The following is a 47147-nucleotide window of genomic DNA, read 5'->3' on the forward strand; positions in this document are numbered from 1 at the left end:
ATGGGGGTAGGATTTCAAATACTGGATGATGTAAAAAATTTGACAACGGGAATCCCCGGAAAAAAGCGCGGAGACGACGTAGTCGAAGGGAAAAAAAGCCTCCCCGTTCTTTTGTATCTTCATAAATACCCGGAAAAGAAGGATCGAATTTTTTATTATTTTCATGAAGCGAAGATAAACGGCTCAAACGTTCCGGAAGTGGAAGATTTTATAGATACGCTTTCAGCGGCGGGCGTTTTTGCGGAAGCGGAAGAAAAAGGGCTGTCATTTTTAAAGAAAATAGAGGATATTTTTAGCTCTAATGAATTTTCAGGCTGTGCCATAAATAAAAACGGGCTTGCCCTTTTTGACGGTTTTATAAAATTAATCAGTTAGAGAAATAAATTGAAAAGTATGTATTTAAGTGAAATTTGGTCTATTCTCAAAACAAGTCATGGAAACGCCATTTTATTAAAGCCAAAAGACAAAGATGTAGCCGTCCCTATTTTTATCGGCACTCTGGAAATGCAGTCAATTTTAATAGGTAAAGAAGGGGTTAGCCTAGCCAGGCCGCATACCCATGATCTCTTTATAAATATGCTTGCCCATGTGAACCTTTTAGTTAAAAAAGTCGAAGTTTATGAGCTAAAAGACGATGTTTTTCACGCCCGTCTTATAATAACAGGCGGCGAATATACCAAGGAAAACCCCCTAATTCTTGACAGCCGGCCTTCCGACGCTTTTGCCATTGCAGCCCGTAAAAAATGCCCTATTTATCTGGCTTCTTCCATAATAGAGCAAACCGGCGTTCCCCTGTCGTTCTTTATTAACGATATTGAAGAAGATACCGAAGATAAATATAAATCCCTAAAAGAACAACTGGAACAGGCTGTCGCCGAAGAAGAATACGAACAGGCGGCGGAAATACGGGATTTGCTAAAAATGTTGGAAAATGATTCTGATGACTAATAATATATTGATAAAAGGAGATAATTGCAGTAAAATAAAAGTATGACGCAGCTTCAACAGACTGATCAGAAAAATACACATATCTTCAGGCTGGCAGCGGCCTTATGCTTGGTTTTACTGATAAATCCGGGTCAATATTTTAATCACAAAAAACCTCCTGCCGAGGGAAGCGGCATTGGCGGAGGGTATCTTGCCAATGAATTAATTACAGGAGAAGAATCCGATATTTTATTAACCACGGCTTCCCTTGATTCCATATCTGAACCTGAAACTATCACAAAAACCCGTATCCTTCTCTGCGATTCCTATCTGGTTCAAAGCGGCGATAATATCAGCACTCTTGCCATCAATTTTGGCTTAAATCAGGATACGATTATTTCAGTAAATAAAATAACCTATTCCCGCGGTCTTCAGGCGGGAAAACCGCTAAAAATCCCGAATCAAGACGGCATTTTTCACACCGTTAAAAACGGAGAAGACCTAAGCGCCATAGCGCAGAAATACAACGCGAACACTGAAACCATTAAAACCGTTAATGAACTTTTTTCTGACAAAGTAGTAACAGGAACGGAACTTTTTATTACCGGAGCGCGACTTGATCCGTCAAAACTCCAGGAAATTAACGGCGATTTATTTATTTGGCCTGTCAACGGCGCCATTACATCGTACTACGGCTGGAGAAGGGACCCCTTTAACAGAAGCCATCGTCAATTTCATAGCGGTATTGATATCAAAGGCAGCACCGGCACTCCCGTCAGAGCGGCAATGGCAGGCAGGGTAAGCGCGGTAGGATATGACAATGTTTTCGGCAATTATATAATAATCAGCCACCACGCAGGTTACCGTACCCTTTATGGCCATCTAAACTTAATCAGGACAAGAACAGGCGCATATGTCACTCAGGGAGAACGCATTGGAGACGTTGGTAACACCGGTCAAAGTACTGGTTCTCATCTTCACTTTACAGTTTATAAAAACGGGGCTACCGTTAATCCGCGCCCGTTGCTAAGGTAGTTAATTATGGATATACAATCATTATCAGTAAACATGAGCCAGATAAAAGTGCAGGAACAGGCGGCAGTACAAGTTCAAGCAATGGGGCTTAATATGATAAAAGAACAAGCCGCCGCTTTAGATAAACTTCTCTCTACTGTTCAATCAATAATTGAGCCTAATCTTGGGAAAAACGTTGATCTTTTAGTGTAAAGCTAGGAAAGATTTATACCTAAAGAATTTATTTAGTACAGCCAGGGTAGGCATACATCTTCAAGCGCTAATTAGCATTTTACCACTGCACACCTAAATATAATGCATCATACAAGGCAAGGTATACTACGGAATTTTGGTAGCAGTTACCTGTACGTGTAACTAGATCATTGATGAGATAATAATTATAATGAAATTAATTATGAGTGAAAATTTGAAATTTGGTGATGAGCAAATATTTCTGTCCTTAAAAAAAGCTATGAATGATGATGAAAAAATAAAAACTACTTATTCATCTATAATTGGTAAACTTATAACTAGTGAATTTTGGTCAACAACTAATAAGGAAGCACCTAGAGTAAAATGGTTTGATGGAAGAGCTGTCAGTAATGATGAAGACGGAAGTAGAATTTTTCGATGTTCCGGAATATACCTGTGGGGAGCAGGTTCATGTCCAAGATATATTGGTAAAGCAGAAAGACAATCTTTTAGGAGAAGATTTAATCGATATATTTTTAGTAGAAATTCTCAATGTGAATTAGCAAGAAGATATGAAAAAGAAATTAAATATAAAGGTATAGATGGCTTTCCAAATGAAATAATAGAATGGTATGAAGAAAAATTCAGCGGTACAGCACGTCTTCAAGGTGCAGTTGATTTTGCAAAACATGGAATAGACAATATCTGGTTTACATTATTTCCAACTGAAGAAATAAACTACATAGATATTATAGAAAGAATACTTATTAATGTGGCTAATGATTGGAATATAGAAAATAATTATGATCAATTAATTAACGTACAACATATATAAAACATTATGATAACTCTTTTTAAGAAGGTTTTTCCATGAAAAAGCAAGAAAAAACCAAAGAACAACAAGAAGATTCTATCTTTGAACTTTTCTCCAACTGGAAAAGTTCGACATCCCCTGCCGAAACCAAAAAATATTACGATCAACTTTGCGCGTCTATATATAACTGGTATAAAAAGTATTACCATAAAAATAATATGGATGAAGAAATAATAATCGTTATTAACAAACTTACTAATAAAAATAAAAAATTAAATATACCAAAAAATAAAGATGAATTTTTTAAGTATTTATATAAATCATTGAAATACGAAAATATTAATTCTTATCGAAAATTTAATGATAAAAAATCGGTAGATATACCAAAAAATGAAATGGCAAAACTAAAAAAGTTAAATAAAATTATAGCGTATAAAGAAAATAAACTTAGAAGAAAATTAACTGAAGAAGAAAAAATACAATGTGCAACAACAGAAACAAAACTTTTTAAAAAACAAGTATACATAAATTGCTTAAATCTTGAAAAGATTGGCGGTATTCACTTATTTAAAAACAAAAGTAAAATTGATCTTCATGGCGATTATTTAACAAAAAATAATATTGCAGAATTAAAGGGAACTGTAAAATATGTATTGGACAAAAAACAAAAAAGAGCCAGAGATTGCTGTAAAGCGCTTTTTACATTATATTGCGTCAAAAATGATTTAAAAGAACTATATCCTATTCTTGATCAGAAAATTTTAGATTCCTTCCATAAAAACAGAAAAAAGCCGAAACAGTACGAAATTTACCTAAAATACCACCCAAAAGTTACAAAAAAAAGCGCAGAAGCCCAAGCCTCAACAAATCTTCACATATTTCTTAATGACATTAGAACCTGCCTAAAAGAAAGAAAAATGAAATAATAAATTTCTCCTAAAAAACCTTAAGTTTTCAAATTTTTAGGCGTTGTTATTAGCGTACATTATTATTAATGTATAATAATTAAACTGTATGCTAGGTAATAGTATACGGCGAATATAGGATCAATCTCTAACAGTAGACCAATAGCTTATACGCTATTAGTCTTTTTTTTTCATAGTAAACACACTGTAAAAATAGATCCGTTCACAGGGGACCGATAGCTATATGCTATTAGTCTTTTTTTTTGTCTGAATAGTGACAGTAAAGGAGGTTTTTATAAATAGTATTATAGCACGTTAACTGCGTATGCAGTAACACAACAAAATACAAGGAGAAAATGATGAAAGGAAAAAACAAGGGAACAACTATGACCCAACATCAGTTTAAAAAATAGGAACAAGATCGGGAAAAGAAGGAGGTTCATTATGGGTATGCCTACAAGGCAAGAGGCTATATGGAAAAGGGCATGTACCTGTGCTGATATGCGACTAGGAAGAAGTTGTAAGAATAGGTTTGGGTCGTATGAATGTAATGGCTGTGAGCAGTATATACTTAACTATATGGATGCGGAGCCTAGTCAAGCAAAGTTATTAATGCTTGATGCTGATGAGCAGATGGCAAGTCTTAGAGGTTCAATAAATAGAGCTAATGTTTTAATAGTCATAAGTATAGCAATCATAGTTGGCTTTGTAGGCTTATTTGCGTATGCAACTGTAGCTGGAAACAAACAAGCGCGAGAGCGCCTAGCCAAGGAAGCCTTGGCTACTGCACCTAAAGCTGAAGCAAGGCATTCTACGGATGAGACTAACATATCTAACACCTTATCTAAGGTCGCAATAGGTTTGACGGATAAGAAAGATATAAACAGAGATGGTAAAGTAAACTGTATCGATGCAGCATTGATGTTCTATAAATATTATCCTGATAAAAGCAAGGTCAGGATATACTGGAATAAGAATACAGCTAAAGACTTTAATCATATGTTTAACTTAGTACTTATCAACGGAACGTGGGTCGGTGTAGAGCCACAGACAAAGTTCTTTGGAGAAAGTAACTATCGGATGAGGCCGGTATGGGGTGCTAAGTATGATTACACCCTGAACATAGATGTTACAAACGACTGGGCTCGATTTGCTAAATGAGGTGAATGAAAAAACTAATGTCCAGTAAAGGATGTTTTAAAAAAAGTATGTCAGAAAATAAATAAAGGAGTATAGGATGTCAGAATATTTATTAATAGCCCCAACATGGCAAAAGGGCTGTATTGAGGAAATGGTTATTCTTGAAGAGACCAGAGTTGTTTTAAAATATACATTTTCTAACAGCCTTGATAATATTAGAACGGCAATTTATGCGAGAACCGGTCATAAAATAAATTTAGAAAAAGCGCTATGGAAACAAAATAACAGGCTGTCGATAAGCGTTAAAAATTTGATGAATTTTCATAATGTAAACTACTCCATGACAACAGAGATAACAGACAATGTAAGATTTGTAGCAGTAAATATGCGTATTGGCGATAGATGGTTTATTACAGGTTATGACGAAAATAATGGCGAATTACTTAATTGGCACTTATCTGACTTAAGAAGATTATCCAAAATAAATAAATTATTAATGTACGTTATAGATCAATTTATATAAATAAATCAGCTATTCCCGCCCGCAAGCATATCGGCAAAACTCGCTATCATATAAATGGGTAGTAGTCTGTAACAGCTAAATATTTACAAAAAGACCTCCTCGCAAAGGCGCAGAGGCGCAAAGGTTGTTGTTCGTAGGATCGTCGTTTTTCCTTCAAGATTTGTTGTTAAAATTATATATATTGATCAATAATGAGGCATCGAACAGGAACTTCGCGTCTTTTGCGTCCTCTGCGTCTTTGCGAGAGAAAATTTGAGAATAATGTTTTGTAAAGTTTTAGATGTTACTGACTAGTAGTGAATACAGTCCGCCGCTAACGCCAAACCCTTTAAGAGTGGTGCGGATAGCATGAGCTGGATGGTACAGTTCGCGGTATATTTCAAGGCTTTTCGATTGCCTGATTGGCTTTTAAACCTGTCGAATTCGGCAGTTTTAAAATCGGGGTTGTAGACCAGTTCCCATTCTTGCTCATTTCTCATTGCGTGTACCCCCTTGAAACCCCCTGATTTCTTGATATAATAACAGCATGGAACGTTTTAACCCTTTAAATGACTACCTTTTCCTAAAATTGATGGGGGAAGAAGGCGATGAGGAACAATGCCTTGCTTTTCTGAACGCCGTTTTAGGTTCAAAAACCAAGCGGCCTGTCAAATTGATCAAAATACTTGAAAACAAAACCTTTACAGCCGAAGTTATCGGGGAAAAATCAAGCATACTTGATGTGCGGGTGGAAACGGACGACGGCGAAAAAATCAATATAGAAGTTCAGCTTAAAAATTTGCAAAATATGGAAAAACGGACGCTATTGCACTGGGGTAGGGAATTCACCAAAGGCATATCAGCCGGAGAAGACTATAAAGAACTGCCCAAAGTAATAACGATTAACATTGTCAATTTTGACAATATCAAACTGGACGACTTTCACACCTGTTTTCATTTATGGGAAGACGATCACCGCGATTACCTGTTAACGGACGTGCTAGAAATACATTTTATCAACATGGTAAAATTCAGAAAGCTAAAGACCGGGGATATAGTAAACAATCTGCTAGAAAGGTGGCTTACATTTTTGGATGTAAACACGCCTGAAAAAATATTGCAGGAGGTAATACAAATGGACAGCGCGATAAGCAAAGCCAACGAGCGGCTTAATTTTGTAACGCAGGACAAGGAATTTTTAAGGAACTACCATTTACGCGAAATGGCAATGTCGGATTGGACTACGGGAGTTAATACGGCAATTGAAAATAAATTGATTGAAGTTGCAAAGAATTCGCTCAATAAAGGGCTGCCTGTTGACCTCATACACGAAATTACTGGGCTGGATATTGAAACAATAAAAACACTGTAGCAAAAGAAATAAAGGGCAGGGAATAAAGAGCAATTACAATGAGGAATAAACGTTATCGGTATGTATAAATGTCGCATAACGACACTAAGGAAAAGTGGTAACAGATAGCTATTGCGAATACCAAAATATTGAATAAAAAGGCCACTTGATGTATGCCTGTTATTTATTCCCCTCAGCAAGCATATCGGCAAAACTCGCTATCATATAAATTGGTAGTGAATACAGCCCGCCGCTAACGCCAAACCCTTTAAGGGTGGTGCGGACGGCATGAGCAGGGCGGTACAGTTCGCGATATATTTCAAGGCTTTTCGATTGCGTGCGGATTCCTGATTTAACTTCTATGGGGACAATTTCGTTTCGCCATTGTACGACAAAATCCACTTCGCTCTTGCCTTCGTCACGCCCCCAATAGTAAATTGGCATACTGCCTGGCATACTGCCAAGGGTTTTCAATTCCTGCAATACGAATTGTTCGGTGATGGCGCCTTTAAATTCTTTAAAGACAAGCGGGTTGGGGTCATAAAAGGTTGTTATATCCAGTCCCGAAGCGGCGGATAAAAGACCGGTATCAAGCATATAAATTTTAAACGCTTCGCGGTCGGCATAGGCGGCGATGGGTAATTTTGCCGCGCTTGTCCTGTCCACCTTATAGACAAGTCCTGTATTTATTAGCCAGTCAAGAGCGTTTTCATAAGCCGCCGCCCTCGCGCCTGTTTTAATTTCCTTATACATAAATTTTTTTTTCTCTTTGGCAAGATGAAGCGGTATAGACTCCCAAATCATGCGAACCTTTGGTATGTCCGTACCTTTAATATGTTTGGAAAAATCCTCTTTATAATTGTTCAGGATTTGTTCCTGCTCCTTGCGCGTTTCATGAAAATTGCCCGATTCAATAAAGGTCTTGACTGCCGTCGGCATACCACCGACATACATATACTCTTTTAACTTAGGTTCGGCTGTGATCAAGTTTGTATCAAACATGGCTCTGTTAAGGCTTTTGATATTATTAAGCAAAATGTCATTGCCCGTCGCCTGCAAAAATTCGTAAAAGGACATGGGACGCAATGTTATCTCATCAACCTGCCCAACCGGAAATTTGCCGCCCGCAATGCCAAGGAAACTCCCAGCGGCGGCGACATGGTATTGCGGCGCATTTTCGTTAAAATATTTAAGGGAGTCTTTTGCCCGTTGGTTCTCTTGAATTTCGTCAAAAATGATAAGGGTTTCGTGGGGGAAAATCTTTTTTTTAGAATAGTCCTCCAGTCCCGCGACTATATATTCAGGTGATATATTTCCTTCAAAATATTTATGCGCGTCAAGGTCTTTATCAAAGTTTATATATATGGTCGTTTTATACTCGTTTTTTCCAAATTCGTTTAACAGCCATGTCTTGCCGACTTGCCGCGCCCCGTACAAAATAAGAGGTTTGCGGCTTTTAGAGGCTTTCCATGCCAAAAGTTCGTTGTATGCCGTGCGCGTCATTTTCATATCTTTTCCTTACGTTATGCTTTCACTTTATAATAAAATGACATTTTTTGCAAGCATTTTATGTCTAAAATGACACTTTTTGCAGTCTAAAATGTAATTAAATGACAATCTTAGCAAGCAATTTATGTTAAAATTGACACTTTTAGCAAGCTAAAATGTAATTAATTGACATTTTTAGCAAGCTAAAATGAGAAGAAATGACATTTTTAGCAAGCAATTTTTGTCAAAATTGACACTTTTAGAAAGGTAAAAAATGATATTTTTTTGAACGAAGATGACGGTGTTGGCCTACTCTGCCGATTGCCGCTGACGGGCAATCGTAAACTGGACGTATTTTGACAGGGCGTTCTGAATCGGTATGCCGAATTTTTCCGGCAATTTCATTCTGCATCGAAACGCCTTTATTGCAGTCTCCGCCACTTCCCTAAGACGCGGATCGACGCATACGACGGTATCATCGTTCCATTTTATTATCGTAGGCCGTCCTTTTTCTTCTATAAGTTGCAAATAAATCTGAATGTGTTTTTTGCCAATCGTCTCACCGTCATAAGTAACGCCATAAGTGCACTTGTCTTCCCCGGCGGTCCTTACAGGATCGATTTTAGACGAATCCCTTATAATCTGAAACAGGCGGTCTTCATAATGCGTCCAGTTCTCTTTTTTGACCGCTTTTTTGATGTCTTCCTTTGATAATGGCTTCCCATCTTTGATGTATTCATCCGTTGTCTTTATATATTCTTCGGTCAGATCGTCGAAAATATCCTTATATGTCCGGTATCCGGCGGGAGATGGTTCTAAAAACGGCGCCTTTGTCTTGATTACCGAAAGCAGCACCGCAATTATGCAGCCCATCTTTGGGTCATCATCGCTGGAAAAAGAATAATCCCCGCCCACATACATAAATGAAATTGTCTGTGAACCGTTCTTTTTTTCCGTAATGCCCATTGCAAGCGCGGACTGAATTGCCGCAGCCCAAAATACGTTTCCTTCCGGCGTGTATTTAGGCGGCGTAATCTTGGTTGCGGGGTCATTTATAAAGGCAACCAGTCTTGGAGTGTATTCGGTTAAAAAATCCTGATATTCTGTCATGCGTCTTAATCCTAAGTCTTAATCCTAATATAATATTTTTATTTGATTTGTCAAGCAAAAACAAACAATAAATTCAAAAATAGCCAAATATAAAAGAAAATTCATTAATTTTATTCATTTCAGGATAAATTCGAAAACATAGACAAGAACAGCGAAACTATATCCATGTCCGCAATTAATTCTTGAACATCAGTATCATCGGTATCATCAGTTTCATCAGTTTCAATTTCGCTTTCATAAATTAAAAGTCCGTTCTCATGAATAGAAGACGGCTTTTCAATTTCGCTCGCAAGAGCCAAAAGTCCCTTTCCTTGAACAGGAGACGGCTTTTCTATTTCGCTGGCAAGGACAAGAAGTCCCTTCCCTTGAACAGGAGTCGGTTTTTCAATTTCGCTGGCAAGAGCTAAAAGTCCCTTTCCTTGAACAGGAGTCGGCTTTTCAATTTCGCTCGCGTGAGCCAAAAGCCCTTTTCCTTGAACAGGGGACGGCTTCTCAAATTCATCTGCAATAGCAAGAAGTCCCTTTCCGGAAGAAGCTGCTTTTTTTGCCGCTTTTTTGCTTGCTAATTTAAGAAGACCTTCGTAAGCAAAAGCGGCAGGTTTCTTTTTAGCAAATTTACTGGCAAGCCAAAAAAGTCCGCCGCGTTGAGACTCGTCATGTTCCATGGCGGCGCGTAAAGCTATATCAATTATGTTCGCTTCTTTGGCTTGTGCTACAGTTTCAACTTCATTAATAGTTTTGGCTTGTGCAACTTCTTTAAAACCTTCTATCTCTCCAACATCGCCAATTTCTTCAAATTCATTAATATCTTCGATTTTACCAACTTCTTCTATATCACCGATTTCTTCAATATCTTCAGTTTTATTAACTTCTTTTATTTCTTCAGCTTTTTCAATCTCTTCTATTTCGCCAACTTTCTCAATTTCATCAACTTCATCGGCTTCCCCAATTTCTTTTATCTCTTCAAGTTCCTCAACGTCTTTATCTTCGCCAATTTCTTTAACTTCTTCGGCTTCTCCAATTTTCTCAATTCCTTCAACTTTGCCATCTTCTTTAATTTCTTCAATATCTTCTAACTCTTCAACTTCGCCAATTTCTTCGATATCATCAGTCTTTTCAGATTCCTTTGCCTCCTGTACGGCAGGCTTTTTCTCAACTTGTTGGACAACTACTAATTCCTGACCGCTGCCGACTTTAAGAACGGCAAGCAATTCATCCCACGATTTATCAATAATACTGTTAATATTTTCTTCCGAGCGTTTATTAAATTTTAGGTTACTTTTTAACTGCGACCGAATTTCATCGCGGCGTTGTTCCAGTTCCAGTATCCATTTTGCCCTCTCTGTAGCGGATTTATTCGCGTATAATTGTTCAAAAAGACTTTCTCTTAAGCGCGTTATGCGATTCTGTACAATTGCCGCATGACTAGGTTTTAGATTTAGCAGGAAAAAAAACGCAAGGAAAAATGTTAAAAAGATGGAAATTTGCAAAATAAATTTCATGGGCGCGGAAATTGAAAACAGAGAGCTGTTTACAAGGCGTCCAAAAAATAAATTCTGATCTGTTTTTATCGAAATAAGGGAAAAAGCCGCCCCGGAATCTTCAGCGTCAATAGTTATGTAACCTTGAATACCCTTTTTCCAAATTTCCGCGACTCTGTTAAAAATAGCGCTTTTTGACGTTTCGGGGCTTCCCAAAAGAATTCCCGACGGCTCATTTATCAGGGAAATATTGTCGCTTATTTTTAACCGGCCTGTTTCTATGAGTCTTTCGGCAAATGTACTGATTGATACGGAAAAAAGCGCAGTCCCGCGGAAAACGTCCATTGAATCCCTAAAGGGGAATGAAAAGATAATTCTGTCGTTTTGATCGTCCATTGTAAGTTTGGCGTTATTAGCGTCTTCAACGCTTACAATTTCATAAGGCAGAGAGGCTGGGTTTTCGTTGTAATTACGATAAGCCGTCGAGTTTTGATTCTGGTTCATTATATCGCGAGCGGAAGTTGAATAATGAAGCCTTATCCCGTTACTGTCCACAAACTGCACGGATTGAAGCCCCAATGTCGATTCCATCAATATTCCGTATATTCTTGAACGTTCAAAAATATCATCGGGGCTTTGGTTATATAAAAAACTTCTGCGAATGGCGGGTACTGTCAGAGTAGCGTAAAACTTGCTTTTAAGGTTATTAATATGAGTTTGAACAATTTTCGCGTCGCCCGCATTTTCCTTAACATAAGAATTGATAATCGAAGGGTTATAAAAATGAGCCTCTACATAGTCAAATAATTCTACATTTACCAGATAGATAAATCCGGCAAAAAGGAGGATTGATATCAATAATGCCACAAGCGGTTTTACAAAAGTTGGCAATTTTCTACCTGTTTATTCTATTATCGGTTGTTAATTGTATCAAAAAAAATAATAAATGTTTGTCTAATAAATTAAAATTATCGCACTTTATTATTGTTTTCCTGACGGAGGTGCTGCTGGCGGAGCACCCTGGGCTGCGCCCGATGCTGTGCCCTGGGCTGCGCCCGGGGCAGGAGCGGCGCCGGGAACAGAGGCAGGAGCGTCCGAGGGAATCACTCCAAGCCGTTTCATTTGTTCTTCCGTTTCTTTTTGAGCGCTGTATTCATACTTCATCTGGTTGGCTTTTATATAGGTGTTCTTTAACGCGGATAATTCAGGTTTAATTCCTTTAATTTTTGCCCGATCTTCCTGCTGTACATTTGCCTTAAAAAACTCATCAAGAGAGCTTAGTACCCTATGATAGGATTGCACGTCATTAATATTTTTCTCAAGATAACTCATGATCTGTTCTTCGGTCATGGCGGAAAGTTTATTATACGCGGGTCCTCGGACAAAACTGCTTAAAATTCTGATTTTCTTGTCTAACTCGTCCATTAATCGATGAAAATTTACTTTTTCCTTTACAGTAGTGCCTTTGGTATTATCCATACTTTCCACGGTATAGATAACTTCTTCCTTTTCAGCATTTGTAATTTGCCTGATTAACTCCCTTATCATCTCAAAGAAAGATTTTCTTCGGCTCTCCATTACCGCCTGGTTTTCATTCAGTTTTTGGCAGATTTCTGTAAGCTGAGTTGACGCGCCGCCAATAATAATAATTCCGTCAAGAAGGATGTTTTTAAAATTTACGGCAGCCTTTGCCGATTTTTGTTTGGTTTCCGCGACCTTTAAGGTGTTTAATACTGTTTCTTTAAGATCAGCGCCGCTATCGGTATAATCTTCCTTGATGACTTCATCCACCAACTCCTTGTAAAAGGGCGACCCCGGCATTGCGGAATGCATTTTTTTCTTGATGTTTTCAAGTGTAGCTTCACTGGCGGACATATCTTTGGTTATATTTAGACGGACATTAAGCTTGTAATTTTCCCTGTAGTAAGTGTTAAGTTCCTTCAGAATGTTCATTGAGGTGGTAGTTTTCTTAGAAAGCTTGGAAAGACTTTCAGCTATAATACTGAGGGTAAGCGCGTCAACACCGGCTTTTGCGTTGGTGGTCATTTCAGCGACCGATTTAGTCATTAAGGACTGGGAATCCGGCGAAAAGCTGACCCAGTCTACATAACGGACAAGCCCTACAATCCGCTTTATGCGTTCAAGATTAAGATAATCCATGTTTAACTGGTAGAAATTGACTAAGTAGTCAAGCTGATTGTCAAAATTCGAGAGTCTGATAGAAAGCTGCTCTATCCTCTTTGCTTCCTGAAAACTGCTGGCATCCGGAACTTCAATCTCGCTAATTTTAGTATCCTGTTTGTAAGGATCTTCATCAATTATTTTCTTCTTTATGTATATGTTATATAACGAAGCAAATGAGATTTGAAAAATCCTGAGTTCATCCTTTAGTTTCGCCATTTCAGACTTTTCCAGCCAGTCTTTTCTGGCTAAAAGAGTTTGCTGGAGAATGTCAATATAATTTGGTTGTCCTGTTTCCGCCATTACTATTAATTATCGTATATTTTGTTAAAAAACTCAAATATGGGAACCTATAAAAACCACAGTTAGATTTTTAGAAGTTACTATATCTAAAAAAAGTTTATTTTTCGGTCAAGCGCCACGCACGCTCACGCCATATATAGGTATGAAAAACTTCTATTTTAAACTGACAATTGTTGTCGCGCTGGCTCTCCAGCTTGCCTGCTGCAGGGACCTGTCTCCTTCAAAATATGTCTTAAATTTGCCAAAACTGCCGCCAGCATGGGTTTCTCTGCTTGGAAAACCATGCTGGCGGCTTGAATGGTTTGCCCCAAATGGCGAAAAACAGGCGGCAGATTTCCAATCCACAGGTAATCCAGAGGTAGAACTGCCCGTAACATGGGCAAATCCGGTCATTGCCTGGCCTTATTGGCCTGTTTATAACCTGAGTCCGGGGCTTTTTATGCCAGCCGGAGCGATATTTCCCTTTAATATCGAAGAAAACACCCTACATCTTAGCTGGGAAGCCGGGCCTGGCGTTGTTTTTTACATGGAACTTGCCCTTGCCTGTGCAAATGAGCAAAAACCTTCAAAAACGCCCGCAAACTTTGACTGGCCAAGATTCAGGGAACTTTTTCATGATGAAACATTGAGTATTGAAGTCCGCGAAGACCCCTGGCTTATTAATTGGCGCTCAGTAGCGGAAAAAACGGTCAGCGGAAACTTTGACAAACGCCGTCTTGTTCCTGAAAAAACCGAACCCATGAATATGCCCGTTCCTCCCGGTCCTTGGTACGGAACATCCCCATTTGCAAAACCATTATTGTTTGAGGATAAAGCCGATGTCATTTTTCAGGCGCGTCCTGGAATAAATTTATGGGTTAGCGCGGATGGGATATTACGGGTAAACGGTAAAACATGGGTATTTTCCAAAATGAGGGATTAATTTCCGCTATTGTAGAGGAAGCCTGTCTTCCTGTAAAATAAATTATGAAGCGGGTATTATTTTCGCTATTATTACTTTTTTTTACTTTTCCGCTTTTTGCGCAAAACCAACCTATTTATGCCGGTCTTAACGCTGACGAACAGCTTTCCTTTGTCGGCATGATGATGGCCGATCTTCTGGATAGGTTTGGCCCGCCAAGATCGGTTATTTGCGAAAGAGGAGCCGAACCCTGGCAGGACGATGTTGTTTTTCAATATAATGGCGCTGATTTTTATATTTACAGGGATCGGATTTGGCAGGTAAAATTGGCTTCGACGCACGGTATTTCAAACGGCGACAAAAAAGCGGCTGTTTTACTTACCTTGGGAAGCAACGCGGTAGACAAGGAGGATCATGCGCTCCTTGCGATAAACGGTAAAAGTTGGCCTTTGATGATAAGGGTTAATTTTAATAATACGGGACTGGTTACGGCGATTTATATTTACCGTCCCGATTTTTAGGGGGAATTTTTGGCGAAAAACTGCTTATGCCTTACGGGGAAGACCATCAAACAAGATGTGGATTTATTGAACAAATACCGCAAATATGCCGATTTGGCGGAGTTACGGGTTGATTGTCTGGATGGCGATGAACGTTTATACATACGCCGCTTTCCGGAACTGGCGGGAGTTCCTGTTATTCTGACTGTCAGACGCGATATTGACGGAGGTTATTTTTCAAGCGGCGAAGGCGCAAGATTAAAACTGCTCGCAAACGGGCTTGCTTACGCAAACGCGGACAGCAGGCTTAACTTTGCCTATGTTGACATCGAAGAGGACTTTAACGCTCCCAGCCTTGAAGAAGCGGCGCGTACATTCGGAACAAGAATTATCCGTTCCTGTCATGATTTAAAAAGAGCTATTGATGATATTCCCGCGAAAATTAAATCAATGAAACGCGCCGGAGATGAAATAGTAAAAGTGGCGGTTTCGGTAAAATCCACGCATGACGTATTAAATGTTTTTAAGGCGTCTAGTACATTTATAAAGCAGGATAAAATTCTTATCTGCATGGGGCATTACGGCATTTATTCAAGAATCCTCGCCGAAAGATTTGGATCGTTTTTAGCTTACTCAAGCGCGTTATCTGAAAATGTCATCCCCGGCGCTCCAGGGCAGATGGATGTCCGCGAGCTTTCCGAGTTGTACCATTTTAAAAGAATAACAAAAGATACAAAAATATACGGAGTTATAGGCAACCCGTTAAAATCCAGCGTAAGCCCCTGGTTTTTTAACACTATTTTTAATCTTGAAAACGCCGACTGCGTGTATGCCCCATTTCCTGTAACTGATATTAATGATTTTATGGAACTTGCGGACGGACTGAATATACAGGGGCTTTCTATCACAGTGCCTTACAAGGAAACGGTTCTTCCGCATATTGATGAAAAATCGGAAATTGTACAATCAATTGGCGCGTGCAATACCATGTACCGCAAAGGGGATGTATGGTATGGCGATAATACCGATTACGCCGGTTTTACGGCGTCACTCCTTAATTTTTTAGGCAGGAAAAATTTAAAACGGCGAAAAATTACAATAATAGGCGCAGGAGGCGTGTCACGCGCCGTAGCCGCGGAAATATTTAAAATGGGCGGCAAAGCCCTTATTTTAAACCGTACTGTTCATAAAGCCGCAAATATCGCGTCACGGTATAATTTCCGCTGGGGAGGTCTGGATAATCAAGGAATAGAACTTATGTCCAAATACAATGACATAATTATCCAAACCACCTCCGTCGGCATGGAAGGTTATGATGAATCAGATCCGTTGGAACTTTACGAATTTTCAGGAAATGAATCGGTAATGGATTTGATTTATACTCCCGCCCAGACTTCTTTCTTAAAAAGAGCCGCGTCCGCGGGATGCAAAACGCTCAACGGTTACGACATGGTAATACGTCAGGCTTGTTTGCAATACGCGAACTTTTTTGACAGAGAAATACCAAAAACACATTTATCACAAATAAATTCATTAGGGGCAAACGGATGGGACAGGATAGCGTCGGGTTGATGAAAGAAGCGGCTGGTAAAGCCGCCGTAGACGAAATGGTAAAAAGCGGCATGAAGCTTGGGCTTGGAACAGGTTCTACCGCCATTCACGCGGTTCGCAGAGTAGGAGAGCTTTTGTCGCAGGGAGCGTTACGGGACATTTGCGCGTTTGCCACAAGTTTCCAAACGGAAATTGAATGTGAAAAATTAAGGATTCCTTTTTTTACGTTAAATTCGCGCGAACTTTCATCAGGACTGGATTTAACAATTGACGGCGCCGATGAAGTAGACCCGCAAAACCGTCTTATTAAAGGAGGGGGCGGCGCTCATTTAATTGAAAAAATAGCCGCTTATGCTTCGGCGTTATACGCCATTACCGTGGACGAATCAAAATTGACGGAGCGCCTAGGGGGCGGTTTTCCCGTTCCCGTAGAAGTTGTTCCCGATGCGAGAGTACAGGCTGCAAAGGCACTTGAAAAATTAGGCGCTAATGTTATTATTAGGGAAGCGGTACGAAAAGCGGGACCTGTAATCACAGAACACGGAAACCTGATTTTGGACATTCGCTTTAATTCTCCGGTAGACCCGTCATTAATGGAAACTGAGTTAAACAACATTCCGGGCGTTGTGGAAAACGGTTTTTTCACCAGAAAGCCGCCTGTCGTATATATTGCCCGTTCAAACGGAACAGTAGAAATAAGAGGAAGATGATAAATATTTTAAAGCACCTAACGGCGCTTTAATGAAACGCCCGTCTTTAAGGAGTAAACTATGATCGATATAAAAGAACACTTAAAAGAAATATCCGGCAGCGATTATATTGACGCTGAGTTGTTCGTAAAATACAGCGTAAAGCGCGGTTTGCGAAACGATGACGGAACCGGCGTGCTTGTCGGGCTTACAAGAGTCGGTGACGTGCGCGGTTACATTGTAGATGAGGGTGAAAAAGTCCCCACTCCCGGCAAACTCTACTACAGGGGAATTGACATTGAAGACATTTCCAACGAAGCGGCAAAGCAGAACCGTTTTTGTTTTGAAGAGACAATTTATCTTCTTCTTTTTGGCAAACTGCCAAACCAAAAACAGCTTGAAAATTTTAACAAATTGTTAGGTGAAACCCGCATATTGCCAAAAAACTTTGTAGAAGACGTAATAATGAAAGTCCCATCACGCGACATAATGAACAAGCTGGCTTCTTCTATACTTGCCCTGTACCCTTATGACAATGACCCGGAAAATCAGTCTCCAGAAAATGTTTTGCGCCAATGCATAGAATTAATCGCGCGTTTTCCGGCAATTGCCGCGTATTCATATATGTCAAAAAAACACCATTTTGACCGCGAAAGTTTAATAATTCATCCCTCTGATCCGTCATTATCAAGCGCACAGACGTTTCTTTCGCTTATAAGGCCGGATAAAAAATACACCCCATACGAAGCGCAGTTATTGGACCTTGCCTTTGTGCTTCACGCCGAACACGGCGGCGGAAACAACTCCACGTTTACCGTGCATGTTGTTTCGTCTTCAGAGACGGACACCTACTCCGCGATTGCCGCAGGTATTGGTTCGCTAAAAGGCTATAAACACGGCGGGGCAAACGCAAAAGTAATCGGCATGATGGATGAAATCATGAAGAACGTAAAAAATTGGGAAAGCGAGGAAGAAGTGTCCGCCTACCTAGAAAAAATTCTTAAAGGACAGGCCTATGACAGAACAAAAAAAATCTACGGTCAGGGACACGCCGTCTACACAATAACAGACCCGCGCGCGATCCTGTTACGCGATAAAGCAAGAACGCTGGCGGAAGAAAAAGGAATGATAAAAGAATTTAATCTTTATTGCCTGATTGAAAAGCTTACTCCTATAGTGTTTAAAAAAGTTAAAGGCTCAGATAAAGACATTTGCAGTAATGTGGATTTTTATTCAGGCTTTGTATATAAAATGCTTGACATTCCTCAGGACTTAAACACTCCGATTTTCGCCATTAGCAGAATAGCCGGCTGGTGCGCGCATCGGTTGGAAGAAATTATAGCTGGTGGCAGAATTATACGGCCTGCGTACAAGTGCGTCCAGCCGCGGTTGAAGTATACTGATGTAAATAGCAGATAGGAAAGATTTCTCACAAAGAGCACAAAGGAAGATAGGGTGGTTGTTATAGAGGAAGCAAGGTTACGCGAGTCTTACGCGTATCAATCGTAACCAGCGCCCCCTTGTCAATATCGGCGGCGAGCAGTTTAATAGAGTTCAATACGACAGTGCCGATCCTGTCATATCTAAGAGCGCCAGTTCTCATTTGAATTACACTCGGTTTTTTGCCGTGTGTAACGGCAAGAATATACCCAAAGTCAAGGTCACAAGTTAATACAGAAAAATCATACGTTTTGGCGTATGTCATAATTTCAGAATCAGAAGCATCCGGAGAGCCGATAGATGACCAGTGTACCGCTTCAATACCGTTTCTATTCAAAAAATCAGCCCAAAGCGGAGAAAGGTTCATGTCAACAAGAATTTTCATACTTCGGCTAGCGCAACTTCATGCCATTGGGAAATAGCGGCGGCATACCTAAGTGCCTGCATGATGTCTTCTTTTTCAAGATAAGGATAATCGGTGAGTAACTCCTCGCTGCTAACCCCCTCGCCAATCTGACCAACAATCATGCCGACAGTTACCCTCATGCCGCGAATACATGGTTTGCCACCCATAACGGCAGGGTTTTGAGTTATTCTGTCAAAGTCTTCATCGAACATAAAATAAACATAACTCAAAGATAGATAAAAAGCAAGTTCCCCACCACGATGTATGCCCAAGGAATTTATTTAGTACAGGCGGACAGGGCTGCGGGTGGCAAAAACTCTGGGAGAGCCTGCCTCGCGCTGGCGGCCACCTAAAGGCGGCCTTGCTTTTATTGGGGACTGCGGCATTTTTTGGTGCTCTCAGCGTGCGGCATTAATTATCCACACGGCTACGCCGTGCGTTTATTTGGCTGTGGCGGAGAATTCCAGAAGACGTTTTTGCCACCCGCAGCCCTGCCCTGACTGTACTCAAGAATTTTATTGGGCATACATCTTCTAGCGCTCATAAGAATTATATCGCCGTGATAGCAATTCACAGTCTGGAGTTTTGCCAAACACAGGGCAACATAAAAAACATAGAGTCTTACCAAAATAAAAAATAACATAAAAACTTTTGTTTGCTCTTTGGCAAAACTCCAAGCAATTCGGCGTAGCCGAATTGCACTTGTAACTTATACAAAAAGTGGTATTTTACTCACTATGAGTTTGACAAATACTCACTATTGTGATATATTAGTTATGATGAGAAAAAAAATGAGGGAGTTTATTGGCAATTAGGAACTTGTTTAAAAAGTGTTACATACCTACGTTTTATCGCGGCGCAATCAAGCTAAAAAAGCCTTTTAAGGTATTTATATAAAACACAAAAGGAGTGTTTAAGATGAAAAGAACAGTAATCGCATTATTACTATGTACTGCACTGTGTGCGACAGTATTCGCACAAACAGAGGATGATTTTAAAATAACGCAAAACTCAAAGGGTACAATTACCATAACAGGATATACCGGCACAACAAAAAATGTGATTATCCCGTCAACCATCGAAGGCATCAAAGTTACGGAAATTGATGAAAGAGCGTTTAACAATAATAGAAACATTACCAGTGTAATTATACCCAATGGTGTTACTAGTATTGGGGATTATGCTTTTGCTGGTGATCGCAATTTTGATGTTATACCCATGAATATTACCAGCGTAAACATACCGGACAGCGTTACTTACATTGGAGAACATGCTTTTGAATATTGCGACAAACTTACCAGCGTAAACATACCCAGCGGTGTTAACAATATTGGTGTTTTCGCTTTTAATGGTTGCCACAGCATTGCCAGTGTAACCATACCCAACAGCGTTACCAACATTAGGGGATGGACTTTTAGCGATTGCAAAAGCCTTGCCAACGTAACCTTCGCACCAACTAGCAAAGTTACAGTTATTGAGGTTGGCGCTTTTTCCGGTTGTAAAAGCCTTACCAGCATAACCATACCGAATAGTGTTATCAGAATTCTAGGTAATTATCATTATGGCGCTTTTTCGGGTTGCACTAGCCTTACCAGCGTAATCATTGGAAACGGCGTTATTAGCATTGGGGAAAATGCTTTTTCCTATTGCACCAGCCTTGCCAGCGTAACTATACCCAACAGCGTTACTAGCATTGGGGAAAATGCTTTTTCCGATTGCACCAGACTTACCAATGTAACCATACCCAACAATGTTACCAGCATTGTTGATTCCGCTTTTCGTGGTTGCCACAGCATTGCTAACATCACAATTACGGCAAATAAAGATTATGCAAATGTTTTTCCTAATAACTTTGCTGCCTTCTATGAGAGCCAAGGGAAAAAGGCTGGGACATATATGTGGTCGGGACGCATTTGGAAAATTGCCACGGCAGCTGAAATAGAACAAGCAAAGAAAGAAGCGGAAACTAAAACTGAACAGTCAAGGAAAGAAGCGGAAGCCAAAGCGGAACAGTCAAGGAAAGAGGCAGAAACCAAAGCTGAACAAGCAAGTAAAGAATCGGAAATTGAAACATTAGTTCAGGATGCCGCTAAAAGAGGTTTTCAGGTAACGAAAATGGGTAGGAGCATAGTTATTAACAAATATGTTGGCAGAGAAACAGCTGTCCAAATTCCGTCGAGCACACAAAATATTCCGATCGTGATTGGGAATAATGCTTTTAAAGATTGCGACAATCTTACCAGCATAACCATATCAAATAACGTTACTAGCATTGGAGATAGGGCTTTTCAATCTTGCTGGAGGATTACCAACGTAACCATAGGAAACGGAGTTACCAGCATTGAGGATTGCGCTTTTAATGGTTGCACCAGCCTTACCAGCGTAACATTTCAAGGGACTATTCCTGCGAGTGGTTTTAATAAAAATGCGTTTTTTCTTCTCGGCGACATACGAGACAAGTACCTTAAAGGAGGAATAGGAACGTATACAAGGACGGCAAACGGTCGTACATGGACAAAAAAATAGGTAATGCAGTGGTACATAATACAACTTTTCTCTAGTGCCGTTATGTGACATTTATACGTACCGATAGTGTCTATTGCTAATTGCTGATTGCTTATTACCGCTAGAAGATGTATGCCAAATAAATTCCTTGAGTACAGTCGGGCAGGCTGCGTGCGATGTAAAAACATCTTTCGGGAATTCCCCGCCGGAGAGACTTTGAAATAAAACAAAGAAAATTCAGAGAATAATAGTTCGGCGACGCACCCTAGATAAAGCTTTCTACCCACCACTGTTTAGTCGCCGAAAGGCTCGTAGGCGGACTCTTACGAAGTTTTTACAGCGTGCGCAGCCTGCCCGACTGTACTAAATAAATTCTTTGGGCATACATCGTGTACTAGTTCGTGGTAAAATTCAAATTTATCAGACAGTCCCAGTTTAGAATTATTCGTCAGCTTCTTGAATCTTGAATTCAGCACGCGCTTTTACAACTTCATCCGCGATTCTGCCCGAAATCGGCGCATAATGGCTGAAATCCACGTTAAAAGAGCCAGTTCCCGAAGTAATTGAGCGCAAATCTATCGAGTAACGCAAAAGTTCCGCCATAGGGACTTCGGCGCGTACTTCCGCGATGCCGCCAGCGGAATCCTGCCCAAGTATCTTGCCGCGTTTTCCTGAGAGGTCGCTCATTACGTCGCCTAAATACTTTTCTTCGATAAAGACCGTCAAATTCATAATTGGTTCAAGCAGAGTGGGGTTCGCTTGCTTCATCGCCTCGCGGAAAGCGTTACGCGCAGCGAGTTTAAATGACAATTCGTTGGAGTCTACGGGGTGGTACTTGCCGTCAGTAAGTTTTACTTCCACGTCAACAACGGGATAACTCGCCATAGTGCCGTGCGCCATTCCCTCAACAATGCCCTTCTCTACTCCGGGGATGTAGTTCTTGGGGATCGCTCCGCCGAAAATAGCGTTCACAAACTGATAATTTTCGCCGCGAGCTAGAGGAGCGATTTCCAGCACTACTTTTCCGTATTGGCCGTGGCCGCCGGTCTGCTTTTTGTGAGTGTACTCCGCGCCGGATTTCTTTGTAATTGTTTCACGATACGCGATTTTTGGAACGCGGGTTTCAACTTCGATTTTCTGATTAGTTTTAATTTTATCAAGAATAATGTTAATCTGCAATTCGCCCATTCCTGAGATAACGGATTCCTTTGTTTCGCCGTTGTAGTGGAAACGGAAAGTTTTGTCTTCTTCTGCGGCGCGGACAAGGAACTCTCCAAGTTTGTCTTCGTCTTTTTTCGCAATCGCGTTTACGGCGACAGAATGAACAGGCTCAGGCAGGCGCAGTGGGACAAAGTTTTTACTGTCAGCCGCAGCCAATGTATCGTTAGTTTTTAAAGTCGCCGCCTTTGTAATAATGCCGATGTCGCCAGCGAATAATTCCCTTACTTCTTCAAGTTTCTTGCCCTGACAAGTATAGAGTTTGCCGATACGCTCTTTTTTATTTTCCGAAACATTGAGCGTTTCACTGTCCGCGGAAAGTTTTCCGGTAATAATTTTTATCCATGAAAGTTTGCCGGAGAACTGATCGTAATTTGTCCGTATAACAAGCGCCGACATGGGTTTGTCAGGATCGATGGAGACGGGAGTTTCTTTGCCTTCCGCGTCAAGAACCGCGTCTTTTGCCGTGCGTGGGTTTGGAGCGGCGTCTACGATAAAGTCGATTAACGGGATAATGCCTGAGTTTTTTAACGGAGCGCCGGCAAAGGCGGGAACATATTTATTTTCCGCAAGCGCTTTAACAAGACCCGTCTTCATTTCTTCTATAGAAAGAGAACCGTTCTCGATATATTTTTCCATTAAGCTGTCATCACCCTCGGCAGCCGCCTCGATCAATTTTTCGCGCGCCGCGGCAACAGCGTCTTTTAAATCGGCGGGAACAGCCTCTTCTTTTTCCAAAGCGTCGCCCTGCATTATGTACGCTTTTTCGTGCAGGACATCGACTACGCCCTTAAAACCGCCGCCGCTTCCCATTGGCAGGGTTATTACCACAGGCTCAACCTTGAATTTTTCTTTAATGTCCGCCAAAGTCCGGCTAAAATCGGCCTGGTCGTTGTCTAACTTAGTAACAAAAACGCCCCTCGGCTTTCCTCTCCCGTCAAGATTCCGCCATAGCTTGACGGTCTCGATCTGAACGCCAGACTTGCCGTCTACCGTCAGCAGCGCAAACTCTGCCGCTCGGAAACTTAAAATAACGGCGCCTGTAAAATCGGACGAACCGGGAGTATCCAAAAAGTTGATTTTGGTCCCGTCCTTCTCGACATGGCCTAATGCAGCGTATATCGAGATTTTTCTTTCGATTTCCTCCGGACTATAATCGCTGGTAGTCTTGCCGGATTCCAGCGTTTCCGCCTTTGCGATAACACCTCCGGCGAACAGCAAATGTTCAAAAAGGGTGGTTTTTCCGGTCTGTCCATGACCGGCAATAGCGATATTTTTGATTTTATCTGTTGAATGGCTCACAGGTAGCTCCTTTGGAAATAGATTTTTATTATTATTGCCTGTTATAACCTTGATTGTCAAGAATAAAGCGGTAATAATAAAGCATGAAATCAGTTACAAAAGAACTGTGGTTTTGCACTAAAAAACCGAAGGAATTCATCAATATTACAGGCGAAGTTGAAGCGCTTTTGCAAGAATCGGGCATTCAGGAAGGCCTATGCCTAGTAAACGCCATGCACATCACCGCCAGCGTCTTTATCAATGACGACGAGTCCGGCCTGCACCACGATTTTGACGTTTGGCTCGAAAAACTTGCCCCCCACGAGCCTGTCTCCGGCTACCGCCATAACACAGGCGAAGTAAACGCCGACGCCCACCTGAAGCGCCAAATCATGGGGCGCGAAGCAGTAGTAGCCGTAACCGGCGGCAAATTACATTTCGGCCCCTGGGAGCAGATTTTTTATGGAGAGTTTGACGGACAGAGACGTAAAAGAGTACTGATAAAAATCATAGGAGAATAATTCCCCAAAGACTCTCACAAAGATCACAAAGGTACAAAGATCACGAAGAAGATCACTATTCCCTCTTTGTGATCTTAGTGTGAACTCTTCTTGCGAATAATCCCTTGCCGTAAAACCTGATTTTAGGTATAGTGAATTATTAGCCGGCGTGGCGGAATGGCAGACGCAGTAGACTCAAAATCTACCGTACGCGAGTATGTATGAGTTCAAGTCTCATCGCCGGTATGAGTGTAAGTACTTAATATCTGTATATTACTCTTGTTAAAAATCAGGCAATATGTTATATTTATTATACGGACGCCTTGCGGGATGGATGTAGAGGGTCGAAAGACACACCACGCCGTCGCAGACCAGCGTCCTTTTTTTATAGAAATAGATCAAGCGCTTCGATTGAATACAGCTTGTTTTCCTCTGTATGATATTCTTTGACCGTAATTTTTATTATAGCAATATGCTTTTTATATTCCATTGGCGCAAATAAATAACGGCGAGATTTTAAGCCTTCATTATTTTTATTTGGATTTAGTTCAAAAAGCCATGGTTCAATAGCGTTTGAAAAGAACTTGTCTATGTTAGCAGCCGCAAGATAATGGGCTTCTGGGTCGAATGAAGAATGGACAGCGACACTACTTACCAGTTTTCCTACGGATCGCCGTTGCAATCTTGCGGTAAGCCCCGATTTACTGGTAAATGGGCTATGTGCGGCAATCTCTTTTAGTATAGCGGTTGCTTCCCTACGATTTTTTGCTTTGCGGATTGGCACGGCTATATCAGTAACCTCCTCTGGCGTTCCCCAGTAATCGGGACGCAACTCGCTGGCTCTTTTGCGAACAGTATCCCACGGCTCAAGTGTTTTAATTTTTTCTGTTTCCATTTTGCCCTGATACTCCTTGTCTGTTATTGTAAACCAAATTCAATAACTTAACAAGTGAATAGTAAATATATTAGGGGCATATTTTAATATTATTTTTTCACAGTTTCCCTACTACAGTATAGTCATTCTCGCCTAATCCATGTATTATTAGATTTATGGAAAACTATATCAACTGCATCGCGCACAGGACAAGCGAGGGCAATCTTCTTATCGGGGAAAATTATACCGCAATGTTTGATTGCGGTATGGCTTTTTGCGCGGACGCTACAATACAAAATGTTAAGAACGCCCTGAAAGGCAGGCCGTTGGACTATCTCTTTATTACGCATACCCATTATGATCATATCGGCGCGACGCCCTTTTTCAGAAAAGAATGGCCGCTATTGCGTCTTGTTACCTCGCAGACAGGGGCGGCTGTCCTTTTAAAAGACACTCCGCGCAGAGTTATCCGCGAACTTTCAATCGTGGCGGCCAATGATTATAATGTAAAAATTGACACATACAGCGACGACGCTTTTCACGCTGACGTTATTGTTAAAGAAGGTGATATTATTCCGCTTGGCGGAGTTTCAGTCAAAACGCTTGAAACGCCCGGGCATACAAGGGACGCGCTAAGTTTTTTTATTCCTGAACTTGAAATATTGCTCGTAAGCGAAACAACTGGAGTTCTGTTACCCGACAATTCCATATATCCCCCATATCTGACAAGTTTTAATGATACGGTCAGTTCGATAGAAAAATGCAGAAAAATGCCTTATAAGTTTTTATCCCTGCCGCACTACGGAATTGCCGCCGAAAAAGACGCAAACGGTTTTTTTGACAGAGCGTTGGAAGCCGTCGTTACCTGCCGCGATTTTATTTTGAGTCTTAATGAAAAAAAACTTGATCAAGAAGCTATGTTCGATATGTTCTATAAAAAATACGGAACTGAAACTCTTTTAGGCTACCAACCGCTGGACGCCTTTACTGCAAACGCCCGCGCCACAATCGCCTGTACTCTGCGTGAATTTGCACCTAACGGCAGCAGCGTTACACCATAATGAAACTGATTTGTAATATAAGAGTGATTTGCAATATAAGAGTAATTTGCAAAAAAACAGAGTAACATAAATATGAATAATTGTTTTCGCATAGATGGCGATAAGATTCGATTAGAAATAAAAGCAGTACCCGGCGCTTCAAAAACTGAATTGGCGGGCGTTAAAGACGGACGGCTGCGGATACGGCTTGCCGCTGCGGCGGAAGACGGGAAGGCTAACACAGAGCTGCTGAATTTTTTGTCAAAGATGATTGATTGCCCTAAGAGGGATTTGCGGATTGTTAGCGGGGAGAAATCGCGGGTGAAGGTGGTGGAGGTTTCGGCTGAGTGCTTGGCGAGGGTGGAGGGGGTTGTGGGGGGAGAGGGGAGGTAAATAGATATAGTTTCCCAACCCAATCTATGATATTATCTACTTAATGAACACTGTGATTCACAACCAAATTGTCAATTTCATCTGGGGAATAGCCGATGATTGCCTCCGTGATGTGTATGTACGGGGAAAGTATCGCAATGTCATACTTCCCATGACGGTAATCCGCCGCCTTGACGCCGTGCTTGAGCCTACCAAAGAAAAAGTTCTTGAAATGAAAAAGAAACTTGACAAGAGTAAAATCTCCAATCAAACTTCCGGTCTTTGCTCTGCGGCAGGTCAGGCTTTCTGTAATTCTTCCCCTTTTAACCTCCGCGATCTTACCGCCCGTTCAAGCAAGGCTAAACTCAAAGCCGATTTTAACGAATATCTCGAAGGCTTTTCTCCAAATGTTAAGGAAATACTTCTAAAATTCAAATTTCGTGATGAAATCCCTACTATGTTGGAAGCCGATATACTTGGTGCGGTAGTAGAAAAATTTGTTTCCCCAAAAATAAATCTAAGCCCTAAACCTGTTCTTGATGAAAAAGGAAAGGAAGTTCTGCCCGGTCTTGACAACCATTCAATGGGAACGATTTTTGAAGAACTAATTCGAATGTTCAACGAAGAAAACAATGAGGAAGCCGGAGAACACTTTACACCCCGTGATGTCGTCGAACTTATGGCAGACCTTGTCTTTACTCCAATAGCCGGTAAAATTCTTGACAGCACCTATTCCTGCTATGACGGAGCCTGCGGTTCCGGCGGTATGCTGACGGTCGCAGAAAAGCGACTTGTGGAACTGGCGGTAAAAAAGAAAAAGAAAGTTTCCATTCATCTTTACGGTCAGGAAGTACAAGGTGAAACTTACGCCATAGCCAAAGCCGACCTGTTGTTAAAAGGAGACGGAGCGCAAGCGGACAATATTTCTTTTGGCTCCACTTTATCCAACGATAACAATTCCGCCCGTGAATTCGACTTTATGCTTTCCAATCCGCCTTATGGAAAATCATGGAAAGTGGAAGCGGACAAAATGGGCGGTAAAAAAGGCATCATGGACAGCCGCTTTATTATCCCATATCAAGGGGACGGGGAATTCAACATGATACCCCGTTCTTCCGACGGTCAACTCCTATTTTTATTAAACAATGTTTCTAAAATGAAAAAGGATACCCCCACAGGCAGCCGCATTGCCGAAGTCCACAATGGTTCTTCTCTTTTTACCGGAGATGCGGGACAGGGTGAAAGTAACGCCCGACGTTATATGATAGAAAAAGACCTTGTAGAAACCATTATCGCCCTGCCGGAAAAAATGTTTTATAATACAGGTATTGCCACTTTTATATGGGTTCTTTCCAACAAAAAAGAAAAGAAACGCATGGGAAAAATACAATTAATAGACGCTACTTCCATTAAAACGCCGCTTCGAAAAAACTTGGGCGATAAGAATTGTGAATTTTCGAGTAACGACAGAAAAAAGATACTCGACTTGTATCTAGAATTTGAGGAAAACGAATACAGCCGCATATTCAACCTAAATGAATTCGCCTATTGGAAAATAACTGTCTGCCAACCCATGTATGATAAAAAAGGAAAAATCCTGAAAGACAAAAAAGGGCAGCCTCAAGCCGATTCCGAATTGACCGACACCGAACAGATACCTTTTACCTACGAAGGCGGCATTGAAGCATTTTTTGAGAAAGAGGTAAAACCTTATACGAAAGATGCGTGGATTGACCAGAAACAGACCAAAATAGGCTATGAGATCAGTTTTACCAAATATTTCTACAAGCCTATAGAACTGCGGTCTCTTGAAGAAATTACCGCTGACATCAAAGCCCTCGAAACGGAGACAAAGGGGCTGTTGGAAAAAATTATTGAGGATTGAGGAAAGATGTATGTTGGAAGGGTATGGGGAATATAAAGAGATAAACTTGCCTTGGCTTCATTCAATTCCAAAAAAATGGGTATCTGTAAAAATAGGCGAGTTATTTGAAGAACGTAAAGTAAAAGTTTCTGACAAGAAATATGCACCTTTGACTGTCGGTAAAATGGGAGTAGTGCCTCAATTAAGTACAGTAGCAAAATCAAATGACAGTGATAATCGTAAATTAGTTAAATACGGTGATTATGTGATAAATAGTCGTTCAGACAGGAAGGGATCAAGTGGTTTATCTTCTCTTGATGGTTCTGTTTCGTTAATTAACATTGTCTTAACCCCCAGAGAAGGGAGCGGTAAATATTATCATTATTTATTAAGAAGTTATTATTGGATTGAAGAGTATTATAGAAACGGAAGAGGTATTGTCGCTGATTTATGGACAACACGATTTAGTGAAATGAAATCTATCGTGTTACCTATTCCACCTCGCCCTGAACAAGACCAAATAGTCCACTATCTTGACTGGAAAGTTTCAATGATTAACAAGTATATCAACGCAAAGAAAAAACAGATTGAACTTTTGAAGGAACGCAAACAAGCTATAATCAATCAGGCTGTTACAAAAGGTTTAGACATGAATGTCCCAATGAAAGATAGCGGTATTGAATGGTTGAGGAAAATACCGTCACATTGGGAAGAAAAACCTATTCGTTCAATCGCAAAATTATCAAATAAAAGGCGTGGTAACAGAAAAGATTTAGAATTATTATCTGTATATCGAGAATATGGCGTTATTAAAAAAGATTCCAGAGATGATAATCGCAATGTTGAAAGTGAAGATTTAACTAATTATAAATATGTAAAAAAAGGAAATCTTGTGTTAAATAAAATGAAAATGTGGCAAGGATCACTTGGTATTTCTGATTATGAAGGGATAGTTAGTCCTGCTTATATAGTGTGTGATTTATTTACAGAGGATAATTTAACTTTTTTGCAATTCTTACTTCGTTCTCCAATATTTAAAACTTTCTATAATCAAGTATCATATGGCATTCGTGTTGGACAATGGGATATGCACTATGAAGATTTTAAATCTTTACGCTTGTTTATTCCACCTCGTTCTGAACAAGATCAAATTGTAAATTATCTAGAAAAAAAGATTTCTATGATTAATAAATATATTGACGAAAACAATGGACAAATTGATCTTTTACAAGAATACCGTACTCGTATTATTTCCGATGTTGTTACAGGGAAGGTAAATGTTCAAAATGTTAAAGTGCCGGAAATTGAAAATGAAATTGAAAATGAAGAATTATCTGACAATGAAAAGGAAACAGAAGAAGGTGTTATAGATGACAATTAATATTATTATTTTATAAGGAGTTGTAAAATGAAGATTGCATTTATTTATATCAGGAACTTTCGTAAACTGAAAGATGTAAAAATTGATTTCAGTGATGAAACGACATTATTCGTAGGAGCAAACAACAGCGGAAAAACTTCCGCAATGGACGCTTTGTGTAAATTTCTAATAAAAAATGATAGTTTTGTATACAATGACTTGACCGTTACTAATCGTGGTTTAATAAACTCAATCGGAGATAAATGGATTTCAAGTGAAGCAGAAAAACCAAATAATTTGGACGATTGGGCTGACAAATCTCCTATGATAGATATTTGGCTTGATGTTCGAAATGATGAACTACAATATGTTGCAAATATCATTCCGACACTTGAATGGGACGGAGGGAAATTGGGTGTGCGATTGAGTTACTTGCCAAAAGATATTGAAAAACTTTTTGGTGATTATAAAAACGCATATGAAAAAGCTAGAAAAACAGAAACTGATAAATCTAACATGGGTTCTGTTAAACTCCAACCCCAAAATCTATGCGGATTTATAGAGAATACTATAAACAAATATTTTGATATAAAAGCTTTTATTCTTGATCCTGAAAAAATAAATGAGGAACAAAAAACAGACTTTGATTGTGAGTGTGCTGAAAAGAATCCTTTTACTGGTCTCATCAAGATAGATATGATTGCCGCACAACGTGGACTTACAGATGCTGACGCAACGAACAATATAGCCAGTTTATCACAGCAATTTAGATCATACTATGACAAGCATCTTGATATTGATAAAGCAACCGCACCTGAAGATTTAGAAACTCTCTCGGCTTTACAAGAAGCACACAATATTTTTGATAAAACTCTTGGAATAAAATTCAAAGATGCTCTAGCCGAACTTGAAACTTTAGGATACCCAGGCATCACGGATCCAAAAATAACTATTGAATCAAAACTAAAGGAAAAAAATGCTTTTGAACATGATTCCGCAGTTCAATATGCATTAGCAGATACCGATTCCGCAACAGATTTTAGACTTCCAGAAAAATACAATGGATTAGGTTATCAAAATTTAATTTCAATCGCTTTCCGTCTAATGAGTTTTCGTGATGACAGAATACACAAAAACAAAGCATCTGCTGATGAGAACGCAGATAATATCGTACCGCTTCACTTGGTATTAATCGAAGAGCCAGAAGCACATCTTCACGTTCAAGTTCAACAAGTTATGATAAAGAAAGCATATCATATTCTTACTAACAGTTCCGTATTGAAGGATAATAATTTTAATACACAGTTGGTTGTAAGTACACATTCAAGTCATATAGCCAGAGAAGTTGAGTTTAGAAACATCCGTTATTTCAAACGTATTGAAGCTGATTCGCAATGTATAATTTCTACTTCAAATGTTATAAACCTTACAAATACTTTCGGAGAAGATGAAAAAACTGAAAAATTTGTTCAGCGATATTTAGACGTAACTCATTGTGATTTATTCTTCGCTGATGCTGTAATTCTTGTCGAAGGAACTTCTGAAGCCGTTCTTGTTCCATATTTTATTAAGCATAATTTTAAGGAGTTAGACAGCCAATTTATCAGTATCTTACCAATTGGAGGAAGCCATTCGCATAGGTTTAAGCCGCTTATTGAGAGAATAGGAATATATACCCTTATAATAACGGATATTGACCCTATAGATAAAAATGCCAAGAGAAAAAGTGTTGCACCAAAAAGGGATGAGAACATTATCAGTGGTAATGTTGCAATTCGTGAGTGGGGTATTTCCCAAAAGGACTCATCACAAAATCCATTAAATTATTTACTTGATTTGTCGAATAATAAAAAGGAAATATCCTTATCTGATGATACGCAAATAAAAATAGCATATCAAACTGCTGTCCCTTTCTCTATTGGGAAGGAAAAACATGAGTTTTTATCAGCAACTTTTGAAGGGGCTTTAATTTATTCTAACTTAACTGGAATAAATAAGATCGATTCTAAAACATTCGGAACTGATAATATAATTGAAGATATAAAAAAAGCTTCTGAAAAAATGGAAGATATTAGCGAAGCTATATATAAAATTGTTAGGGAAAATAATAAAGTAACATTTGCCTTGAATTTGATATATGAGATTGAGAATGTTGCAATACCACCGTATATAGAAGAAGGGTTAAGTTGGTTACAAGGAAAACTAAAACGGATACAGTAAAAGAGAAGGGTGAAAAGTATGGATATTTCTTTAGATAATAAAATGAATGACAATACGGTTGACGATCATGTTGATGAAGAGGTCAAAGAATGCATAAGAATGAAAAAAAACTTTTTTATGTTTGCAGGGGCTGGTTCTGGAAAAACAAGAAGTTTGGTTAATACGCTTATTTTTATTGCTGATAAATATGGTAAAGATTTACGTTTACACTCTAAGCAAGTTGCGGTAATTACCTATACAAATGCCGCTTGTGATGAAATTATGAGGCGTATTGGTTATAACCCTTTATTTGCAGTGTCAACAATTCACAGTTTCTTATGGGAACTTATCAAATCATATCAAAGAGATATAAAAATATGGGTAAAAAAAGATATTGAAGCAAAAATAAGCGAATTAAAAGAAAAGCAATCCAAAGCACGCAGTAAAGATTATTCGCCCGATATTAATAAAAAGCAAGAACGACTTAACTCGCTAACAAAAATCTCAAAATTTATTTATAATCCCAATGGAGAAAATGTTGGTCGTGATTCATTGAATCATTCGGAAGTTATAAGCATGGGTTCTGCGTTTATAAATGAACATAAAACAATGCAAAAAGTAATGATTAGTAGATTCCCTATACTATTGATAGATGAAAGCCAAGATACAAAAAAAGAACTTGTAGATGCCCTTTTAAATATTGAGCAAGAATATTCTAAAAATTTTATTATTGGTATGTTTGGTGATACAATGCAACGTATTTATACAGATGGTAAGGAAGATTTGGATGCTACTACCTTTATAAATTGGAAATGCCCTGCCAAGGAAATGAATCATCGAAGCACCAAACGTATTATCCAACTCGCAAACGCTATCCGAAACACGATAGATAAACAAAAACAAAAAGCTCGCTCTGATAAATCCGATGGAATAGTAAGATTATTTATAGTTCCCAACACTGTAAGTAAAGCTAATACAGAACGTAATATATTTTCTCAAATGGCTAAATTTACTAATGATTATGAATGGGAAGACCCTGATAAAAGAAAGATTCTCGTTCTTGAACATAGTATGGCTGCAAGCAGAATAGGGTTTGAAACATTAAATGAAAGTTTAGCGAGAAAATTCGACCAAGGTTTTCGTGATGGTTCTTTGGTAGAATTATCATTTCTAATGAAAGTAATTTATCCTTTAGTAGAAGCAAAGCGAAAAGGGAATAATTTTGCTGTTATGAAAATACTAAGAGAACACTCTACAAAATTCAAGGAAAATACCTTTTTGGAATCCATTGATAAGATGGCTATATTACAGAACATTCGTACTAATGTGACAGATTTAACATCATTGTGGGATAATAAAGATCCCCAATGTTTAGCGGTGTATAAAAAATTAAGAGAGATAAAACTCTTTGACTTGCCAAAACGAATAGATGATGTATTAAGCGATTCAATAGAGGTTGACGAAAAGATTATAGCTTTGAGAGAAGGATTAAATGTTCCATTTTCTGAACTCATAAAGTATTGGGACTATGTAAATGATTGTACTCAATTTTCAACTCATCAAGGTGTAAAAGGATTGGAATTTGATCGGGTTGCTGTAATTATGGACGATGAAGCAGCTGGAGGTTTCTTGTTTAGTTATGAAAAACTTTTTGGAGCAAAAAACTTGTCTGATACTGATAAAAGAAATATAAATGAAGGTAAGGATAATACTTTAACTAGAACAATGAGACTTTTTTACGTTACTTGCACAAGAGCGAAAGAAAGTTTAGCACTAATTGCATACACAAGTGATGTTGAGAAAGTTAAACAAACTGCATTATCTAATAAATGGTTTACTAATGATGAAATTGTATGCCTAATTTAAATTATTCTGAATAGGAAACCGAATGCCAATAATATGCCCAATATAAGAACATACCCGATGTTACTAATGCCGTAAAAGAAACCGCTGAACCTGTCTTTTTTACAAATAATGGTTAAGGCGACACGGAAGCACGATAAAACCCCAGATGTCCATCAAATGATGATGTTTTTGGCATACTAAGCCCCAAAATAGCCGATTATAAGGATTCTTTAGAAAATGCCCACTATTATCAAAGAATCCGGTCTCGGCAAAACCCAGAAGGGAATATATTGCTTGATTATTTATGTCAAATATTTTATTATATATATAATAGATTAATGGAGTATACAATTTTGTATGAATGAAAGCCTTTTTTCTCAATATATCAAAATGTCGGCTCTTAATCTTCAAAATGAGTTAAAACGCCTTATTAGCCTATATAATAAAACAAAAGGTACGTATTTATTGGTATATGCTGTAGATTTTGAAAAAGCATTCCGCATACAAGGTTTGAATATAAGTATTACCATGAATGATTACCAAATTATTCATGAGCTACTTCGTCAAGTAGAACAAACGAAACTTGATTTATATCTTGAAACTCCGGGTGGTTCAGGAGAAGCTGCCGAAGATATTGTAAATTTTTTACATGATAAATTTGAGACTGTAGATTTTCTAATAGCAGGCGAGGCAAAAAGCGCTGGTACACTAATGGCTATGTCGGCTGATGAAATATATATGACTGATAGTGGAAGCTTAGGACCTATTGACGCTCAAGTAAGAGTTGGAAGAACAGTCGTGTCCGCCTTTGATTATGTAAAATGGATAAACGATAAACGAGAAGAAGTTGAAAAAGGAACACCCTTAAACGCTGTTGATGCTGCAATGTTAGCTCAGATTTCACCGGGTGAATATATGGGCGTTTTTCATGCTCAAGAATTTGCCAAAGACAAGCTAAAAGAGTGGCTCCCAAAATATAAATTTAAACATTGGACTGAAACTGAAACACGTAAGATGAAAGTGGATGAAGCTTATAAAGCAAAAAGAGCAGAAGAAATTGCAGAAAAAATGATAAATCATGCTACATGGAGATCGCATGGAAAATCATTAAAAATTTCAGATTTGGAAGAAATTGGTTTACGTATAAATAGAGTTGATAATAACGAAGCATTACGTGATATTGTATATCGTATAAAAACAGTTATCAAAATATTATTTGGCAGTTCAACATTTTATAAAATATTTTTTACAGAAAATGAGTATATTGTTCAAAATACAATTTCACAAAATCCATTTGCAAATAATCAACAAAATATACAAGCTCCCGTTTTCGAAATTACTATAAATTGCCCTAAATGTGGAAAACAATATCCGTTATATGCAAAACTTGGCAAGATACCACCGGAATTAGAAAAACAAATCGCATTAAAAAGCAGAAAATTCCCGATAGACAATAGAATCGAATGTGACTGTGGTTTTACATTTGATCTCACAGGAATTCGCAACCAACTTGAAAATCAATTTGGTAGAAAGATTATTAGTTAATTTTACAAGGAGTTATTATGACGGAAAAACAGCAAAACGAAAATGAAAACGAAAATGAATTTGAGTATGATGTAAATCTTCAATTTTTAAGTAGAGTTCGTGAAGATGTTTTTAAGGATCCAAAAACTCAAGCTGTCGTAATTGTAAAACGTAATGACGATTCGTCGGTTTTTACAGTTGCTGATGAAGATAATTTATTATTAAGTTTTTCATCATAGTAGAATTTTATTTATGCCCACTAATACCAAAGAATCTGGTCTTGAAGAACTCATTGTAAACTCCCTTGTGCAGGACAATGGCTATGAACAGGGCGAAAATAAAGATTATAACCGTGATTACGCAATAGATGAAACCCGACTTTTCCGTTTTCTTATAAATACACAAAAGACCGAAATGTCAAACATCGGTCTTTTCCCCGAAGCTTATGGAGAGGAATACAGCTTAAAGAAACAAAAATTTCTTGAATTCCTTCGTGATGAAATTACCAAAAAGGGTATTGTTGAAATTCTCCGTAATGGAGTAAATTTTTATCCTTCCAGTTTGATGTTATTTTTTCCTACTCCTTCTGAACGTAACGAAAAGGCAAAGAAAGATTTTAAAAGTAACATTTGGAGCGTTACTCGACAGCTTAGATATTCCAATGACGAAACTCGCCGTTCCCTTGATTTTGTGATTTTTATTAATGGTCTGCCTGTTTTTACCGCCGAATTAAAAAACCGTTGGACAAAACAAGATGTTGAAGATGCAGTAAAACAATACAAAGTAGATCGTAACCCCAAGGAACTGATTTTTCAATTTAAACGCTGTGTCGCACATTTTGCAATAGATGATGAAGAAATACAATTTTGTACTAAACTTGAAGGTAAAGATTCATGGTTTCTGCCTTTCAATAAAGGCTATAAAGACGGTGCGGGAAATCCTCCCAACCCAAAGGGACTTGCCACAGATTATTTTTGGAAAGAGGTTCTCAAAAAGAATGAACTCGCTAACATCATAGAGAACTACGCTCAGATTGTTAAAGAAAAAGACCCAGAAACTGGCAAGATAAAAGAAATACAAATATTCCCACGTTATCATCAATGGTCTGTTGTTAAGTTACTGCTTGCGGACATGAAGGAAAAAGGAGTTGGACAGCGCTACCTTATTCAACATAGCGCTGGAAGCGGAAAATCAAACTCTATAGCTTGGCTTGCTCATCAACTTGTTGACCTTGAAAAAGACGAAAAATCAGTTGTCGATTCCATTCTGGTTGTTACAGACCGCCGCAATCTTGATCGCCAAATTCAGAATACTATTAAATCATTTACATCGGTTTCAAATACTGTTGCTCCCGCTGAACATTCTAGTGATTTAAAGGCTGCCATAGAAAATGGGAAAAAAATAATCATTACAACAATTCAAAAATTTCCTTTTATTTTTGATGATATTGAAAACATTCAAAAAGGTCGCCGTTTTGCTATCATCATTGATGAGGCTCATTCTAGTCAGAGTGGAAATATGTCCGCCAAGATGAATGCTGTTTTGTCTAATATTGTTTTTTCCGAAGATGACGACAGCGAGGACATTGTAAATAAACTAATAGAAAGCCGCAAACTTCTGCCCAATGCCAGTTATTTTGCCTTTACAGCAACCCCTAAAAACAAAACGCTTGAATTATTCGGTACTCCTTATAAGGAAGATGGAAGTAATAAACGTCGTCCTTTCCATAATTATTCCATGAAACAGGCTATAGAAGAAGGTTTTATTCTTGATGTTCTTAAAAGCTTTACCCCTTATCAAAGTTATTATCATTTGTTAAAAACCATTGAAGCAGACCCGCTATACGACAAAGACAAAGCGCAAAAACGGCTTCGCAAATATGTAGAAGTAAGCCCGGAAGCGATTCAAAAGAAAGCGGAAATAATAGTGGAACATTTCCATGAAAATGTCCGTTATCGTATAGACAATAAGGCTCGAGCGATGATCGTAACCGGCAGTATAAAAAAAGCCGTTGAATATTATGACGCTGTAACAAAATACCTTGCAAAACGGAAAAGCCCATATAAAGCGATAATAGCGTTTACAGGCGATACCGAACACACAGACGAAAAAACAAAAGTTAAAGACATGGTAACGGAATCCGGTCTTAACGGCTTTCCAAGCAAAGAAATAGAAAGGAAGTTTAAGACCGAACCTTACCGTTTTTTAATATGTGCGGATAAGTTTCAGACCGGCTATGATGAACCTCTTTTACATACTATGTATGTAGATAAAATTCTTTCGGATATTAAAGCCGTCCAGACTCTTTCACGTTTGAACCGTTCTTATAAAAATAAAAATGATACATTTATTCTTGATTTTGCAAATGAAGCCGAAGACATAAAAGAAGCCTTCTCCCGTTATTACAAAACCACTCTTTTATCAGACGAAACTGATCCAAATAAATTGTATGGACTAATCGACAATATGAAAAAACACGAAGTCTATACAGTGGAAGACGTAGAAAGTGTTATTGAGCATTTTCTCAAAACAGACGTACGCACAAAAATAGATCCAATTCTTGATGTTTGCGTTTCCAAATACAAGGAACTTGATGAAGACGATCAGGTTGAATTTAAAGCCGGCGTGAAAGATTTTATCCGCATTTATAATTTTCTAGGCGCTATCCTCTCCTATGGAATGCCTGATTGGGAAAAACTTTCTATTTTTCTAACTCTTCTATTGCCAAAAATACCTGCTCCAAAAGAAGATGACAATACAAAAGAAATGCTAAAATATATTGAACTGGAAAGTTACCGTGCGCAAAAAAAGGAAACGGTTGATATTTCTCTTGATGATAAAGATTATGAAGTTTCTCCCATAAGCACAACTAAAATCTTTGTTAAAGATCCAGAAGAAGATTACTTAACAAAAATTCTTGATGATTTTCATAAACATTGGGGGAATCTCAACTGGCAGGATGAAGATAACGTAAAAGCGACTATTAAACGGGTTCAAATAACTGTTGCAAAAGACGAAAAATATCAGAATGCCATGAAAAATGCCGACCGTGAGGCTGCAAAAGATGAAGGTAAAGACGCTACCGAGCGTGCAATGCAATCCTTTATGACCGACAGCATGGAACTCTATAAACAGTATGCCGACAACCCGTCATTTCGCTTATGGCTTATCGACATGATATTTAACGGAACTTATAAGAGGGAAGAAAATAGAATTCAATAATTGTGCGGAGAATGAAAAAAATAATCGCAGCTTATGCCGGAACAGGTAAAACTCATTTTGCCTCATTATATCCCGAATTAACAATAGATTTGGTATCTATGCCTTATAAATATATGCTCTCACAAGATAAGCCTTACGATGAATCATCCAAGGCAAATCCAGAGAACATCCTAAATGATGATTGGCCTTTCAATTATATTTCAGCTATCAAGCATAATTTAGAATCAGATAAATTGTTGCTTATTCCGTCAGATTTATTCATACTTGAATTACTTAGGGAAGAAAAATTGCATTATTGCCTTTGTTATCCGCAAAGAAACGCCAAAGAAATTTATCGGGAGCGTTATTTAAACAGAGGAAATACAGCTGAGTTTATTGATATTTTTATCGGAGGGTGGGACATATTCATGGACTGGTTTGAAAAAGACTCGTATGGTCAGCATATTGTGTTAAAACCGGATCAATTCCTAAGCGATGTATTTGATATTTCATCATAAATGCAAACAAGAACGTAAATTCTGCCAAAAAAGAAGTAAAATCATGCCAATTTCAGAACTAAGATACTGACATATACGGAAGTAAAACCTTGCCAAAACAAGAAGTTAGGACTATACTGTTATTAAAGAAATGCTAATCCTTGATAAAAATGTCCATGTAATAGTAAAATAGATAGAGAGGTCAGTATGACATTGTTATTGTTCTTGATATGGGGCGGTATATCCTATCTAATTAAATTGGCTGTCGGAGCGTGGCTCCACTCAAAAGAACTTGGATGGATTGCAGGCGGTTTTATTTTTCTTTGCGCCGTACCGTGGATTATTATAGAAGGTATTAAGTTAGATATATCCATTTTCTTTGAAAGATTTGTGGACAAGGTAGATGACATTGTTGCAAGGCACGATTTCAATGCTGATATGAGAGCTATTGAACGTGAAAATGAGAGAATGATGAAATGGATAGATGAAACTGATAAACTCGGCGATACATAAATTGACAACAGGCAGATACACTTCCTAATCCCAAAAATCAGTAAAATACTCCCCAAACAATCTAAACCCCTCCGATGCCCTCTTCTCAATTTCAATAATACAATGCGTATCCATATAATAAATTCTCTCTTTAATTAAAGTATAATTTTCCGGCTCTTTAATATGAAGATCATTTTCATGGGATTCACATTCAGGGGCAAGTCCGCCAAATTCTTTTAAGTCGGGAGATTCTTCATTCTGTTCATTGATATATTTTTCACTCATGTGGTAAATATAAGATACCAATTTATTTTCCTCGGTTTTGGCGTAAGGGTTTTTGTAGCCATATTTTTCATAGAATTTTATCGCTCGTTTATCAGTGCCTATGGAATCTTTACAATTCAAATGCCACTCAAACGCAAAAATAATCTCATCAAGAACTTTTTCCCATGCTTCGGAACCGCCGCCTTTTATTTCGCCGCCTTTTATAGCATTATCATATTCATCTTTGGATTTCCATTCATTTTCATGATATTCGCTGAAGTCGCCCGGATAACCATGCCTTTTCATGTTTTTATAAGCTAAGATTTTTGGATAAAGCATTTTTACCATAAGCCCAGCAAGATTCCATAATTCCAAATCGGATGCATGATACGGTCGGAATAGTTTTTGAAAACCATATTTTATATTTCGAAAAAAGTTTTCAATGTTATATTTTATACGATATAAAATTGTTTCAAAAATTGAAGTTTCTTCGTCATCATCAAAATCAAAAATAGAATCGGTTTCCTCGGATAATGATTTTGCTTTCTTCATATTGAATCTCCTTTAATTTAGAATTAACATATAAATAACAAACAAACAATACATTTGTCTCTACTTATCAAAACTCACTCAAAACTTCCATCATCGCTCTGCGGTTTTTATAGCAAATTCTGAAATCTGCAACTAAGTCCGATACGGTCTTTTCTCCGCCCTTGATCTGTGACATTTTTTTCAATATAAAACTGATGTGATCATAATGTGATCTTCCTGTATTTGTAGCGTATGGAACCAAGACTTTTTTGAACATCTCCAGAGTTTTTTCAGGGTAATCAGACGCAAATACTTTGTAATATCTTTCAAGTTCATCCATGTAAAGATACTTATCAATATAATTCACAAGGCGTTCAATTTCATTCTCTGCCACAAGAAATTCCGCAGCAGAACTGTTAAAACCTTTTGTACCACTGTAAAGCATGAAAAGTTTTTCCCGTTCATTTGCCCATTCTGCGGGACTGAAGGTTGCTTTGTAAATTTGAAAGCGTTTTTTATTAAAATGTTTTTTAATAAACTTGTATGACAGCATTCGTATAGCTAGAATGTCTTTTTCTTTTTGAGCAATATCCAAAAGTAATACGAGCCACTTACTGTCAAAAAACTCTTCCAGGGATTTCTCTTTGCTATTGATAAAATCGTTTATAAGTTTTTTCGCAGTCCGGAAATTCTGTTTTTCAATTTTTCTTTTTACTACTATCAAGCGGAAAGATTCTATCTGCATATTTTCTTTGATAATTTCCCAAGCTTTTTTCTTCTGACCAAGACGCCTATAAAAATTTATTTTTCGCTGTAGGATGGTTTCTGCTTCATGCGAACTCTTGTCTTTTACTCCGGCAAACAATTTATCTTGCATAGCAATAAACGCATCAGGATTTATAAATGCTGCAAGGTTCTCAAATAACTGCTGAAAATCATAATAGAAATCGGTTTCTTCATATTTTTTCTTTTTCATCTCCGTCATACAATAGTTATATAATTCTTTTTTATCAATGTGTTCTATCATATTGTTCATAATGTCAAAAGGAACGTACTGATATTCGGAAGGGAAAATCATGGAAACATTTTCCTCAATATTATACAGCCATTGGGAATATTCCTCAATAAGCGCCTTACAGATGAGTAAAGCCTCATCGTATTCTTTCAAACGCACATAGTTGCGGGCTTTGTCAATCCATTGGTCCAAAACATCAATATTAAGACACTCCTCAAGATAATAATCATCTTCATCATGCGGGACGGACGCAAGAGCTGCCTGTATGAGTCTTGAGTATTTATTGCCTTTGATATTCCCTACGTTAGCTGAAAACTCGAGTAGAATTGCATTGCTAAGTTCGGTATTGTATTTTGCCTGAGCAATGATAAATTTACGTAGCTTTTCTGCGGAAACATTTCCGATAAAATCTTCCAGCCGCAACCCGCCATATTTTCCTTCATCTTCGTCTGCCGCTATTTTTTTTGCAATTGCTTCCTTAATAATAGAAATATGTTTGCAGGGAGAATAATCGCTTGGGCAAGAACAGTAAAAATCAACTGTCTTTTTACCATCGGTAGTAATTTTTATGATATAAACGCCGTAATTGCCCTGATATTTTGCTTTCCACTGATTATCCGTAATTTTACGTAGTTCAATAATACCTGTATCATACATAAATTGAGTATATACCAATGAGATATAAAATTATATACTTATAAAAACTATATATCTTTCTAATTATCCATGTTAATTAGCACCTTTATTTTTATTCGATTTTTTCTTTTTATCTGCCTGCTTTTTTACCGTTGCCTCAAGTTCAACAAATCTGTCAAAATCACTATCTTCAAAAATTTTTTTGATATGTTGATTTATTGCAGCGACCGTCACACCATAAAGCTCCGCCATCATTTTTTACTATTTTTTTTTCACAGTATAGATAAAAATTAACCAAATAGATAGTATGCCAAACGAAATTTGACCTTTAAATTATTTTTCAATTAAGCCGTCTAATAAAGGCAGCACAATTATAATTTCCTTATTCAATTTTTTTGCTCTATCAATAACATATTTTGTTCCTGTGCTTTCTCCATCCCAAAAGGCAATAATTTTATCGGCTTCATCAATTATAATATCATTTCTTTTTAAGGCAGCCCATTTCCCGTCCCTATTGTAATTCGGTCTGTGTACGATTATTTCTATATTATTTTTTATTGCCCATTCCCATGCAATTGTATCAATACCTTTTGCCCCGCCGCTAATAATAAAATCGGGTTTTTCTTTTATGTATTTATCTAAATCTAATTCTTCAATGCTTCTGCTTCCAATAATAGCTAATTTCATAAATACCTCTTAATAATTATTACATTATTTTTACTCCACCGTAAACCCCAACGCTTTGTAACCTTTCAACCGTCTTCCATACATCCGTGATAACACAGGTACATTCTCATCAACATAATCATAAACCTGTATTTCTTTTTTCCCATGAGAGGCACGGTTAAGGCGGCCGGTATATTGCACAAGCATTCCCTTCCATGAAAAAGGAAAAACCAGAAACAGAGTGTCAAGACTTGGTAAATCAAAACCTTCCCCAAGATATTTTCCTGTAGCAAGGATAACCTTATGTTCATGCGAAGGAGTATTTTGAATCACTTCCATAATTTCTTTAAGCTGTTTTTTTCCAAAACCGCCTTTTAACACAAAAAGAGTTGAAATACATTCTTTCAAAGCGTCTTTCAGAATATCCAAATGTTCAAGGCGTTCACTTAAAACAAGACATTCCCGGCCTTCACGATGAGCGTCCAGAATATCTTTAATAATCAATTTATTCCGATCTTCATTCAAGTAGAGATTATGAAATAAATCCTGAATGGATAGTTCCGCGCTTTCTACTGTGTTAGCTGTTTTTATTTCATTGGGTACGTTAAACCCAGTAAAACGAGGAAATACTTTTTGCACAAATAATGGGATATTCCGAGTATTAGAATAACGGACTTCTCCCAAATTCATAATGACGATTGGGTGTTGGCCATCCTTCCTGATAACTGTCGCAGAAAGCCCCAAGTGATAATATGCTGGACATTTTCTGATGATCCGCTCAAAGGAAGCAGCGGAAATGTGATGACACTCATCAACAATAATCTGGCCATACTCAGCTACCCAATCTTCAACTTTATCTTTTTTTACAATGCTCTGCATAACTGCTATATCGATAATTCCGGTACGTTTCTTTTTTGTCCCGCTATAATAACCTATGTCCTTTTTAGAAATTCCCAAGAATTGATTTATCCGCTCTGCCCATTGGTCTGCAAGCAATTTGCGATGAACCAATATTAACGTATTTACTTTTCGTTCCGCTATCATTTTAAGGGCGACAACAGTTTTGCCAAAAGCTGTGGCAGCGGAAAGTATTCCTGTGTTATGTGCCATCAACATTTTTAAGGCTTCTTTTTGATCACCCCGAAGTTCTCCAGTAAATCGGACATCAATACTCTTTCCGTGATTTTGTTTGTTATGCAATTCGGGTGTTATTTGATAATGCTCAAAGATAGCCAACAAACCATCCAAACATCCTACAGGCAAGCCGATATACTCAGGAAAAAATTCATAACAGTAAAGTATGTGCGGTTTGTTCCATGTCGGAAGCCTCATTTTTTGAGCTTGATAAAATTCAGGATTTGCGAAAGATGCAAGCCGTAAAATACGGTTACGCAATACAGGCGGAAGGCCGGTGTGATTAACATAAAGCTGTTCAGCGAGTATTATTTCAACTTTTTGAGGGATTGGCTCAGTAATGTTCGGTAAAATAGTTGGTTTTTTCTGCCACGGTTTGGCTTCATCATCGGTTTCTATCTGATCATAAACTACAGGCAAAAGCTCATCATGTTGAATGGCGTTTTGGATAATATAATCCAATTTGTTTTCACCTAACCGTTTTATAGAAGCAAGAAATGCCCATTGATCGACGTAAGGCGTCATCGGACTTAAGTCTGCGTCACTATCAAGAAAAAGGCTGTGATTTTTGTCTCTTGCGGCTTTTTGCAGAGGGAGAGCGATTAAGTTACCGAAGCCGCCTTTGGGCATAGTATCCTGGTTTGGGAAAAAACGATCAAATGAATCAAGTCCGATTTCCGGTCTAGTATCTAGCGTGCGTGTCATCAGAAATGACCCAAGTCTTCGCGCTTTAACAGCCGAGATCGGCTTATCAAAAAAAATCCATACATGAGCGCCGTTACCTGAACGTGATCGTTCAAGAGAAGCGGGTATTTCTTCCATGCTGCAAGTTTCCATAAACGCATTTACATCTTCCCGCCACGTTTCTTTATCAAAATCAATCGCAAGAAAATGGCAGGTTTCATTTGGCAATAAAGGATAAATCCCCATAACGATAGATCCGGTAAGATGATTCCTGATCACATCATCTGTTACCGGTTCAAATGAGCGTTGAGTACAACTGCCACAGCTTGTTCTGGGTTTTTCACAGATACCCCTCACCCATTCATTTCTGCAAGCTGGCTGATAGCCGGATTTTCCTGTTTTCCTACTTTCAAAACGTTTTGCATAAACATCCTCACGACCTTTGAACAGGGAACGGAACAGGGCGATTTTTATTTCTGGAGGGGAATTGTTGTTTATCTCGATCAAGGAAGCTTGAGATGAATCACCTAACAACGATTTTTGCGTTGTTATCGTATCGGCAGTTTGTTTTTCAAGGATAGTTCGTGCTTCCTCAAGTCTGTGTTTTTTATCGGCTAACTTTTGCTCTAATTCAAAAATTTCATTTTGTAGAGTTAATAAGGATGCTTCGTCCATATTCCTAGATTAAACTATTTTTTACTTCTCCTCCATATCCTCTTCTCCCGGCACATAGGGAATGATTCCCATTTCAAACGCTTGTTGTTGTATATCCAACGGCATATCGCGGACATCGACAATAAGACCGTTAACTTTGACCATCCAAATCATTGGGTTGTCTTCTATATTTTCCGGCAGCATCCATTCGATATTAAAATAATTAATCTTAAACATTTTCTTTAATTCAGCCGCTTTATTACTGGCCGTACTGGAAGAAACGCCAAAAGCGGAAGCAAGCTCATTTGCGGTTAAATGGATCTCCTGCGTCTTGTCAAAGATAAAATTGTTTGACCCTATGGCATACGCTATTCCCGCCGCCCATGTAGACGTTTTTCCTGAAAGTAATGGTGATGGGCGTTTACGACAGAGTTTTTCCAACAATCGCAGACATAAGTCTTTATAATCTTCGTTGAGTTTTTTATCACAAAATTCAATGAGCATCGCGGCAATCTCATCGTATTTATCTTGCATTTCCTTTGGAATTGACATATTACTCCTTTTTACTAATTGTGTATTCAATTATAGATCAAAAACGACTAAAATGGAAGACTGTCATCTTTTTTATACAGAATAATCGCTAATAGTTTGGACAATTTGCGAGGTGTTTTTTATTAGGCTTTTACCATAACAAAATCAAAGGTAGAATATGCTTTTTATCATGTAATTACAATGATAGTACCGATATTTTGATAGTTGCAGACCGACCAATTTTAAAAGTAAATTGAATTTGTCCGAACGTTCGGACAAAAATTTATCAGGTTGCAAACCGATCTATTTTTCAAGTAAACTGAATTCGAGCGGATTATTTAAATTCTTGTTAGACGGTTGCAGACCGACCAATTTTTCGAGTAAACTGAATTGCCCTGATTATTGTTGGTAAAGAAGCACGGTTGCAGACCGACCAATTTTTCGAGTAAACTGAATTCCGCTTCCTTATGGGGTGTTTTATGTCTACGTTGCAGACCGACCAATTTTTCGAGTAAACTGAATTGAAATCGGGTGGCTATAACGCCAGTTATAAGTTGCAGACCGACCAATTTTTCGAGTAAACTGAATTAGATATAATATTAAAACACGCAGTACCTGTGTTGCAGACCGACCAATTTTTCGAGTAAACTGAATTTTTAGCATTGTGTAAATATCTACTCCATGGTTGCAGACCGACCAATTTTTCGAGTAAACTGAATTTTTTCGGATGAACGGAAACCCTGTTTTAGGTTGCAGACCGACCAATTTTTCGAGTAAACTGAATTTAACGGTGGGCGCGACCTCTTCACCTTCGTGTTGCAGACCGACCAATTTTTCGAGTAAACTGAATTGTGATCAATTTTGGCGCGAATATTACCCGGTTGCAGACCGACCAATTTTTCGAGTAAACTGAATTATTTAGGCGCGGATGTGTTACGCGCCGCCGGTTGCAGACCGACCAATTTTTCGAGTAAACTGAATTGAGTCAAAGGCGTTATCCGGCCTGTTGCTTGTTGCAGACCGACCAATTTTTCGAGTAAACTGAATTCTCGTTTCGTTTCGATCCTTCTATTGTACTGTTGCAGACCGACCAATTTTTCGAGTAAACTGAATTCTGGCCTCGCCTCGGGGTCACGGGGTTTTGGTTGCAGACCGACCAATTTTTCGAGTAAACTGAATTTGCGGTCGAGCTGGTCATGACCGCAAGCCCGTTGCAGACCGACCAATTTTTCGAGTAAACTGAATTGATTAGACGCACATTGTAAATAATGTTTTGGTTGCAGACCGACCAATTTTTCGAGTAAACTGAATTCTTATTCCGCTTCAGGTGGGCTGGTTAAAAGTTGCAGACCGACCAATTATTCA

The 47147-nt window shown here is 38.5% G+C and carries 41 protein-coding genes, 1 tRNA gene and 1 CRISPR repeat array; of the genes, 28 read left to right on the forward strand and 14 right to left on the reverse strand.

Features of this window, described 5'->3' with window-relative positions:
* The 9 genes from ACYVRA_RS04095 to ACYVRA_RS04135 all read left to right on the forward strand — a co-directional run.
* The coding region (locus tag ACYVRA_RS04095; RefSeq protein ID WP_461251477.1) for a polyprenyl synthetase family protein at window positions 1-375 on the forward strand (375 nt) is incomplete at its 5' end.
* Window positions 376-393: 18 nt separating this feature from the next.
* Window positions 394-948, forward strand: a complete 555-nt coding sequence (locus ACYVRA_RS04100) for a bifunctional nuclease family protein (RefSeq protein ID WP_461251517.1) — start codon at window positions 394-396, stop codon at window positions 946-948.
* Window positions 949-990: 42 nt separating this feature from the next.
* Complete coding sequence (locus ACYVRA_RS04105) at window positions 991-1962, forward strand: peptidoglycan DD-metalloendopeptidase family protein (RefSeq protein ID WP_461251478.1); 972 nt, start codon at window positions 991-993, stop codon at window positions 1960-1962.
* Window positions 1963-1968: 6 nt separating this feature from the next.
* Window positions 1969-2154, forward strand: a complete 186-nt coding sequence (locus ACYVRA_RS04110; protein WP_461251479.1) for a YjfB family protein — start codon at window positions 1969-1971, stop codon at window positions 2152-2154.
* Window positions 2155-2344: 190 nt separating this feature from the next.
* Entirely contained in the window at window positions 2345-2968 is a 624-nt protein-coding gene (locus ACYVRA_RS04115; RefSeq protein WP_461251480.1) for a hypothetical protein, read from the forward strand.
* 35 nt (window positions 2969-3003) lie between these two features.
* Window positions 3004-3873: a hypothetical protein gene (locus ACYVRA_RS04120; protein WP_461251481.1), complete on the forward strand. Its 870-nt coding sequence runs from the start codon at window positions 3004-3006 to the stop codon at window positions 3871-3873.
* Window positions 3874-4296: 423 nt separating this feature from the next.
* Window positions 4297-5013: a hypothetical protein gene (locus tag ACYVRA_RS04125; RefSeq protein WP_461251482.1), complete on the forward strand. Its 717-nt coding sequence runs from the start codon at window positions 4297-4299 to the stop codon at window positions 5011-5013.
* Between the two features lie 76 nt (window positions 5014-5089).
* Entirely contained in the window at window positions 5090-5515 is a 426-nt protein-coding gene (locus ACYVRA_RS04130; protein WP_461251483.1) for a hypothetical protein, read from the forward strand.
* A gap of 526 nt (window positions 5516-6041) precedes the next feature.
* Entirely contained in the window at window positions 6042-6866 is an 825-nt protein-coding gene (locus tag ACYVRA_RS04135) for an Rpn family recombination-promoting nuclease/putative transposase (protein WP_461251484.1), read from the forward strand.
* A 159-nt stretch (window positions 6867-7025) separates the two neighbouring features.
* Here the strand turns inward: ACYVRA_RS04135 and ACYVRA_RS04140 are convergent, their stop codons facing one another.
* The 4 genes from ACYVRA_RS04140 to ACYVRA_RS04155 all read right to left on the reverse strand — a co-directional run bounded on the left by ACYVRA_RS04140 (window position 7026) and on the right by ACYVRA_RS04155 (window position 13408).
* A complete protein-coding gene (locus ACYVRA_RS04140) occupies window positions 7026-8354 on the reverse strand; it encodes an ATP-binding protein (protein WP_461251485.1) in 1329 nt (442 codons plus the stop codon).
* A 288-nt stretch (window positions 8355-8642) separates the two neighbouring features.
* Window positions 8643-9443 (reverse strand): hypothetical protein, encoded by an 801-nt coding sequence (locus ACYVRA_RS04145; RefSeq protein ID WP_461251486.1) that lies wholly within the window; start codon window positions 9441-9443, stop codon window positions 8643-8645.
* Window positions 9444-9562: 119 nt separating this feature from the next.
* Window positions 9563-11791: a hypothetical protein gene (locus tag ACYVRA_RS04150; protein ID WP_461251487.1), complete on the reverse strand. Its 2229-nt coding sequence runs from the start codon at window positions 11789-11791 to the stop codon at window positions 9563-9565.
* Window positions 11792-11905: 114 nt separating this feature from the next.
* On the reverse strand, window positions 11906-13408 hold the full coding sequence (locus ACYVRA_RS04155) for a hypothetical protein (protein WP_461251488.1): 1503 nt from the start codon (window positions 13406-13408) through the stop codon (window positions 11906-11908).
* 142 nt (window positions 13409-13550) lie between these two features.
* Here ACYVRA_RS04155 and ACYVRA_RS04160 point away from each other — a divergent pair, with 142 nt between their 5' ends.
* Genes ACYVRA_RS04160 through ACYVRA_RS04180 form a run of 5 tightly spaced genes read left to right on the forward strand, consistent with a single transcriptional unit; the run spans window position 13551 to window position 18468 of the window.
* Complete coding sequence (locus tag ACYVRA_RS04160; protein ID WP_461251489.1) at window positions 13551-14330, forward strand: hypothetical protein; 780 nt, start codon at window positions 13551-13553, stop codon at window positions 14328-14330.
* Window positions 14331-14374: 44 nt separating this feature from the next.
* Window positions 14375-14830 (forward strand): hypothetical protein, encoded by a 456-nt coding sequence (locus tag ACYVRA_RS04165; protein ID WP_461251490.1) that lies wholly within the window; start codon window positions 14375-14377, stop codon window positions 14828-14830.
* A 9-nt stretch (window positions 14831-14839) separates the two neighbouring features.
* Window positions 14840-16381: a type I 3-dehydroquinate dehydratase gene (locus ACYVRA_RS04170; protein WP_461251491.1), complete on the forward strand. Its 1542-nt coding sequence runs from the start codon at window positions 14840-14842 to the stop codon at window positions 16379-16381.
* The gene (gene rpiA / locus ACYVRA_RS04175) at window positions 16357-17070 is read left to right on the forward strand and encodes a ribose-5-phosphate isomerase RpiA (RefSeq protein WP_461251492.1); all 714 of its coding nucleotides are present in this window, start codon (window positions 16357-16359) and stop codon (window positions 17068-17070) included. Before ACYVRA_RS04170 ends, rpiA begins: the two co-directional genes overlap by 25 nt.
* A gap of 60 nt (window positions 17071-17130) precedes the next feature.
* Window positions 17131-18468, forward strand: a complete 1338-nt coding sequence (locus ACYVRA_RS04180) for a citrate/2-methylcitrate synthase (protein WP_461251493.1) — start codon at window positions 17131-17133, stop codon at window positions 18466-18468.
* Window positions 18469-18511: 43 nt separating this feature from the next.
* Here ACYVRA_RS04180 and ACYVRA_RS04185 read toward each other — a convergent pair whose 3' ends face one another.
* Window positions 18512-18874, reverse strand: a complete 363-nt coding sequence (locus tag ACYVRA_RS04185; protein WP_461251494.1) for a DUF5615 family PIN-like protein — start codon at window positions 18872-18874, stop codon at window positions 18512-18514.
* The gene (locus ACYVRA_RS04190) at window positions 18871-19107 is read right to left on the reverse strand and encodes a DUF433 domain-containing protein (protein WP_461251495.1); all 237 of its coding nucleotides are present in this window, start codon (window positions 19105-19107) and stop codon (window positions 18871-18873) included. Before ACYVRA_RS04190 ends, ACYVRA_RS04185 begins: the two co-directional genes overlap by 4 nt.
* Before the next feature lie 706 nt (window positions 19108-19813).
* Between ACYVRA_RS04190 and ACYVRA_RS04195 the strand changes: the two genes are divergently transcribed.
* Window positions 19814-21421 carry a leucine-rich repeat protein gene (locus ACYVRA_RS04195; RefSeq protein WP_461251496.1) on the forward strand — a complete coding sequence of 536 codons (1608 nt, stop codon included), beginning with the start codon at window positions 19814-19816 and terminating at the stop codon, window positions 21419-21421.
* Between the two features lie 420 nt (window positions 21422-21841).
* Here the strand turns inward: ACYVRA_RS04195 and fusA are convergent, their stop codons facing one another.
* Window positions 21842-23920: an elongation factor G gene (fusA, locus tag ACYVRA_RS04200; protein WP_461251497.1), complete on the reverse strand. Its 2079-nt coding sequence runs from the start codon at window positions 23918-23920 to the stop codon at window positions 21842-21844.
* An 83-nt stretch (window positions 23921-24003) separates the two neighbouring features.
* On the opposite strand from fusA, the gene ACYVRA_RS04205 reads away from it, so the two are divergent.
* Window positions 24004-24420, forward strand: coding sequence for a secondary thiamine-phosphate synthase enzyme YjbQ (locus tag ACYVRA_RS04205; protein ID WP_461251498.1), 417 nt, complete (start codon window positions 24004-24006; stop codon window positions 24418-24420).
* A gap of 142 nt (window positions 24421-24562) precedes the next feature.
* A tRNA-Leu gene (locus ACYVRA_RS04210) sits at window positions 24563-24645 on the forward strand.
* Window positions 24646-24784: 139 nt separating this feature from the next.
* Here ACYVRA_RS04210 and ACYVRA_RS04215 read toward each other — a convergent pair.
* Complete coding sequence (locus tag ACYVRA_RS04215) at window positions 24785-25294, reverse strand: LPD3 domain-containing protein (RefSeq protein WP_461251499.1); 510 nt, start codon at window positions 25292-25294, stop codon at window positions 24785-24787.
* Between the two features lie 155 nt (window positions 25295-25449).
* On the opposite strand from ACYVRA_RS04215, the gene ACYVRA_RS04220 reads away from it, so the two are divergent.
* From ACYVRA_RS04220 to ACYVRA_RS04270, 11 genes are all read left to right on the forward strand, one after another.
* On the forward strand, window positions 25450-26334 hold the full coding sequence (locus tag ACYVRA_RS04220; RefSeq protein ID WP_461251500.1) for an MBL fold metallo-hydrolase: 885 nt from the start codon (window positions 25450-25452) through the stop codon (window positions 26332-26334).
* A gap of 72 nt (window positions 26335-26406) precedes the next feature.
* Window positions 26407-26706 (forward strand): DUF167 domain-containing protein, encoded by a 300-nt coding sequence (locus tag ACYVRA_RS04225; RefSeq protein ID WP_461251501.1) that lies wholly within the window; start codon window positions 26407-26409, stop codon window positions 26704-26706.
* A gap of 43 nt (window positions 26707-26749) precedes the next feature.
* The gene (locus ACYVRA_RS04230) at window positions 26750-28570 is read left to right on the forward strand and encodes a type I restriction-modification system subunit M (protein WP_461251502.1); all 1821 of its coding nucleotides are present in this window, start codon (window positions 26750-26752) and stop codon (window positions 28568-28570) included.
* A gap of 10 nt (window positions 28571-28580) precedes the next feature.
* On the forward strand, window positions 28581-29930 hold the full coding sequence (locus tag ACYVRA_RS04235) for a restriction endonuclease subunit S (RefSeq protein WP_461251503.1): 1350 nt from the start codon (window positions 28581-28583) through the stop codon (window positions 29928-29930).
* Window positions 29931-29957: 27 nt separating this feature from the next.
* Complete coding sequence (locus ACYVRA_RS04240) at window positions 29958-32129, forward strand: ATP-dependent nuclease (RefSeq protein ID WP_461251504.1); 2172 nt, start codon at window positions 29958-29960, stop codon at window positions 32127-32129.
* 18 nt (window positions 32130-32147) lie between these two features.
* On the forward strand, window positions 32148-33974 hold the full coding sequence (locus ACYVRA_RS04245; protein WP_461251505.1) for a UvrD-helicase domain-containing protein: 1827 nt from the start codon (window positions 32148-32150) through the stop codon (window positions 33972-33974).
* 336 nt (window positions 33975-34310) lie between these two features.
* Entirely contained in the window at window positions 34311-35498 is a 1188-nt protein-coding gene (locus tag ACYVRA_RS04250; RefSeq protein WP_461251506.1) for an SDH family Clp fold serine proteinase, read from the forward strand.
* A 17-nt stretch (window positions 35499-35515) separates the two neighbouring features.
* Window positions 35516-35716, forward strand: a complete 201-nt coding sequence (locus ACYVRA_RS04255) for a hypothetical protein (protein WP_461251507.1) — start codon at window positions 35516-35518, stop codon at window positions 35714-35716.
* 13 nt (window positions 35717-35729) lie between these two features.
* The gene (locus ACYVRA_RS04260; RefSeq protein ID WP_461251508.1) at window positions 35730-38699 is read left to right on the forward strand and encodes a type I restriction endonuclease subunit R; all 2970 of its coding nucleotides are present in this window, start codon (window positions 35730-35732) and stop codon (window positions 38697-38699) included.
* Between the two features lie 11 nt (window positions 38700-38710).
* Complete coding sequence (locus ACYVRA_RS04265; protein WP_461251509.1) at window positions 38711-39196, forward strand: hypothetical protein; 486 nt, start codon at window positions 38711-38713, stop codon at window positions 39194-39196.
* A 237-nt stretch (window positions 39197-39433) separates the two neighbouring features.
* The gene (locus ACYVRA_RS04270) at window positions 39434-39688 is read left to right on the forward strand and encodes a hypothetical protein (protein WP_461251510.1); all 255 of its coding nucleotides are present in this window, start codon (window positions 39434-39436) and stop codon (window positions 39686-39688) included.
* A gap of 24 nt (window positions 39689-39712) precedes the next feature.
* Here the strand turns inward: ACYVRA_RS04270 and ACYVRA_RS04275 are convergent, their stop codons facing one another.
* The 6 genes from ACYVRA_RS04275 to ACYVRA_RS04300 form a co-directional block, all read right to left on the reverse strand.
* Entirely contained in the window at window positions 39713-40483 is a 771-nt protein-coding gene (locus ACYVRA_RS04275) for a hypothetical protein (RefSeq protein ID WP_461251511.1), read from the reverse strand.
* 67 nt (window positions 40484-40550) lie between these two features.
* Window positions 40551-42134: an SWIM zinc finger family protein gene (locus tag ACYVRA_RS04280; RefSeq protein ID WP_461251512.1), complete on the reverse strand. Its 1584-nt coding sequence runs from the start codon at window positions 42132-42134 to the stop codon at window positions 40551-40553.
* A gap of 72 nt (window positions 42135-42206) precedes the next feature.
* Window positions 42207-42368 (reverse strand): hypothetical protein, encoded by a 162-nt coding sequence (locus tag ACYVRA_RS04285; RefSeq protein WP_461251513.1) that lies wholly within the window; start codon window positions 42366-42368, stop codon window positions 42207-42209.
* Between the two features lie 78 nt (window positions 42369-42446).
* Window positions 42447-42800: an SLOG family protein gene (locus ACYVRA_RS04290; protein ID WP_461251514.1), complete on the reverse strand. Its 354-nt coding sequence runs from the start codon at window positions 42798-42800 to the stop codon at window positions 42447-42449.
* Between the two features lie 30 nt (window positions 42801-42830).
* Window positions 42831-45272 carry a TOTE conflict system archaeo-eukaryotic primase domain-containing protein gene (locus tag ACYVRA_RS04295; protein ID WP_461251515.1) on the reverse strand — a complete coding sequence of 814 codons (2442 nt, stop codon included), beginning with the start codon at window positions 45270-45272 and terminating at the stop codon, window positions 42831-42833.
* A gap of 21 nt (window positions 45273-45293) precedes the next feature.
* Complete coding sequence (locus tag ACYVRA_RS04300; protein WP_461251516.1) at window positions 45294-45803, reverse strand: DUF6398 domain-containing protein; 510 nt, start codon at window positions 45801-45803, stop codon at window positions 45294-45296.
* A gap of 203 nt (window positions 45804-46006) precedes the next feature.
* Window positions 46007-47094: a CRISPR direct-repeat array (repeat unit 36 nt; unit sequence GTTGCAGACCGACCAATTTTTCGAGTAAACTGAATT).
* The last annotated feature ends 53 nt before the right edge of the window (window positions 47095-47147 follow it).

The sequence above is a fragment of the Treponema sp. R8-4-B8 genome (assembly GCF_054786175.1).

Bases quoted from the DNA above. Each gene is read 5' to 3' on its own strand.
- ACYVRA_RS04100 (WP_461251517.1), top strand. From the start codon at position 394: ATGTATTTAAGTGAAATTTGGTCTATTCTCAAAACAAGTCATGGAAAC.
- ACYVRA_RS04105 (WP_461251478.1), top strand. From the start codon at position 991: ATGACGCAGCTTCAACAGACTGATCAGAAAAATACACATATCTTCAGG.
- ACYVRA_RS04110 (WP_461251479.1), top strand. From the start codon at position 1,969: ATGGATATACAATCATTATCAGTAAACATGAGCCAGATAAAAGTGCAG.
- ACYVRA_RS04115 (WP_461251480.1), top strand. From the start codon at position 2,345: ATGAAATTAATTATGAGTGAAAATTTGAAATTTGGTGATGAGCAAATA.
- ACYVRA_RS04120 (WP_461251481.1), top strand. From the start codon at position 3,004: ATGAAAAAGCAAGAAAAAACCAAAGAACAACAAGAAGATTCTATCTTT.
- ACYVRA_RS04125 (WP_461251482.1), top strand. From the start codon at position 4,297: ATGGGTATGCCTACAAGGCAAGAGGCTATATGGAAAAGGGCATGTACC.
- ACYVRA_RS04130 (WP_461251483.1), top strand. From the start codon at position 5,090: ATGTCAGAATATTTATTAATAGCCCCAACATGGCAAAAGGGCTGTATT.
- ACYVRA_RS04135 (WP_461251484.1), top strand. From the start codon at position 6,042: ATGGAACGTTTTAACCCTTTAAATGACTACCTTTTCCTAAAATTGATG.
- ACYVRA_RS04140 (WP_461251485.1), bottom strand. From the start codon at position 8,354: ATGAAAATGACGCGCACGGCATACAACGAACTTTTGGCATGGAAAGCC.
- ACYVRA_RS04145 (WP_461251486.1), bottom strand. From the start codon at position 9,443: ATGACAGAATATCAGGATTTTTTAACCGAATACACTCCAAGACTGGTT.
- ACYVRA_RS04155 (WP_461251488.1), bottom strand. From the start codon at position 13,408: ATGGCGGAAACAGGACAACCAAATTATATTGACATTCTCCAGCAAACT.
- ACYVRA_RS04160 (WP_461251489.1), top strand. From the start codon at position 13,551: ATGAAAAACTTCTATTTTAAACTGACAATTGTTGTCGCGCTGGCTCTC.
- ACYVRA_RS04165 (WP_461251490.1), top strand. From the start codon at position 14,375: ATGAAGCGGGTATTATTTTCGCTATTATTACTTTTTTTTACTTTTCCG.
- rpiA (WP_461251492.1), top strand. From the start codon at position 16,357: ATGGGACAGGATAGCGTCGGGTTGATGAAAGAAGCGGCTGGTAAAGCC.
- ACYVRA_RS04180 (WP_461251493.1), top strand. From the start codon at position 17,131: ATGATCGATATAAAAGAACACTTAAAAGAAATATCCGGCAGCGATTAT.
- ACYVRA_RS04185 (WP_461251494.1), bottom strand. From the start codon at position 18,874: ATGAAAATTCTTGTTGACATGAACCTTTCTCCGCTTTGGGCTGATTTT.
- ACYVRA_RS04190 (WP_461251495.1), bottom strand. From the start codon at position 19,107: ATGTTCGATGAAGACTTTGACAGAATAACTCAAAACCCTGCCGTTATG.
- ACYVRA_RS04195 (WP_461251496.1), top strand. From the start codon at position 19,814: ATGAAAAGAACAGTAATCGCATTATTACTATGTACTGCACTGTGTGCG.
- ACYVRA_RS04205 (WP_461251498.1), top strand. From the start codon at position 24,004: ATGAAATCAGTTACAAAAGAACTGTGGTTTTGCACTAAAAAACCGAAG.
- ACYVRA_RS04215 (WP_461251499.1), bottom strand. From the start codon at position 25,294: ATGGAAACAGAAAAAATTAAAACACTTGAGCCGTGGGATACTGTTCGC.
- ACYVRA_RS04220 (WP_461251500.1), top strand. From the start codon at position 25,450: ATGGAAAACTATATCAACTGCATCGCGCACAGGACAAGCGAGGGCAAT.
- ACYVRA_RS04225 (WP_461251501.1), top strand. From the start codon at position 26,407: ATGAATAATTGTTTTCGCATAGATGGCGATAAGATTCGATTAGAAATA.
- ACYVRA_RS04230 (WP_461251502.1), top strand. From the start codon at position 26,750: ATGAACACTGTGATTCACAACCAAATTGTCAATTTCATCTGGGGAATA.
- ACYVRA_RS04235 (WP_461251503.1), top strand. From the start codon at position 28,581: ATGTTGGAAGGGTATGGGGAATATAAAGAGATAAACTTGCCTTGGCTT.
- ACYVRA_RS04240 (WP_461251504.1), top strand. From the start codon at position 29,958: ATGAAGATTGCATTTATTTATATCAGGAACTTTCGTAAACTGAAAGAT.
- ACYVRA_RS04245 (WP_461251505.1), top strand. From the start codon at position 32,148: ATGGATATTTCTTTAGATAATAAAATGAATGACAATACGGTTGACGAT.
- ACYVRA_RS04250 (WP_461251506.1), top strand. From the start codon at position 34,311: ATGAATGAAAGCCTTTTTTCTCAATATATCAAAATGTCGGCTCTTAAT.
- ACYVRA_RS04255 (WP_461251507.1), top strand. From the start codon at position 35,516: ATGACGGAAAAACAGCAAAACGAAAATGAAAACGAAAATGAATTTGAG.
- ACYVRA_RS04260 (WP_461251508.1), top strand. From the start codon at position 35,730: ATGCCCACTAATACCAAAGAATCTGGTCTTGAAGAACTCATTGTAAAC.
- ACYVRA_RS04265 (WP_461251509.1), top strand. From the start codon at position 38,711: ATGAAAAAAATAATCGCAGCTTATGCCGGAACAGGTAAAACTCATTTT.
- ACYVRA_RS04275 (WP_461251511.1), bottom strand. From the start codon at position 40,483: ATGAAGAAAGCAAAATCATTATCCGAGGAAACCGATTCTATTTTTGAT.
- ACYVRA_RS04280 (WP_461251512.1), bottom strand. From the start codon at position 42,134: ATGTATGATACAGGTATTATTGAACTACGTAAAATTACGGATAATCAG.
- ACYVRA_RS04285 (WP_461251513.1), bottom strand. From the start codon at position 42,368: ATGATGGCGGAGCTTTATGGTGTGACGGTCGCTGCAATAAATCAACAT.
- ACYVRA_RS04290 (WP_461251514.1), bottom strand. From the start codon at position 42,800: ATGAAATTAGCTATTATTGGAAGCAGAAGCATTGAAGAATTAGATTTA.
- ACYVRA_RS04295 (WP_461251515.1), bottom strand. From the start codon at position 45,272: ATGGACGAAGCATCCTTATTAACTCTACAAAATGAAATTTTTGAATTA.
- ACYVRA_RS04300 (WP_461251516.1), bottom strand. From the start codon at position 45,803: ATGTCAATTCCAAAGGAAATGCAAGATAAATACGATGAGATTGCCGCG.